General features: G+C 60.2%; 56 protein-coding genes (1 of these 56 running past the window's edge). 24 read left to right on the forward strand and 32 right to left on the reverse strand.

Annotated elements, in window-relative coordinates; genetic code table 11:
• The 9 genes from ACZRMS_RS13940 to ACZRMS_RS13980 all read right to left on the reverse strand — a co-directional run.
• Nucleotides 1–19, reverse strand: the 5' portion of a protein-coding gene (locus tag ACZRMS_RS13940; RefSeq protein WP_463995730.1) for a D-alanyl-D-alanine carboxypeptidase family protein. The gene continues 1139 nt to the left of window position 1, outside the view; 19 of the gene's 1158 nt are visible here — the first part of the coding sequence; the start codon lies at nt 17–19; its stop codon lies off the left edge, out of view.
• A gap of 175 nt (nt 20–194) precedes the next feature.
• The gene (locus ACZRMS_RS13945) at nt 195–1184 is read right to left on the reverse strand and encodes a septal ring lytic transglycosylase RlpA family protein (protein WP_463995731.1); all 990 of its coding nucleotides are present in this window, start codon (nt 1182–1184) and stop codon (nt 195–197) included.
• Complete coding sequence (gene mltB / locus ACZRMS_RS13950; protein ID WP_463995732.1) at nt 1184–2194, reverse strand: lytic murein transglycosylase B; 1011 nt, start codon at nt 2192–2194, stop codon at nt 1184–1186. The genes ACZRMS_RS13945 and mltB overlap by 1 nt, the downstream gene beginning before the upstream one ends.
• A 17-nt stretch (nt 2195–2211) precedes the next feature.
• Entirely contained in the window at nt 2212–3315 is a 1104-nt protein-coding gene (rodA, locus tag ACZRMS_RS13955) for a rod shape-determining protein RodA (RefSeq protein ID WP_463995785.1), read from the reverse strand.
• Nucleotides 3316–3346: 31 nt separating this feature from the next.
• A complete protein-coding gene (gene mrdA / locus ACZRMS_RS13960; protein ID WP_463995733.1) occupies nt 3347–5242 on the reverse strand; it encodes a penicillin-binding protein 2 in 1896 nt (631 codons plus the stop codon).
• A 13-nt stretch (nt 5243–5255) separates the two neighbouring features.
• Nucleotides 5256–5723, reverse strand: coding sequence for a 23S rRNA (pseudouridine(1915)-N(3))-methyltransferase RlmH (gene rlmH, locus ACZRMS_RS13965; RefSeq protein ID WP_003444191.1), 468 nt, complete (start codon nt 5721–5723; stop codon nt 5256–5258).
• 9 nt (nt 5724–5732) lie between these two features.
• Complete coding sequence (gene rsfS / locus ACZRMS_RS13970; protein WP_463995734.1) at nt 5733–6227, reverse strand: ribosome silencing factor; 495 nt, start codon at nt 6225–6227, stop codon at nt 5733–5735.
• 70 nt (nt 6228–6297) lie between these two features.
• On the reverse strand, nt 6298–7020 hold the full coding sequence (gene nadD / locus ACZRMS_RS13975) for a nicotinate-nucleotide adenylyltransferase (protein WP_463995735.1): 723 nt from the start codon (nt 7018–7020) through the stop codon (nt 6298–6300).
• Nucleotides 6989–8260 carry a glutamate-5-semialdehyde dehydrogenase gene (locus ACZRMS_RS13980; RefSeq protein ID WP_463995736.1) on the reverse strand — a complete coding sequence of 424 codons (1272 nt, stop codon included), beginning with the start codon at nt 8258–8260 and terminating at the stop codon, nt 6989–6991. The genes nadD and ACZRMS_RS13980 overlap by 32 nt, the downstream gene beginning before the upstream one ends.
• Before the next feature lie 176 nt (nt 8261–8436).
• On the opposite strand from ACZRMS_RS13980, the gene ACZRMS_RS13985 reads away from it, so the two are divergent.
• Both ACZRMS_RS13985 and ACZRMS_RS13990 read left to right on the forward strand, forming a co-directional pair.
• Complete coding sequence (locus tag ACZRMS_RS13985; RefSeq protein WP_463995786.1) at nt 8437–9159, forward strand: DNA-3-methyladenine glycosylase; 723 nt, start codon at nt 8437–8439, stop codon at nt 9157–9159.
• 3 nt (nt 9160–9162) lie between these two features.
• Nucleotides 9163–10479: a bifunctional DedA family/phosphatase PAP2 family protein gene (locus tag ACZRMS_RS13990; protein WP_463995737.1), complete on the forward strand. Its 1317-nt coding sequence runs from the start codon at nt 9163–9165 to the stop codon at nt 10477–10479.
• Nucleotides 10480–10500: 21 nt separating this feature from the next.
• Here the strand turns inward: ACZRMS_RS13990 and ACZRMS_RS13995 are convergent, their stop codons facing one another.
• Genes ACZRMS_RS13995 through ACZRMS_RS14005 form a run of 3 tightly spaced genes read right to left on the reverse strand, consistent with a single transcriptional unit; the run spans nt 10501 to nt 12177 of the window.
• The gene (locus ACZRMS_RS13995) at nt 10501–11091 is read right to left on the reverse strand and encodes an LON peptidase substrate-binding domain-containing protein (protein WP_463995738.1); all 591 of its coding nucleotides are present in this window, start codon (nt 11089–11091) and stop codon (nt 10501–10503) included.
• Between the two features lie 10 nt (nt 11092–11101).
• Entirely contained in the window at nt 11102–11818 is a 717-nt protein-coding gene (locus ACZRMS_RS14000) for an LrgB family protein (RefSeq protein ID WP_463995739.1), read from the reverse strand.
• Nucleotides 11815–12177: a CidA/LrgA family protein gene (locus ACZRMS_RS14005; protein WP_463995740.1), complete on the reverse strand. Its 363-nt coding sequence runs from the start codon at nt 12175–12177 to the stop codon at nt 11815–11817. The genes ACZRMS_RS14000 and ACZRMS_RS14005 overlap by 4 nt, the downstream gene beginning before the upstream one ends.
• 185 nt (nt 12178–12362) lie before the next feature.
• On the opposite strand from ACZRMS_RS14005, the gene ACZRMS_RS14010 reads away from it, so the two are divergent.
• Both ACZRMS_RS14010 and ACZRMS_RS14015 read left to right on the forward strand, forming a co-directional pair.
• Nucleotides 12363–14045: a C13 family peptidase gene (locus tag ACZRMS_RS14010; RefSeq protein ID WP_463995741.1), complete on the forward strand. Its 1683-nt coding sequence runs from the start codon at nt 12363–12365 to the stop codon at nt 14043–14045.
• 49 nt (nt 14046–14094) lie between these two features.
• Nucleotides 14095–14736, forward strand: coding sequence for an oxidoreductase (locus ACZRMS_RS14015; RefSeq protein ID WP_463995742.1), 642 nt, complete (start codon nt 14095–14097; stop codon nt 14734–14736).
• A gap of 15 nt (nt 14737–14751) precedes the next feature.
• Here ACZRMS_RS14015 and ACZRMS_RS14020 read toward each other — a convergent pair whose 3' ends face one another.
• The 4 genes from ACZRMS_RS14020 to ACZRMS_RS14035 form a co-directional block, all read right to left on the reverse strand.
• On the reverse strand, nt 14752–15039 hold the full coding sequence (locus ACZRMS_RS14020; protein ID WP_463995743.1) for a YceK/YidQ family lipoprotein: 288 nt from the start codon (nt 15037–15039) through the stop codon (nt 14752–14754).
• Entirely contained in the window at nt 15032–15661 is a 630-nt protein-coding gene (gene ubiX, locus ACZRMS_RS14025) for a flavin prenyltransferase UbiX (RefSeq protein ID WP_463995744.1), read from the reverse strand. The genes ACZRMS_RS14020 and ubiX overlap by 8 nt, the downstream gene beginning before the upstream one ends.
• Complete coding sequence (gene mpl, locus ACZRMS_RS14030; RefSeq protein ID WP_463995745.1) at nt 15658–17007, reverse strand: UDP-N-acetylmuramate:L-alanyl-gamma-D-glutamyl-meso-diaminopimelate ligase; 1350 nt, start codon at nt 17005–17007, stop codon at nt 15658–15660. The genes ubiX and mpl overlap by 4 nt, the downstream gene beginning before the upstream one ends.
• Before the next feature lie 170 nt (nt 17008–17177).
• Nucleotides 17178–19064 (reverse strand): sigma-54-dependent Fis family transcriptional regulator, encoded by a 1887-nt coding sequence (locus ACZRMS_RS14035; RefSeq protein ID WP_463995746.1) that lies wholly within the window; start codon nt 19062–19064, stop codon nt 17178–17180.
• A 343-nt stretch (nt 19065–19407) separates the two neighbouring features.
• Here ACZRMS_RS14035 and exaC point away from each other — a divergent pair, with 343 nt between their 5' ends.
• From exaC to ACZRMS_RS14100, 13 genes are all read left to right on the forward strand, one after another.
• Nucleotides 19408–20928 (forward strand): acetaldehyde dehydrogenase ExaC, encoded by a 1521-nt coding sequence (gene exaC, locus ACZRMS_RS14040; RefSeq protein ID WP_019824248.1) that lies wholly within the window; start codon nt 19408–19410, stop codon nt 20926–20928.
• 135 nt (nt 20929–21063) lie between these two features.
• Entirely contained in the window at nt 21064–22509 is a 1446-nt protein-coding gene (gene eat / locus ACZRMS_RS14045) for an ethanolamine permease (protein WP_463995747.1), read from the forward strand.
• Nucleotides 22510–22561: 52 nt separating this feature from the next.
• Complete coding sequence (locus ACZRMS_RS14050; protein ID WP_463995748.1) at nt 22562–23962, forward strand: ethanolamine ammonia-lyase subunit EutB; 1401 nt, start codon at nt 22562–22564, stop codon at nt 23960–23962.
• Between the two features lie 2 nt (nt 23963–23964).
• Nucleotides 23965–24774 carry an ethanolamine ammonia-lyase subunit EutC gene (eutC, locus tag ACZRMS_RS14055; protein WP_463995749.1) on the forward strand — a complete coding sequence of 270 codons (810 nt, stop codon included), beginning with the start codon at nt 23965–23967 and terminating at the stop codon, nt 24772–24774.
• A 288-nt stretch (nt 24775–25062) separates the two neighbouring features.
• Nucleotides 25063–25716 carry a DedA family protein gene (locus tag ACZRMS_RS14060; RefSeq protein ID WP_463995750.1) on the forward strand — a complete coding sequence of 218 codons (654 nt, stop codon included), beginning with the start codon at nt 25063–25065 and terminating at the stop codon, nt 25714–25716.
• Nucleotides 25717–25732: 16 nt separating this feature from the next.
• A complete protein-coding gene (locus ACZRMS_RS14065; protein ID WP_463995751.1) occupies nt 25733–26545 on the forward strand; it encodes a M90 family metallopeptidase in 813 nt (270 codons plus the stop codon).
• Nucleotides 26546–26646: 101 nt separating this feature from the next.
• On the forward strand, nt 26647–27174 hold the full coding sequence (gene ppa / locus ACZRMS_RS14070) for an inorganic diphosphatase (protein ID WP_003444254.1): 528 nt from the start codon (nt 26647–26649) through the stop codon (nt 27172–27174).
• Nucleotides 27175–27397: 223 nt separating this feature from the next.
• The gene (locus ACZRMS_RS14075; RefSeq protein ID WP_463995752.1) at nt 27398–28135 is read left to right on the forward strand and encodes a LexA family transcriptional regulator; all 738 of its coding nucleotides are present in this window, start codon (nt 27398–27400) and stop codon (nt 28133–28135) included.
• A gap of 425 nt (nt 28136–28560) precedes the next feature.
• Nucleotides 28561–30366: a DNA recombination protein RmuC gene (locus tag ACZRMS_RS14080; protein WP_463995753.1), complete on the forward strand. Its 1806-nt coding sequence runs from the start codon at nt 28561–28563 to the stop codon at nt 30364–30366.
• 149 nt (nt 30367–30515) lie between these two features.
• Nucleotides 30516–30758, forward strand: a complete 243-nt coding sequence (locus ACZRMS_RS14085) for an exodeoxyribonuclease VII small subunit (RefSeq protein ID WP_019824297.1) — start codon at nt 30516–30518, stop codon at nt 30756–30758.
• Nucleotides 30755–31642 carry a (2E,6E)-farnesyl diphosphate synthase gene (ispA, locus tag ACZRMS_RS14090; protein WP_463995754.1) on the forward strand — a complete coding sequence of 296 codons (888 nt, stop codon included), beginning with the start codon at nt 30755–30757 and terminating at the stop codon, nt 31640–31642. Before ACZRMS_RS14085 ends, ispA begins: the two co-directional genes overlap by 4 nt.
• A gap of 132 nt (nt 31643–31774) precedes the next feature.
• On the forward strand, nt 31775–33673 hold the full coding sequence (gene dxs / locus ACZRMS_RS14095) for a 1-deoxy-D-xylulose-5-phosphate synthase (RefSeq protein ID WP_463995755.1): 1899 nt from the start codon (nt 31775–31777) through the stop codon (nt 33671–33673).
• A gap of 114 nt (nt 33674–33787) precedes the next feature.
• Nucleotides 33788–35659: a TonB-dependent receptor domain-containing protein gene (locus tag ACZRMS_RS14100; RefSeq protein ID WP_463995756.1), complete on the forward strand. Its 1872-nt coding sequence runs from the start codon at nt 33788–33790 to the stop codon at nt 35657–35659.
• Nucleotides 35660–35697: 38 nt separating this feature from the next.
• Here the strand turns inward: ACZRMS_RS14100 and ACZRMS_RS14105 are convergent, their stop codons facing one another.
• The 10 genes from ACZRMS_RS14105 to nrdR all read right to left on the reverse strand — a co-directional run bounded on the left by ACZRMS_RS14105 (nt 35698) and on the right by nrdR (nt 43227).
• Nucleotides 35698–36495: a cobalamin-binding protein gene (locus ACZRMS_RS14105; RefSeq protein ID WP_463995757.1), complete on the reverse strand. Its 798-nt coding sequence runs from the start codon at nt 36493–36495 to the stop codon at nt 35698–35700.
• The gene (locus tag ACZRMS_RS14110; protein ID WP_463995758.1) at nt 36495–36914 is read right to left on the reverse strand and encodes an MFS transporter; all 420 of its coding nucleotides are present in this window, start codon (nt 36912–36914) and stop codon (nt 36495–36497) included. The genes ACZRMS_RS14105 and ACZRMS_RS14110 overlap by 1 nt, the downstream gene beginning before the upstream one ends.
• Entirely contained in the window at nt 36911–37528 is a 618-nt protein-coding gene (ribA, locus tag ACZRMS_RS14115) for a GTP cyclohydrolase II (RefSeq protein WP_463995759.1), read from the reverse strand. Before ribA ends, ACZRMS_RS14110 begins: the two co-directional genes overlap by 4 nt.
• 246 nt (nt 37529–37774) lie before the next feature.
• Nucleotides 37775–38734 carry a thiamine-phosphate kinase gene (thiL, locus tag ACZRMS_RS14120; RefSeq protein ID WP_463995760.1) on the reverse strand — a complete coding sequence of 320 codons (960 nt, stop codon included), beginning with the start codon at nt 38732–38734 and terminating at the stop codon, nt 37775–37777.
• Between the two features lie 15 nt (nt 38735–38749).
• On the reverse strand, nt 38750–39250 hold the full coding sequence (nusB, locus tag ACZRMS_RS14125) for a transcription antitermination factor NusB (RefSeq protein WP_048359404.1): 501 nt from the start codon (nt 39248–39250) through the stop codon (nt 38750–38752).
• On the reverse strand, nt 39247–39723 hold the full coding sequence (ribH, locus tag ACZRMS_RS14130) for a 6,7-dimethyl-8-ribityllumazine synthase (protein ID WP_048359405.1): 477 nt from the start codon (nt 39721–39723) through the stop codon (nt 39247–39249). Before ribH ends, nusB begins: the two co-directional genes overlap by 4 nt.
• A gap of 92 nt (nt 39724–39815) precedes the next feature.
• Nucleotides 39816–40907: a bifunctional 3,4-dihydroxy-2-butanone-4-phosphate synthase/GTP cyclohydrolase II gene (gene ribBA, locus ACZRMS_RS14135; RefSeq protein WP_463995761.1), complete on the reverse strand. Its 1092-nt coding sequence runs from the start codon at nt 40905–40907 to the stop codon at nt 39816–39818.
• A gap of 16 nt (nt 40908–40923) precedes the next feature.
• Nucleotides 40924–41586, reverse strand: a complete 663-nt coding sequence (locus ACZRMS_RS14140) for a riboflavin synthase (RefSeq protein WP_463995762.1) — start codon at nt 41584–41586, stop codon at nt 40924–40926.
• Nucleotides 41587–41632: 46 nt separating this feature from the next.
• Nucleotides 41633–42766, reverse strand: coding sequence for a bifunctional diaminohydroxyphosphoribosylaminopyrimidine deaminase/5-amino-6-(5-phosphoribosylamino)uracil reductase RibD (gene ribD / locus ACZRMS_RS14145; protein WP_463995763.1), 1134 nt, complete (start codon nt 42764–42766; stop codon nt 41633–41635).
• Nucleotides 42763–43227, reverse strand: coding sequence for a transcriptional regulator NrdR (gene nrdR / locus ACZRMS_RS14150; RefSeq protein WP_019824317.1), 465 nt, complete (start codon nt 43225–43227; stop codon nt 42763–42765). Before nrdR ends, ribD begins: the two co-directional genes overlap by 4 nt.
• A 139-nt stretch (nt 43228–43366) precedes the next feature.
• On the opposite strand from nrdR, the gene ACZRMS_RS14155 reads away from it, so the two are divergent.
• Nucleotides 43367–43816 (forward strand): hypothetical protein, encoded by a 450-nt coding sequence (locus tag ACZRMS_RS14155; RefSeq protein ID WP_463995764.1) that lies wholly within the window; start codon nt 43367–43369, stop codon nt 43814–43816.
• Between the two features lie 78 nt (nt 43817–43894).
• The gene (gene trxA, locus ACZRMS_RS14160) at nt 43895–44770 is read left to right on the forward strand and encodes a thioredoxin (RefSeq protein WP_463995765.1); all 876 of its coding nucleotides are present in this window, start codon (nt 43895–43897) and stop codon (nt 44768–44770) included.
• A 72-nt stretch (nt 44771–44842) separates the two neighbouring features.
• Here trxA and ACZRMS_RS14165 read toward each other — a convergent pair whose 3' ends face one another.
• Nucleotides 44843–45217, reverse strand: a complete 375-nt coding sequence (locus ACZRMS_RS14165; RefSeq protein WP_463995766.1) for a hypothetical protein — start codon at nt 45215–45217, stop codon at nt 44843–44845.
• 136 nt (nt 45218–45353) lie between these two features.
• On the opposite strand from ACZRMS_RS14165, the gene ACZRMS_RS14170 reads away from it, so the two are divergent.
• The 5 genes from ACZRMS_RS14170 (at nt 45354) to ACZRMS_RS14190 (ending at nt 49418) form a co-directional block, all read left to right on the forward strand.
• Nucleotides 45354–45911 (forward strand): DUF2796 domain-containing protein, encoded by a 558-nt coding sequence (locus tag ACZRMS_RS14170; RefSeq protein ID WP_463995767.1) that lies wholly within the window; start codon nt 45354–45356, stop codon nt 45909–45911.
• Nucleotides 45912–46051: 140 nt separating this feature from the next.
• A complete protein-coding gene (locus ACZRMS_RS14175; RefSeq protein ID WP_463995768.1) occupies nt 46052–46762 on the forward strand; it encodes an ABC transporter ATP-binding protein in 711 nt (236 codons plus the stop codon).
• Nucleotide 46763: 1 nt separating this feature from the next.
• Nucleotides 46764–48029, forward strand: coding sequence for an ABC transporter permease (locus ACZRMS_RS14180; RefSeq protein WP_463995769.1), 1266 nt, complete (start codon nt 46764–46766; stop codon nt 48027–48029).
• Between the two features lie 25 nt (nt 48030–48054).
• Nucleotides 48055–48564 (forward strand): DUF3299 domain-containing protein, encoded by a 510-nt coding sequence (locus ACZRMS_RS14185; protein ID WP_463995787.1) that lies wholly within the window; start codon nt 48055–48057, stop codon nt 48562–48564.
• Nucleotides 48565–48719: 155 nt separating this feature from the next.
• Nucleotides 48720–49418: an OmpW/AlkL family protein gene (locus ACZRMS_RS14190; RefSeq protein WP_463995770.1), complete on the forward strand. Its 699-nt coding sequence runs from the start codon at nt 48720–48722 to the stop codon at nt 49416–49418.
• 56 nt (nt 49419–49474) lie between these two features.
• Here the strand turns inward: ACZRMS_RS14190 and ACZRMS_RS14195 are convergent, their stop codons facing one another.
• The 5 genes from ACZRMS_RS14195 to ACZRMS_RS14215 form a co-directional block, all read right to left on the reverse strand.
• Entirely contained in the window at nt 49475–50404 is a 930-nt protein-coding gene (locus ACZRMS_RS14195; protein ID WP_463995771.1) for an NAD-dependent epimerase/dehydratase family protein, read from the reverse strand.
• Nucleotides 50397–51281: a sugar nucleotide-binding protein gene (locus ACZRMS_RS14200; protein ID WP_463995772.1), complete on the reverse strand. Its 885-nt coding sequence runs from the start codon at nt 51279–51281 to the stop codon at nt 50397–50399. The genes ACZRMS_RS14195 and ACZRMS_RS14200 overlap by 8 nt, the downstream gene beginning before the upstream one ends.
• Nucleotides 51282–51426: 145 nt before the next feature.
• The gene (locus tag ACZRMS_RS14205; RefSeq protein ID WP_463995773.1) at nt 51427–53541 is read right to left on the reverse strand and encodes a mechanosensitive ion channel family protein; all 2115 of its coding nucleotides are present in this window, start codon (nt 53539–53541) and stop codon (nt 51427–51429) included.
• 273 nt (nt 53542–53814) lie between these two features.
• Nucleotides 53815–54354: a single-stranded DNA-binding protein gene (locus ACZRMS_RS14210; protein WP_463995774.1), complete on the reverse strand. Its 540-nt coding sequence runs from the start codon at nt 54352–54354 to the stop codon at nt 53815–53817.
• A gap of 9 nt (nt 54355–54363) precedes the next feature.
• A complete protein-coding gene (locus tag ACZRMS_RS14215) occupies nt 54364–55755 on the reverse strand; it encodes an MFS transporter (protein ID WP_463995775.1) in 1392 nt (463 codons plus the stop codon).
• Nucleotides 55756–55942: the final 187 nt, after the last annotated feature.

Genomic DNA, 55942 nt, shown 5'->3' on the forward strand with positions numbered 1-55942 from the left:
CAAAAGTGGTGATGTTCATCCGTCTCTCGAAGTTGTTAATGGAAACTTGCCCTCACGGGCAAAACTGTACAGGCAGTTCTCTGACTGGCTGCCGCGTATTCAGTTGCAGGCCCGCCCCTCGAAGGGCTTTTATTCTTGACCGCTGCAACTGCGTTTGGGCCCCGAACGCTCAAGGCCCAACGCTTTGACAGGTGTTACTGATCCGATGTCACAACGCTCGGCTGGCCCAGATTGGCCTGACGCACGCTGCTTTGCATCTGCTGTACCTCGCCCGCCGAGGCAATAGGCCCCAGGCGTACGCGGTGCAAGGTTTGCTGATTGCGCACAATCGAGCTGATAAATACGGGAGCGCTGACCATGCCACTGAGTTTGGAGCGAAGCAACTCGGCAGCGTCCGGATTGGCAAAAGCACCTACCTGCAAATACGTACCCTGGCCCTTGGCCATAGGGCTGACCGGTACGACATCGGCAGCATGCTGCTGGGCCGGCGGCGTCCATTGTTCAATCTTGCCGGTGGCCACGTTAGGGCCGGGGGCGCTCTGAGCCACTTTCGGCTCATTGAGCATCAACGGTGCCGGACGACCGCGCTGGGCCCACCAGGCCTGCGGATCGATACCTTCAACCTTCACCCGGGCCGTGCCGGTCTCGGCATAGCCCAGCTTTTTGGCAGCTGCGTAGGACAGGTCGATAATTCGGTCCGAATAGAACGGGCCGCGGTCGTTAACCCGCAGGACAACGACCTTGCCGTTATCGAGGTTGGTGACTTTGACGTAGCTGGGCAACGGCAGGGTTTTATGCGCCGCGCTCATGCCATACAGGTCATACACTTCGCCGTTGGCGGTGTTCTGGCCGTGGAACTTGGTACCGTACCAGGACGCCGTGCCCGAGGCCACGTAGGTCTTGGACTCTTGCATCGGGAAGTAGGTCTTGCCCAGCACGGAGTACGGGCTGGCCTTGTAAGGGCCGCTGTGCAGGGTCGGCGTGGCATCCGGGATGCGCGACACGTCGACGTCCCACCACGGCGCGCCGTCCTTGTGCGCGCGGTTGATGTCCAGGCCCGGAGTCGAGCGAACAGCCGCCGTCTTTTGCTGCTGCGGGGGGGTGCTGGAACAGCTCGCAACCAGCAACGCGAGAACGGTGCAGGCAGTGAGCTTCAAAGGTGTGCGGATCGCTAGAAACGGCATTACTTGTTGCCCCGTGCTTGAACCAGCAGGTCGGACAGTTGATGCACTGCCATGGCGTACATCACGCTTCGGTTGTAGCGCGTGATCGCGTAAAAATTCTTCAGGCCCATCCAGTATTCAGGGCCATCGGCGCCTTCCAGACGGAACGCCGTAACCGGCATGTCGTCACGCAGCGCATCATGACTCGACCACCCCAGCGCTCGCAACTCCCCGACGGTCTTGACCGGTTCGATGCCCTGGGTCAGGCCTTCATCGACCCGATCGCCCCGCGCATCGGCACGGATAACCACCGGCTCGCCGGCTACCCAGCCATGACGCTTGAAGTAGCTGGCGACACTGCCAATGGCATCGTCCGGGTTGCTCCAGATATTGATGTGGCCATCACCGTCGAAGTCCACCGCATAGGCGCGAAAGCTGCTCGGCATAAACTGCGGCAACCCCATAGCCCCGGCATAGGAGCCCTTGAGCGTCAGCGGGTCGACTTGCTCTTCACGGGTCAGCAGCAGGAACTCACGCAGTTCCTTGCGGAAAAACTCGGCACGCGGCGGGTAATCGAAACCCAGGGTCGACAGCGCATCGATCACCCGGTAATTGCCAGTGTTGCGGCCGTAAAAGGTTTCGACGCCGATGATCGACACAATCACCTGGGCCGGTACCCCGTATTCCTGCTCGGCGCGGGCCAGCACGGCCTCGTGTTCACGCCAGAAGTCGACACCACGGGCTACCCGGGCATCGGTCAGGAACATCGGGCCGTACTCTTTCCACTGCTTGACGCGTTCGGCCGGGCGCGAGATCGCATCGAGAATGCTCTGCTTGCGCTCGGCCTCGCGGAACACGCCCATCAGTTGCTCGCCGGCGAAACCGTAGTCGCGGGTCATTTCACCGACGAACTCAGCCACCTGGGGCGAACCTTCGTAGTCGCCGGCCACCGCGCCCTGCGCTGCCCCGAACAGACCCAGCAGGCCTACCCATGGCGCGTATCGAGCGGCCCAGCCACGCATTGCTTGCATTGAATAATTCACCTTAATCAAACTTGTGCGATCCACTTGCGATGCGTGTGAATCGACATCAAAACCCCAAACGCTGAAAGCAGCGTCACGAGCGAAGTACCGCCGTAACTGATAAATGGCAATGGCACGCCTACTACGGGCAACAGGCCACTGACCATACCGATGTTGACGAAAACATAAACAAAAAACGTCATGGTCAGACTGCCTGCCAGCAATTTGCCGAACAGTGTCTGTGCCTGGGCGGTAATCACCAGGCCGCGACCAATCAACAGCAGGTAAATCAGCAGCAGTGCGCAAATGCCCACCAGGCCGAACTCTTCGCCCATCACCGCGATGATGAAGTCGGTGTGGCTTTCAGGCAGGAAGTCCAGGTGCGATTGGGTGCCCAGCAGCCAGCCCTTGCCAAACACCCCGCCCGAACCGATGGCGGCCTTGGACTGGATGATGTTCCAGCCGGTACCCAACGGATCGCTTTCCGGGTCGAGGAAGGTCAGTACGCGCTGCTTCTGGTAGTCGTGCATCACGAACATCCACATGGCAATCGCCACCGGCACCGCCGCGGCCAGCACGCTGAGGATCCAGCGCCAGCGCAAGCCACCCATGAACAGCACAAACGCGCCGCCCGCCAGTACCAGCAGCGCTGTACCCAGGTCAGGCTGGCGCACGATCAGGGCAAAGGGCACCCCGATCAGCATCAGGCTGACCGCCACATGCTTGAGCTGTGGCGGCAGGGTGCGCTTGGACAGGTACCAGGCAATGGTCGCCGGCATGAGGATTTTCATGAACTCCGAGGGCTGGAAGCGAATCACCCCCGGAATGTTGATCCAGCGCGTGGCGCCCATGGCGTTGTGGCCCATGACGTCCACCACCACCAGCAACATGACCCCGATCAAGTAACCGATTGGCACCCAGCGCGCCATAAAGCGCGGCTCAAGCTGGGCGATGATGAACATCGACACCAGCCCGATCCCGAAAGATGTCGCCTGTTTGCTCAGCAAGTCCCAGCTTTTGCCACTGGCCGAATACAGGACAAACAAACTGCCGGCCGCCAGGGTCAGCAGCAAAATCAGCAGCGGCCCATCGATGTGCAGACGCTGAAGCAGCGTGGCACGCCGACGCATCACGTCCTCGCTGGAGAGGATGCGGTCAAAATTACTTATCATTGGCCGGAGCCTCCGCCTTTGAAGGGCTGGCGTATTCGGGTTTGAGCTTGCCGTCTGCATCCAGCAACCAGGCATCCATGACCTTGCGCACCACCGGCGACGCCACCCGGCTACCGGCCTCGCCGTTTTCAATCATGACCGAGACCGTGATTTGCGGGTTGTTGGCCGGAGCAAAGCCGACGAACAAGGCGTGGTCACGGTGACGCTCCTGAACCTTGGAGCGGTCATACTTCTCGCCCTGCTTGATCGCCACCACCTGCGCGGTACCGCTCTTGCCGGCGATCAGGTATTGCGCGCCGACACCCGCCACACGGGCAGTACCCCGCGCGCCATGCACCACTTGCTGCATGCCGTGGTTGACCTTGGCCCAGTTGGACGGGTCGCGCAGCACGATATCGGGCATCGGGTCAGGATCAACCGGCGCCACCCCTTCAATGGTCTTGGCCAGATGCGGGCGTATCCACTTGCCTTTGCTGGCAATCAGCGCCGTGGCTTGCGCCAGCTGCAAAGGCGTGGACTGCATGTAACCCTGGCCGATCCCCAGAATCAGGGTTTCACCCGGGAACCAGGCCTGGCGCCGAGTGGCACGCTTCCACTCACGGGACGGCATCAGCCCTGCAGACTCTTCGAACATGTCGAGGGAGACTTTCTTGCCAATGCCGAACTGGTTCATGTAGGTCGACAGACGATCAATCCCCAGCTTGTGGGCCAGGTCATAAAAATAGGTGTCGTTGGAGCGCATGATTGCGGTGTCCAGATCGACGTAGCCATCACCGGTGCGGTTCCAGTTACGGTACTTGTGATCGTAATTGGGCAACTGGTAATAGCCGGGGTCATAAACCCGTGACGTGGCGCTGATCACGCCGCTGTCCAGGCCTGCAATGGCCACCGCAGGCTTGATGGTCGAGCCCGGTGGATACAGGCCGCGCAAGATGCGGTTGAACAACGGGCGGTCAATCGAATCACGCAGCTCGGCGTAAGCCTTGAAGCTGATGCCGGTCACAAACAGGTTGGGATCGAAGCTCGGCTGGCTGACCATGGCCAGCACTTCGCCCGTCATCGGGTCAAGTGCGACCACTGCGCCACGACGCCCTGCCAGGGCTTCTTCGGCCGCCTCTTGCAGCTTGATATCGAGGCTGAGCACGATGTCCTTGCCAGGGATCGGATCGGTGCGCTTGAGCACCCGCAATACCCGGCCCCGGGCATTGGTTTCGACTTCCTCGTAACCCACCTGGCCGTGCAGCTCGGCTTCATAGAAGCGTTCGATGCCCGTTTTGCCAATGTGATGGGTGCCGCTGTAGTTGACCGGATCGAGGGTTTTAAGCTCTTTTTCGTTGATCCGTCCCATATAACCCACCGAGTGCGCAAAATGCGCGCCTTGCGGGTAATGGCGTACCAACTGCGCAACTACCTCAACCCCGGGCAGACGGAACTGGTTCACGGCAATCCGGGCGATCTGTTCTTCATTAAGCTCAAACAGAATGGGCACCGGCTCAAATGGCCGCCGCCCCTGCTTTGTGCGTTTTTCGAACAGGGCACGATCTTCAGGCGTGAGCTCCAGCACCTCGACAATCACATCGAGTACTTGCTGCCAGTCCCCCGAACGTTCTCGGGTCATGGTCAGGCTGAAGCTGGGACGGTTGTCCGCGATCACCACACCATTACGGTCAAAAATCAAACCGCGGGTGGGCGGAATCGGCTGCACATGCACCCGGTTGTTTTCCGACAAGGTGGAGTGGTACTCGTACTGCACCACCTGCAGGAAATAAAGACGCGCGAGCAGCACACAAATCAGCACCACAACAACAATTGCGCCGACCACGACTCGTCCGCGCACAAGGCGTGAGTCTTTCTCGTGGTCTTTAAGGCGAATCGGCTGAGACATTCAGGGCGCTGAGCTATTTGTGATACGGGTGCCCGGACAACACTGTCCAGGCGCGATACAACTGCTCACCGATCAGAATCCTTACCAACGGGTGCGGCAACGTCAACGGCGACAGCGACCAGCGCTGGTCAGCGCGGGCGCAGACTTCCGGCGCCAGCCCTTCCGGGCCGCCGACCATAAAGTTCACCGTGCGCGAGTCCAGGCGCCAGCGATCGAGTTCAACCGCCAACTGCTCGGTACTCCACGGCTTGCCGTGCACTTCGAGGGTGACGATCCGCTCGCCCGGGCCGACTTTGGCCAGCATGGCCTCGCCTTCCTGACGGATGAATCGAGCCACGTCGGCATTCTTGCCACGGGTGTTGAGCGGTATTTCCACCAGTTCAAGCGCCAGCTCGGATGGCAGACGCTTGGCATATTCATGCCAGCCTTCTTCCACCCACTTGGGCATACGCGAACCGACAGCGATCAAACGCAGGCGCACAGCGAACCCTTACTCTTGGTCTTTGTTGAGCTTCAGGAAATGCTCATGGGTGTTTTCCGGGCTGTGGTGAGCAGCGCTGCCAGCACGGCTCTGTTCAGCACCGGCCCACAGGCGTTCCAGGTCGTAGAACTGACGGGCGCTGGCGGTCATCATGTGAACGATCACGTCGTCCATGTCCAACAGTACCCAGTCGCTGTCGCCCTTGCCTTCTTCGCCCAGAGGCTTGACGCCCAGTGCCTTGACCGCTTCACGGATCTTGTCGAGCATCGCGCCGATCTGACGGTTGGACGTACCGGTGGCGATGATCATGAAGTCAGTGATGCTGTGCTTGTCACGAACGTCGATAACCTGGATATCCTGGGCCTTGACGTCTTCCAGAGCCGTTACAGCTACCTTGACCAGATCTTCACCCTTGAGGGGCTCGGCACTGTAGGTTTTTTCTGGCAGTGGGGCGCTTTTGAACGTGCCTTTGCGTTTTACTTTGCTTACATCTTTGTCAGTCATATAAAACTCGTTTTGCTCGTATGTTCGGGTATTTCAATACACGTCAATTCGCGCCTTGAAACACGCCTTTTTAGTTCGACGCACGGTAAAGCCCGTGCGCATCGATGTAGGCCAGGACCGCGTCGGGCACCAGGTAACGTACCGACTTACCGCTGGCCAGCAGTTGACGGATCTGGGTGGCGGATACCGCGAGCGGCGTCTGCCAAACGAATGCAATCTGTCCGCTTGCCCCCTTCAGGGCCTGCGGGTCGCTTACCGAGCGCGCTGCCAGCAGGTTGCGCAAGGCATCCGGCGGTTCGCTGTCGGCATCCGGGCGCTGTAGCACCAGGATATGGCAATGCTGGAGCAACTCTTCCCAGCGATGCCAGGTGGGCAGGCCGCAAAAAGCGTCCCAGCCCAACAGTAAAAACAACTGGTCATCCGCGGCCATCTCGGCCCGCATCAGTTCCAGCGTATCGATCGTGTAGGACGGCTTGTCCCGTTGCAGCTCCCGGGCGTCCACCACTAGCGTAGCCACTCCGGCGACAGCGCACTCGACCATCGCCAAACGGTCGATAGCCGAAACCTGGGGCTGGTCGCGGTGGGGCGGTCTGGCGTTGGGGGTCAGACGCAGCTCGTCGAGCTCCATCATCTCCGCCACTTCAAGCCCGCCGCGCAAATGCCCGATATGCACCGGATCGAAGGTTCCGCCCAATACGCCTATGCGTCGGGGTAACGCTTCGATTATCGGTGCCAGCACTGACCTTTTATGGACCACCAAGTCAGACTGGCTCCTGGCCACGCAGCTGGCCATCACCAACCACGATGTACTTCTCGCAGGTCAGACCTTCGAGACCGACCGGGCCGCGGGCGTGCAGCTTATCAGTAGAAATGCCAATCTCCGCACCCAATCCGTATTCAAATCCATCGGCAAAGCAGGTTGGTGTGTTGAGCATCACGGAACTGGAGTCCACTTCGGCCATAAAACGCCGGGCATCACCCTGATGTTCGGTCACGATCGAGTCGGTGTGATGGGAGCCATAGTGATTGATGTGCTCAATCGCCTGGTCCAGCCCGTCGACAATGCGAATCGACAAAATCGCGTCCAGATATTCGGTATTCCAGTCTTCTTCGCTCGCCGCCAGCGCATCAATCAGCGCCCGGGTGCGTTCACAGCCACGCAGTTCGACGCCCTTGGCGCGAAATTGTTCGGCCATTGCCGGCAAAAACTGCGCTGCCACGGCCTGATCCACCAGCAAGGTTTCCATCGCCCCGCAAATGCCATAACGGTAGGTCTTGGCGTTGAAAGCAATGCGCTGGGCCTTGGCCAGGTCGGCCTGAGCACTGACGTACACATGGCAAATGCCGTCCAGATGCTTGATTACTGGCACCTTGGCGTCACGGCTGACACGTTCGATCAGACCTTTGCCGCCGCGAGGCACGATCACGTCGACGTACTCGGGCATGGTGATCAGCGCGCCCACGGCAGCACGATCGGTCACTTCAACCACTTGCACCACGGCTGGCGGCAGCCCGGCCTCGGCCAGACCTCGCTGAATGCAGACCGCAATGGCACGGTTGGAGTGAATGGCCTCGGAGCCACCACGCAGAATCGTCGCATTACCTGACTTCAAGCACAGGCTGGCAGCATCGATGGTCACGTTCGGACGCGACTCATAGATGATCCCTACCACGCCCAGCGGCACGCGCATCTTGCCTACCTGAATACCCGAGGGCCGGTAGCTCATGTCGCGGATCGCGCCGATGGGGTCTGGCAGGCTTGCCACCTGACGCAAACCGACAATCATGCTGTCGATGCGTGCAGGGGTCAGCGCCAGGCGCTCCAGCATGGCCGGTTCAAGGCCGTTGGCCCGGCCGGCGGCCAGATCCAGCTCGTTGGCAGCAACCAGCTCCTGACGAGCAGCATCCAGGGCAGCAGCAGCGCCGTGCAGGGCACGGTTTTTCTGCGCCGTACTGGCACGGCCAATCACGCGGGAGGCTTCGCGAGCAGCGCGACCCAGGCGGGTCATGTAGTCAAGAACGGACTCAGTCATGGTCTCAAGGGTCTTGGCAGGGAGGAAAGCGGCCGATTATAGCGGTCCAGCCGCCTTACGCACAGCGGTGGCAGGCGGATGGTCGAAATGGACTACAAATACACGGCGTTCAGCCCCGATTAAGCATGACTTGCTATGATCGGAGCCTTTTCAGCCACCCACTGACCGCTCTGAAAATGCCAATGATGCTGCCTGATGCCTTTTTTGACCGCGACGCCCAGCTGCTTGCTCGCGAATTATTGGGCAAGGTCATTCGCCATCGGGTCAACGGCCTGTGGCTCAGCGCACGAATCATAGAAACCGAAGCCTATTACATCGCCGACAAGGGCAGCCACGCTTCGCTGGGCTACACCGAAAAGCGCAGGGCGTTGTTTCTCGATGGCGGACACATCTATATGTATTACGCCCGGGGCGGCGATTCGCTGAACTTCAGTGCTCACGGCCCCGGCAATGCCGTGCTGATCAAATCGGCCGCCCCGTGGCTGGACGAGCTGTCGGGCCCCGACAGTCTGGCGCAGATGCAGCTCAACAACCCCGATGCCCAAGGCAACCCGCGCCCCGTGCAAAGGCTCTGCGCAGGGCAAACCTTGCTGTGCAAGGCGCTCGGCCTGAAAGTGCGCGATTGGGATGCCAAATGTTTCGACCCCGAACGTTTATGGGTCGATGACGTCAGAGAACAACCTTCGCAGATCATCCAGACCACTCGCCTAGGCATACCTCACGGGCGGGATGAACACTTGATGTATCGCTTTGTCGACGCTGGCTACGTGGCGTCCTGCACCCGCAATCCGCTGCGTCGCGGCCAGGTTGAGGGGCGGGACTACATCGTTCTGCAGGAGGGGGAGCTCCCGCAAGAAAACGGCTCCCACAAAAAACTTAAAAGCGAACAAGGAAACTGAAACATGGGCCCATGGCTCGATAGCGTAACCGGCTGGCTGACAGCCAACCCGCAATGGCTGGGCCTGGCGGTGTTTATTGTGGCGTGCGTGGAGTGCCTGGCGATTGCCGGGATTATCGTTCCCGGTACCGTGCTGCTGTTTGCAATTGCCGTCATGGCTGGTAGCGGAGCGCTATCACTGGGCGAAACGCTGCTGCTGGGGTTTCTCGGCGGACTGCTGGGTGACATGGTGTCCTATGCCCTGGGCAGACGCTTCCACCAGAATATTCGCCGCCTGCCCCTCTTGCGCACGCATCCTGAATGGATGAACGGTGCCGAGAGTTATTTCCATCGCTATGGCATCGCCAGCCTGCTGGTCGGCCGTTTTATCGGCCCGTTGCGCCCTATGCTGCCGATGGTGGCCGGGATGTGCGATATGCCGATCCCGCGTTTTATCGCGGTCAGCTTACTGGCCGGGGCCGGCTGGGCGGTGGCCTACCTGCTGCCGGGCTGGGCAACCGGCGCAGCCATTCGCTTGCCGCTGCCCGAAGGCTTTTGGCCCCAGGCGGCCATCGTTGCCGTTGGCCTCGCGGCCCTGCTTGGGCTGAGCATCAATGCCAGTATCCGCCGTCAGCCCAAAACCACGCTGATGATCGGCGCGTTGAGCCTGACCCTGTTGCTGGCCGTGTTTATCGGCTATCCGCATATGACGGCCTTCGACGAAGGCATCACTGCCCTGGTGCAAGAGCATCGCAGTAGTGTCATGGACAGCGCCGCCGTACTGGTCACGCAAATCGGCAACTTCCGCACGCAGTTTTTAGCGGCAGCGCTGGTGTGCGTCATTCTGCTGTTCACCAGACAATGGCGGGCAATGTGGTTCTTCGGCGGGGTCACGCTGTTTACGGCCCTGGCCAATACGGCGACCAAACACTTCTTCGCCCGGGTAAGGCCCGAAGTGCTGGTCGACCCGCTGACCAGCTACAGCATGCCCAGCGGCCACAGTTCCGGGGCGTTTGCTTTTTTTGTGGCGCTGGCGATTCTGGCCGGGCGCAATCAGCCGCAGCGCATGCGCGTTACCTGGGTACTGCTGGGGTGCTTGCTGGCCATCACCGTGGCGATGTCGCGGGTGTATCTGGGCGCTCACTGGCCAACCGACATCACGGCAGGCGCCCTGCTCGCCATCACCGTCAACGCATTCGCCCTGGGGCTGAGCCAGCGATACATGCCGCTGGAGCCGGTCCCGCAGAAAATCTGGTGGCTGATCCTGCCTTCAATTACCGCGCTGTATGGCTTTTTCATGCTGAGCCACTTGCCCAAGGAGCTGCTGCGCTACGCCTATTGAGCGGTAGCGCCACGCCTGAAATCAGTTGAACGCCTCGCCCTGGATTTCATCAAGCAGCACTTGAATCCCGTCCAGACGCTGCTGCGGGTCATCGACCTGCAGCAGTTCGATTTTGTCCTCCTCGGCAAAGGGCAACAGGTACGCCAGCTGGTTGGCCAATGATTGCTGCCCCACCACCTCGGTGCTCATGTTCAGGGCCGCAACCATCGGGTGCTCGGCCAGGGCCTTGAGCAGGGCCAGCAGGTCCTGGTCTTCTTCCTGCAGCGGCTGCTCGGGGACCTCATCCAGCCACTCGACTTGCGCGACCAGCAACTGGTCGCGCTGCACCTCGGTGCTCAGCACTTCAAAGCGGCGCCCGCCTTCAACCCGAATCCCCAGCAGCCCGTTGTCCTGGCGCTGAAAATCGCGGATCAAGGCTTCACAGCCGACCCGGGCAATGTCTTGCGGTGCATTGCCGACTTCACTGCCGTCCAGGATGCACACCACGCCAAAACCGGCCCCTTGCTTCATACAGCGGGCGATCATGTCCAGGTAACGCGCTTCAAAGACCTGCAGATCCAGCACACAACCCGGAAACAGCACAGTGCTCAAAGGAAACAACGCCAACGTCATATAGTCACCCTTACGCCACGAGGGTCACGGCCAACGGCAAGAATACTGCCGTGGCGACCCCCATCAGACTCATCGCCAACGCCGCAAAGGCGCCGCACTCTTCACTCTCTTGCAGGGCCACCGAAGTACCGACCGCATGCGCCGTCATGCCCAGCGCCATCCCGCGGGCCTCCGGGCTGTGAACCCCCAAAAGCCGCAGCAGGCCCGGCCCGCAAATGGCGCCGATCACCCCGGTAATCAACACGAATACCGCCGCCAGGGCAGCCACACCGCCAATCTGCTCGGCCACCAGCATGGCAATCGGCGAGGTAACGGACTTGGGTGCCAGGGTCATCAGCATCATGTGCTCTGCCCCGAACCACCACGCCAGGCCCACCACCAGCGCGGTGGCAAACACGCCGCCCACCACCAGCGTAGTAAAAATGGGCCAGAACAACTGGCGGATTCGCCGCAGGTTGAGGTACAGCGGCACCGCCAGCGCCACGGTCGCGGGCCCCAGCAGAATACTCAGGATGTCCGTACTTTTACGGTACTCGGCATAGCTCAGGCCGCAACCAAGCAGCACCCCGATCACCAGCAGCATCGAGGCCAGCACCGGTTGCAGGAAGATCCAGCGGGTTTTCTCGTACGCCGCCAGCACCAGTTGATAAGCGCCCAAGGTGATGCCGATGCCAAACAGCGGGTGGTGGATGACGGACTCCCAGGCGCCTTGCCATTGAAGACTCATGGCCGCTCCTCGGGGTGACTGTGACGCTTGAGCAGGCGCTGCATCAGCACGCCGACGAACGCCATCGAGATCAACAGCGACAACACCAGCGCCCCGGCAATGGCCCAAAAGTCAGCAGCAATATCGGTGGCATACACCATCACCCCCACGGCGGGCGGTACCAGCAGCAAGGGCAGATAACGCAGCAGGCTGCTGGCGGCCAGGCTCAATGGCTCGCTGACCTGGCCACGTACCATCAAAAAACCCAACAGCAGCAATAATCCGATAATGGGCCCGGGCAGCACGGGGACAAGCAAGTGATTGAGGGCGGTGCCAAGCAATTGAAACAGCACCAGCCAAGTCAGGCCGCGTAACAACATCTCACCTCTCCAGCGAATATTTTTGTGCCGCATTATAAGCACGTCCCAACCGCCACCGGCATTGCCAAACCTGGCGAGGCCTGGCACGCACCTCACATTGAATAAGTACCCATGTTTCATCCGGGCCCTATAGACAGCCTCTACTGCTACGGCATACTCGATGGCTTAATTATCCGGATCCCGTTATGCGCCCACTTGCCCCCCTAGCTTTGACCCTGCTGCTGACGGCCTGCGGTGACGGTGAATCACTGTTGCCACCCGACGCACGCCTGCCCGATGGCGGGCGCTACCGGGGCGAAGTGGTCAATGGGTTGCTGCAAGGCCAGGGCCGTATCGACTACCCCAACGGCAGCTGGTACGCCGGTGATTTCAAAAATGGCCTGTGGCACGGTCAGGGCGAATGGCACGCCAGCAATGGCGACGTCTATCGCGGAGGATTCGAGCAAGGTCTGTACAGCGGCCAGGGCAGCCTGACCACCCACGACAGCACCTATGTCGGCGGCTTCAAGCAAGGTCGACGCGAAGGCGAAGGCACGCTCAAAGAAGGCGGCATGAGCTATCGCGGCGAATTCAAGGATGACCAGTTCTCGGGCAACGGCCATCTTGAGCTGGAAGACGGCAGCCAGTACCAAGGCCAGTTTGCCCACGGCAAGCCCAATGGCGAAGGCCGGCGCAGCGATGCCAGCGGCAATGAGTTCAGCGGCCAGTTCGTCAATGGCGAACTGGAAGGCAACGGCATCTTCAACAGTGCCGACGGCGACCAGTACGAAGGTGCGTTCAAGCACAACCAGCTGAACGGCAAGGGCCGCTACGAGAATGCCGACGGCGATGTCTGGATCGGCGAGTTCAAGGACGGCGCATTAACCGGCAAGGGCGAGCTGATCGGCATCGACGGCAGCCACTACCGCGGCATGTTCAACGAATGGCGTTTCAACGGCCCCGGGCATTTGAGCCTCGCCGATGGCAGCACCTATGCCGGCGATTTCGCTGCCGACACCTATCACGGCCACGGCACCCTGACCTTGGCCGACGGCTCCGTCCAAAGCGGTTTCTGGCAGAACGGGCAACGAGTACGCGATGCCAGCGGTGCTTTATTGCCCGACCCGCTGGAGCTGGGGCTGCTCAACCAGGGCACGCTGCTCAACGAGGCACTGGCGGGCATCGCTGCGTCCACCCCGGCCATCGAACTGTACAGCCTGGTGCTGGCAGGCGACGGCAAGCAGAGCGTTTTCAAGCGCGAAGCCGATTACGTCAACAACATGCTCGCCAGCCGCTTTGGCAGCCACGGCCGGATCACGCTGGTGAACCACCGCGACCACCTGCTGGATCGCCCCATGGCCACTCGCGAGAACCTGCACCGTGCGGCCATTGCCCTGGCCGAACGTACCGGCCCCGAAGACCTGGTGTTCATCTACCTCACCAGCCACGGCACCCAGGAGCACGAACTGGTGCTGGACCAGCCCCGGCTGGAGCTGGCAGACCTGCCTGCCGACGAACTGGCCGCAGCCCTGGCACCGCTGAAGAACCGCAACAAGATCATCGTGATTTCGTCCTGCTACTCGGGCGGCTTCATCCCGGCACTCAAGGATGAAAAGACCCTGATCATGACCGCATCCAGCGCAGACAAGGTGTCTTTTGGCTGCTCCGAAGAAGCCGACTTCACCTACTTCGGCAATGCCTTGTTCGCACAGGCGCTTAACCAGACCGACGACCTGCAAAAAGCTTTCAAACTGGCCAGGCAGTACGTCGCCGAGCGCGAGCAGGCTGACGGCTATGACCCTTCAGAACCGCAAATCTGGGCACCCAAAGGCGTTCTGGCCCACTGGCAACGTTTACGTCAGCAACAAGCAAAACAGGCTTTGCAGTAAGCAAATAAGTCTGGAATGACTAAGCTGAATGTATCTGGGGAGAAACACTATGCACTTGACGCCTTCACACATCCTGCTTGCCGGAGCCACCGGCCTTACCGGTGAGCTGCTGCTCGACCGCTTGCTCAATGAGCCGACCATCAGCCGGGTCCTTGCCCCTTCGCGAAAGCCTTTGGCTGAGCATCCTCATCTGGAAAACCCGGTGGGCGACCCTGCCGTATTCCTGCCCCAGCTCAGTGGCCGGGTCGATGTAGCCTTCTGCTGCCTGGGTACGACGATCAAGCAGGCGGGCTCGGAAGCGGCATTCCGTGCAGTCGACCATGACATGGTGGTGGCCTTCGCCAGACGCGCACGGGAAATGGGCGCCCGACACCTGATCGTGGTCAGCGCCATTGGCGCCGACCCCAAATCCTCGGTGTTCTATAACCGGGTCAAAGGCGATATGGAGCAATCGGTGCGCGCCCAGAACTGGCCGCAACTGACCATCGCACGCCCTTCGCTGCTGCTCGGCGACCGCGTTGAACCGCGGCTGGCCGAACAAATCGCGGGGCCACTGTCCAAATTGATTCCGGGCAAATACCACGGCATCGAAGCCTGCCAACTGGCTCGGGCCCTCTGGCGCCTGGCGCTGGAAGAACAGGACGGCGTGCGGGTGATTGAATCGGATGAGTTGCGCAAGCTGGGCAAGTAAGCACCCAGCTGTCAGCTACAAGCCGCCACTGGCCTGAAACCCGACGCCGAGTACCGTCAGCACTGACAACGGCAACAACACCGTATCGAGCAACGCGCTGGCGGGCAGGTCAAGGCCGGGGTAGCGCGGCGCATCGGCGCCAAACCGGTCTTTGGCGCAACACCCGCCCTGCATGGCATACACATCCAGCCGAGTACCCGAGTAGACAACCGGCGCACCCGGCTTGGCGGCGTCCAGCGTGCGAACGCTGGCGCAACCACACACCAGCGCCGCCACCAGCAATGCCAGCAGCGCCTTACTCATCGCCGCCCACATGGTGTTCGCCCCAACGCGGGAGCATGTCCTGGGGGATGTTGAGCAGATTGAGAATGCGCGCCACCACAAAGTCCACCAGGTCATCGATGGTCTGCGGCTGATGATAGAACCCCGGGGACGCGGGCATGATGATCGCCCCCATATTCGACAACTTGAGCATGTTCTCCAGGTGGATGCTGGAATACGGCGCCTCACGCGGCACCAGGATCAGTTGGCGGCGCTCCTTGAGGGTCACGTCCGCAGCACGCTCCACCAGATTGTTGCAGGCGCCGGTGGCAATTGCCGACAACGTGCCGGTTGAGCAAGGCACCACCACCATCGCGGCAGGAGCTCCGGACCCCGAAGCCACTGGCGACATCCAGTCTTCCTTGCCATACACCCGAATCTGCCCGGCGGCAGCCCCGGTATATTCCGTCAGGAAAGTCTGCATCGCCTGAGGCTTGGCCGGCAGACTGACGTCAGTTTCGGTCGCCATCACCAGCTGTGCCGCCTTGGAAATCAGGAAGTGCACTTCGCGATCTTCACGTACCAGGCAGTCGAGCAGGCGCAACGCGTATTGCATGCCCGATGCGCCGGTCACCGCCAGCGTAATGCGTTCCGGGCCGCTCATTGCAGCGCTTCCGCCAGCTTGCCATGCAGCCCGCCGAAGCCGCCGTTGCTCATGATCACCACGTGTGTGCCAGGGGTCACGTGCGCTTTAACCTCGGCAATGATGGCCTCCAGCGAGTCGCAAACCTTGGTCGGCACAGGGCTTGGCGCCACAGTTGCCGCCAGGTCCCAACCCAGATTGGCCGGTGCGTACCAGACCACGTGATCGGCCTGGATCACGCTTTGCGGCAAGCCGTCACGGTGCGCGCCGAGCTTCATGGAATTGGAGCGCGGCTCAATAACGGCAATCAGCGGTGCGCCGCCGATGCGCTTGCGCAGACCATCAAGGGTGGTCGCAATCGCGGTCGGGTGGTGGGCAAAGTCGTCGTAGATCGTAATACCGTGGACTTCGGCGACCTTCTCCATGCGGCGCTTAACGCTTTTGAAGACGTTCAGGCCATCAATCGCCAGGCTCGGCACCACACCTACATGGCGGGCGGCGGCCAGGGTTGCCAGGGCGTTGGCCACGTTGTGCTGGCCGGTCATGTCCCACTCGACGGTACCTTGCACGGCGCCTTCAAACAGCACTTCAAAACGCGAGCCGTCTTCACTGAGCAAACGGGCTTGCCATTGGCCATCAGCACCGGTGGTTTGTACCGGGGTCCAGCAGCCCATTTCGATCACGCGCTGCAAGGCGGGCTCTGTGGTCGGATGAATGATCAGGCCTTCACTCGGAATAGTACGCACCAAGTGATGAAACTGCCGCTCGATCGCGGGCAGGTCCGGGAAGATGTCAGCGTGATCGAACTCAAGATTATTGAGGATCGCGGTGCGGGGGCGGTAATGCACGAATTTCGAACGTTTGTCGAAGAAGGCGCTGTCGTATTCATCGGCTTCAACCACAAAGAACGGCGTATCGCCCAGGCGGGCCGACACTGCAAAGTTTTGCGGCACACCGCCAATCAGGAAACCCGGGGCCATGCCCGCATGTTCCAGCACCCAGGCCAGCATGCTGCTGGTGGTGGTTTTGCCGTGGGTACCGGCCACGGCCAGTACCCAGCGGCCTTGCAGCACATGGTCGGCCAGCCATTGCGGGCCGGACACATAAGGCAGGCCTTTGTTGAGCACATACTCCACGGCAGGGTTACCGCGTGACAGGGCGTTGCCGATCACAACCACATCCGGCGCCGGGTCGAGCTGAGACGGGTCGTAACCCTGGGTCAGTTCAATACCCTGAGCTTGCAGCTGAGTGCTCATTGGCGGATAGACGTTAGCGTCGGAACCCGTGACATGATGGCCCAGCTCTTTGGCCAACACCGCCAGCGAACCCATGAAAGTGCCGCAAATACCAAGAATATGAATGTGCATAGTCGACCTCGTAAATCATCGGCGAAGGGTAGCCTAGAGGGCTGTATTTCGCACCTGATGTTTAGCCTGTACGTTTTGTGATTACTGGCTTGCCAGCGATGCTGAGGGCGAGGTGTTTCAGGCAAGCTGCGGGGATGCCATCGCCAGCAAGCTGGCCCCCGCAGCAGATGTCAGCGCTCGATCCCGTGCTTGCGCAGCTTTCTATAGAGGGTGTTGCGGCTAACACCCAACTGCTCGGCGGCATGGGTCATGTGCCAGCGGTGCAGTTCCAGCACACCCAGCAAGGCCGACTTTTCGGCATCTTCCAGCGGGCGCTCGGAAGGCTCCGGGGATCTGGACGGCGCCAGACGTATGTTGGCGGGCACGTCGTCGAACTCGATCGACCCGTCTTCACACAGTGCCGCCAGGGTGCGCAGCACATTGCGCAACTGGCGCACGTTACCCGGCCATGTGAAGTCCAGCAGTGCCTGACGCGCCGCAGCGCTGAGCACCACCTGTTGACCGGCGGCTTCTTCGGCCAGTAGAAAATCCAGCAACTGCGACTTGTCCGTACGCTCACGCAAGGCCGGCAGGCCGACTTCCAGACCGTTGAGCCGGTAATACAGATCCTCGCGAAAACTGCCGTCGGCCACCCGTTCCAGCAGGTTGCGGTGCGTGGCGCTGATGATCCGCACGTCAACCGCCAGCGGTTCGCCGCCAATTGGCACTACCAGACGGTCTTCCAGCACTCTTAACAGACGGGTTTGCAGCGCCAGCGGCATGTCGCCGATCTCGTCCAGGAACAAGGTGCCGCCATCGGCCTGTTGCAGCTTGCCCTGCATGCCCTCCTTGCGGGCCCCGGTAAAACTGCCGCCGCGATAACCGAACAGCTCGCTCTCGATCAGGCTCTCCGGGATGGACGCACAGTTGAGTGCCACAAAAGGTTTGCTGCTGCGCAAGCTGGCCTGATGCACGGCTTTGGCAAAGGCTTCCTTGCCGGAACCGGTTTCACCGTTGACCAACAGCGGCACATCGCGCTCAAACACCCGCAGCGCACGGCGAAAGTCCACTTGCAGGGCCTCGTCCCCCATGCAAATCCCGCTCAGGCGCGGGCGCGGCGGTGCAGGTTGTTCGGCGACCGGCGCCGGCGAGCGCCGTGGCTGGCCGCGCAACGCCGCAAACAGACGACGCCCATCGCGGGTACGCAGCGGCCAGGTGGTACTGGCCTGGGTGCTGGCCCGGGCGAAAAGGTCATCACGCGGGCAATCGAAAACGCTGTCGACCAACTGCCCGAGCAAACCACCGCGCACGTGGCCCAGCAGGTTCAGGGCACTCTGGTTGACCGCGCAAATGATCCCGTCCCCATCGAACGCCAGCATGCCCTCGCTGAACAGGCCGACCGATTGCGCCTGCAGATGAAAGCGCAGCAACCACTGGTTTTCAAAGTGCCCCAGGAAGTAGCTGTTCTCGATGATTTTGGCTGAAAGGTTGACCAGCGCCATGGTGTGAAACTGGCTCTGGCGCGACGTGTCATGGCGCGCCGAAGACACGTCGAGCACCGCCAGCAGCTCGCCCTGGGGGTCAAACACCGGGCTGGCCGAGCAGGTCAGCCCGGTGTGGCGACCGCGAAAGTGTTCGTCCTGATGGATGGTCAGCGCCTGACGCTCGACCAGGCAAGTACCGATCCCGTTGGTGCCCTCGCGAGCCTCGCTCCAGTCCGCCCCCAGCCACAACCCGGCCTGCTCGAACACCTTGCGCTCGGCCGGGGCGGTGACACAGTTGAGGATGACGCCCCGGGCATCGGTCAGCAGCACCGCGTGCCCGGCACCGGAGAGCTGCTGGTGCAGGCAGTTCATTTCGTGCCCGGCGATTTTCAGCACCTGCTGCAAACGCTCGCGCCCTTCGAGAATACGACCCTGTTCAAGCACGGTCGGAGCGATGGTTTGCGCAGGATCGAGGTGGTAGTCCTCAAGGCAGCGTTGCCAGGAACGAACGATGGACGGGTCACACCCTTGAGGGTGGCCCTGGGTGACATCAATGACTTGCCGTGCGTGACGACTCAAATCGGTGCTGTGCATTTCTTATTGTTCTCCGCTCTGTCGGTGGTCTGGCGCTCGACAGAGGCAAACAACCTCAGCGGCAACACAGATCCGGTCCAAACCGAACGCCCAGCATCCTCTTGCATACAGGCCATTGCAATCGCGAACTGACTCACCGGTCATCGGCCGTATCGCTTTTGGCACAAACTGTCACGTCCACTGTGTCAGTACTGCCACAGCCGCCCTGCACCGCCCCCTGCAAAAGACCCTGAAAGCCTCTGTTTACAAGGGCTCTGACAATTTGGCCCGACCCTTGCTCCAGCTTGTGTCAGCGCCACAGCGCGTCCTCCCATAAGCACAATAAAGCCAGGAGACACCCACCATGCGTTACGCACAACCCGGTACTGAAGGCTCGATCGTCTCGTTCAAGAGCCGCTACGGTAACTACATCGGCGGCGAATTCGTGGCGCCCGTCAAAGGCCAGTACTTCACCAATACCTCGCCTGTGAACGGCAAAGCCATCGCCGAATTCCCGCGTTCAACCGCAGAAGACATCGACAAAGCCCTCGACGCAGCCCACGCCGCTGCCGACGCCTGGGGCGCGACTTCAGTACAGGCACGTTCGCTGGTGCTGCTGAAAATCGCTGATCGCATCGAACAGAACCTCGAGTTGCTGGCCGTGACCGAAACCTGGGACAACGGCAAAGCCGTACGCGAAACCCTGAACGCCGACGTGCCGCTGGCCGCCGATCACTTCCGTTACTACGCCGGCTGCATCCGCGCCCAGGAAGGCAGCGCTGCCGAAATCGACGGCAACACCGTGGCGTACCACATTCACGAACCGCTGGGCGTGGTCGGACAGATCATCCCGTGGAACTTCCCGCTGCTGATGGCCGCCTGGAAACTCGCCCCTGCACTGGCTGCCGGCAACTGCGTGGTGCTCAAGCCCGCCGAACAAACCCCGCTGAGCATCACCGTGCTGATGGAGCTGATCGGCGACCTGCTGCCACCTGGCGTCCTCAACGTGGTGCAAGGTTTCGGCAAGGAAGCGGGCGAAGCGCTGGCCACCAGCAAGCGCATTGCCAAGATCGCTTTCACCGGCTCCACCCCCGTGGGCTCGCACATCATGAAATGTGCCGCCGAGAACATCATCCCGTCCACCGTTGAGCTGGGCGGCAAGTCGCCGAACATCTTCTTCGAAGACATCATGCAGGCCGAGCCGACCTTTATTGAGAAGGCCGCTGAAGGCCTGGTGCTGGCGTTCTTCAACCAGGGCGAAGTCTGCACCTGCCCGTCCCGCGCCCTGATTCAGGAATCGATCTACGACGACTTCATGAAAGTGGTGATGAAGAAAGTTGAATCGATCAAACGCGGCGACCCGCTGGACACCGACACCATGGTAGGGGCCCAGGCATCCGAGCAGCAGTTCGACAAGATCCTGTCCTACCTTGAAATCGCCAAGGCTGAAGGCGCCGAGCTGCTGACCGGCGGCCAGGTGGCGAAACTCGAAGGCGACCTGGCAACCGGCTATTACATCCAGCCGACACTGCTCAAGGGCACCAACAAAATGCGCGTATTCCAGGAAGAAATCTTTGGCCCGGTGGTCAGCATCACCACCTTCAAGGACGAAGCCGAAGCGCTGGCGATTGCCAACGACACCGAGTTCGGCCTGGGTGCCGGCCTGTGGACCCGCGATATCAACCGCGCCTACCGCATGGGCCGCGCCATCAAGGCCGGTCGCGTCTGGACCAACTGCTACCACCTGTACCCGGCGCACGCCGCGTTCGGTGGCTACAAAAAATCCGGTGTCGGCCGTGAAACCCACAAGATGATGCTCGATCACTACCAACAGACCAAAAACCTGCTGGTGAGCTACGACATCAACCCGCTGGGCTTCTTCTAAACCCGTAACCCTGTGGGAGCGAGCAGGCTCGCTCCCACAACGGGGTATCAACTGCTCTATACCGGGCCCTCTGGCCCAGCTCTTGCTTTACTCCCTGTCAAATCTTCCAAACTATAAAAGAACAGGTGAATTCTCATGCCTAGCGAACCTGCTGCCGCTCCGGCGGCATCCTCTGTCGACTTCGAAAAAGTCGGCTCCGAATATTTCCAGCAACGCGAACTGAAAAAAGGCGCCGCCGGCTGGGTCCTGCTGGTGGGCCTGGGCGTTGCCTATGTGATCTCCGGCGACTACGCCGGCTGGAACTTCGGCCTGGCCCAGGGCGGCTGGGGCGGAATGTTTATTGCCACATTGCTGATGGCCACCATGTACTTGTGCATGTGCTTTTCCCTGGCCGAGCTGTCGTCGATGATCCCCACCGCCGGTGGCGGCTATGGCTTTGCCCGCAGCGCTTTCGGGCCCTGGGGCGGGTTTCTGACCGGCACCGCGATCCTGATCGAATATGCCATCGCACCCGCTGCCATTGCCGTATTCATCGGAGCTTATTGCGAGTCGTTATTCGGCATTGGCGGCTGGATGATCTATCTGGCGTTCTACATCATCTTTATCGGCATCCACATTTTCGGGGTCGGTGAAGCGCTCAAACTGATGTTCATCATCACCGCCGTGGCCGCCATTGCACTGGGGGTATTTCTGGTCTCGATGGTGCCGCACTTCAGTGTCGCCAACCTGCTGGACATCCCGGTGACCGAGGCCAAGGGCGCCAGCGCATTCCTGCCGTTCGGCTATGTCGGCGTGTGGGCCGCCATCCCCTATGCAATCTGGTTTTTCCTCGCCGTCGAAGGCGTGCCGCTGGCCGCAGAAGAAACCAAAAACCCCAAGCGCGACCTGCCTCGCGGCCTGATCGGTGCCATGTTGGTGCTGGTGACCTTCGCCCTGCTGATTCTGGTGATTGGTCCCGGCGCTGCGGGCGCACATCACCTGATGGCCTCGGGCAATCCGCTGGTTGAAGCACTGAGCAAAGCCTATGGCGGCTCGACCTGGATGGGCAGCTTCGTGAATCTGGTGGGCCTGGCCGGGCTGATCGCCAGCTTCTTCTCGATCATTTACGCCTACTCGCGTCAGATCTTCGCCCTGTCCCGCGCAGGCTACTTGCCGCGCAAATTGTCCGAAACCAACAAGAGCAAGGCGCCAGTCCTGGCCTTGATCATTCCCGGCATCATCGGTTTTGGCCTGTCGCTGACCGGCCAGGGTGACTTGCTGATTCTGGTAGCGGTGTTTGGCGCGACCATTTCCTACGTATTGATGATGGCCGCGCACATCACCCTGCGCATTCGTCGCCCCAAAATGGAGCGCCCGTATCGCACTCCGGGCGGTATTTTCACTTCAGGCATCGCGTTGGTGCTCGCTTGCGTCGCGGTTGTGGCCGGCTTTCTGGTGGACCCTCGCGTGGTCATTGGCGCGGCCGTGATCTATGCCATATTAATTGCCTACTTTGCGTTCTACAGTCGGCATCACCTGGTGGCCGGTACGCCCGAAGAGGAATTCGCGGCAATCCAGCAGGCCGAAAAGGCTTTGCACTAACCGCTGAGAATCCCGCCAGACGCGCTGCGTCTGGCGTCATGGAGCACCCTGTATGGCAACTTTCTCTCATGCGGTTGGCACCCAGACCTACCGTTTCGACAGCCTCAAAGACGTAATGGCCAAAGCCAGCCCGGCGCGTTCCGGGGACTTCCTGGCCGGCGTGGCCGCACTGAATGACGGCGAACGTGTCGCTGCACAAATGGCTCTGGCTGACATCCCGCTCTCGTATTTCCTGCAAGAAGTGCTGATCCCTTACGAGTCCGACGAAGTCACCCGGCTGATTATCGACAGCCATGACCCGCAGGCCTTTGCTCCGGTCAGCCACCTGACAGTGGGCGGGTTTCGCGACTGGCTGCTCAGTGACGCGGCCGACGAGCACAGCCTGCGCGCCCTGGCACCCGGGCTGACCCCGGAAATGGCTGCCGCCGTGTCCAAGATCATGCGGGTACAAGACCTGATTCTGGTGGCGCAGAAGATTCGGGTGATTACCCGGTTTCGCGGCACCATGGGCCTGCGCGGCCGCCTCTCGACCCGCCTGCAACCCAACCACCCCACCGATGACCCGGCCGGGATTGCCGCCAGCATTCTCGACGGCCTGCTGTACGGCAATGGCGACGCCATGATCGGCATCAACCCGGCCACCGACAGCATCGCCTCGATCTGCGACTTGCTGAACATGCTCGATGCAATCATTCAGCGCTACGAAATCCCGACCCAGTCCTGTGTACTGACCCACGTCACCACCTCCATCGAAGCAATCAACCGCGGCGTTCCGCTGGACCTCGTGTTTCAGTCGATTGCCGGCACCGAAGCGGCCAATGCCAGTTTCGGGATCAATCTGAATGTCTTGCAGGAAGGCTACGAAGCAGGCTTGAGCCTCAACCGCGGCACGCTGGGCAACAACCTGATGTATTTCGAAACCGGCCAGGGCAGCGCGCTGTCGGCCAACGCCCACTTCGGGGTGGACCAGCAAACCTGCGAAACCCGCGCCTACGCCGTAGCACGGCATTTCAAACCGTTTCTGGTCAATACGGTGGTCGGCTTTATCGGCCCCGAGTACCTGTACAACGGCAAGCAGATCATCCGCGCGGGGCTCGAAGACCACTTCTGCGGCAAGCTGCTCGGCGTGCCGATGGGTTGCGACATCTGCTACACCAACCACGCCGAAGCCGACCAGGACGACATGGACAACCTGCTGACGCTGCTCGGCGTGGCCGGGATCAATTTCATCATGGGCATACCGGGGTCGGACGACATCATGCTCAACTACCAGACCACCTCATTCCATGACGCCCTGTATGCGCGCAAAACCCTGGGCCTCAAGCCGGCGCCCGAGTTTGAACAATGGCTGAGCAAGGTTGGCATCTTCACCCAGTCCGATGGCCGGATCGAGTTTGGCCATCAACTGCCGCCCGCGTTTCGCCAGGCACTGGCCCATTTGGGAGGACGTTAAGCATGGCCGACACCCCGACCGACAGCCTCAATCCGTGGCTGGAACTGCGCCGCCTGACCCCCGCACGCATTGCCCTGGGACGTACTGGCACCAGCATGCCGACCCAGGCCCAGCTGGATTTTCAGTTTGCCCACGCCCAGGCCCGCGATGCCGTCCACCTGCCCTTCGATCACCCGGGTTTAAGCGCACAGCTGACCGAGCGCGGCCGCGAAAGCCTGTTGCTCCACAGCGCCGCAGTTGACCGTCACAGCTACCTGCAACGCCCCGACCTGGGCCGCAAGCTCAATGAGGCCTCGGCGCAACAACTGCGTGACTACGCGCTGGCCTTCCCGGGCGGCATCGATGTGGCGGTGGTGGTTGCCGATGGCTTGTCGGCGCTGGCCGTTCATCGCCACACCCTGCCCTTTTTGGCACGCATGGAAGAGCACACGGCGGCCGAGGGCTGGTCACTGTCACCGGTGATACTGGTCGAGCAAGGCCGCGTTGCCGTGGCCGACGAGATCGGCGAACTGCTGGGCGCCCGGATGGTGGTGATGCTGATCGGGGAGCGCCCGGGCCTCAGTTCACCGGACAGCCTGGGGCTGTATTTCACCTGGGCGCCCAAGGTCGGCCTGACCGACGCCTATCGCAACTGCATCTCCAATGTGCGGCTTGAAGGCCTGAGCTATGGCATGGCCGCCCATCGCCTCGCGTACCTGATGCGCGAAGCCTGCCGTCGGCAATTGTCGGGGGTCAACTTGAAGGATGAAGCCCAGGTGCAAACGCTGGACGTGGGTGCCCCCAGCGAAAACTTCTTGCTCAAGGGCGAATAAACCCGGCGCCTCTGTGGGAGCGAGCCGGCTCGCGAAGGTCGTTAACGATATCGCGTCATTACGGGATAATCGCGGCGCCCTTGAAAACTTCGCGAGCAGGCTCGCTCCCACAATCAGGGCACCTCGGCTCAATACACGCTTCGCTACAAACTCCATCAGCAGAATTTGTCTCAATCCGTATAATCCGATTCTTTTAAAAAGTACGAAAAAACTACATTCGTTGTAGTTAACTACGCCTCCCTACCCGCACAGACCTGCAGAGCCGGGTCATCAACACAGGTGCTTTACATGGATTTCAACCCGATCGACATTATCCTGCACCTCGATGTGTACCTCGACATGCTGGTGAACAATTACGGGCCATGGATCTACGCCATCCTGTTTCTGGTGATCTTTTGCGAAACCGGCCTGGTGGTCATGCCGTTCCTGCCCGGTGATTCGCTGCTCTTTATTGCTGGCGCCGTAGCTGCAGGCGGCGGCATGGACCCCGTGCTGCTCGGTGCGCTGCTGATGCTTGCCGCGATCATGGGTGACAGTACCAACTACGTCATCGGACGAACGGTGGGCGAAAAACTCTTCAGCAACCCGAACTCGAAGATTTTCCGCCGCGACTACCTGGAAAAAACCCACGACTTCTACGAACGTCATGGCGGCAAAACCGTGACCATGGCGCGCTTCCTGCCAATTTTCCGCACCTTCGCCCCGTTTGTTGCCGGTGTGGCCCGCATGTTCTACCCGCGCTTCTTTATGTTCAGCGTGTTCGGCACGATCCTTTGGGTCGGCGGCCTGGTGACCCTGGGTTACTTCTTTGGCAACGTGCCGTTCATCAAGAAGAACCTGTCGTTGCTGGTGGTAGGCATCATCCTGCTGTCGCTGGTGCCGATGATCATTGGCGTGATTCGCAGCCGCATGGGCCGCACCCCGTCCAAAGCCAAAGCCTGATCGGGACCTGCCCACCATGTGGTCATTAAGTGAATGGCGGCGCCAGCGGATTCTGGCGCAACACCCCGTGGCGCCCGACGTGTGGCATGACGTGCGCCAACGGCTGAGTATCCTCGACGGGCTGGATGACGAGCAGGACAAATGGCTGCGCGACAGCAGCGTATTGTTCCTGCAAGACAAGCACCTGACCCCCATGCCCGAGGTTGAACTGACCGATGAAGGCCGGCTCCTGCTGGCCGCGCAGGCGCAATTGCCACTGCTCAATCTGGGCGACCTGGACTGGTATCAGGGTTTTCACGAAATCGTGCTCTACCCCGATGACTTCATCAGCCCCCAGCGCCACCGTGATTCCAGCGGTGTCGAACACGAATGGCAAGGCACCCACAGCGGTGAAGCCTGGCAGCAAGGCCCGGTGATCCTGGCCTGGCCCGGCGTGCTCTCCAGCGGGGGCTGGGAAGGTTACAACCTGGTGATTCACGAACTGGCGCACAAGCTGGACATGCTCAATGGCGCCGCCAATGGCATGCCGCCCCTGCACAGCAGCATGCACCTCCATGACTGGACCCAGGCCATGCAACAGGCCTACGACCATCTCAATCACTACCTGGATCACCACAACCCGGACCACGCGCCGATCGACCCGTATGCGGCCGAAAACCCGGCCGAATTCTTTGCGGTCACCAGCGAGTATTTTTTCAGCGCGCCAGACTTGCTGAGCCATGCCTACCCGCAGGTCTATCAACAGCTCAGCCTGTTCTACCGTCAGGACCCGCTGGCCCGCCTGCAAAAGCTGCAAAGCGAACACCCGCAATACCGCGCACAGCACTGATCGGCCAAGGGTGACGTCGTTATAGGAATACGCCTATAATCGCCGCCACTTTTTGGTCAACTCGGCCAAACAAACTGGCCTACTAACGGGGGCACCGCCCAATGAGCTACAGCAAGATTCCGGCTGGCAAAGACCTGCCGAATGACATCTACGTCGCCATCGAGATTCCGGCTAACCACGCGCCGATCAAATATGAAATCGACAAAGACAGCGACTGCCTGTTCGTTGACCGCTTCATGGCTACCCCGATGTTCTACCCGGCCAACTACGGTTTTATCCCGAACACCCTGGCTGACGACGGTGATCCGCTGGACGTGCTGGTTGTGACCCCTTACCCGGTTGCTCCAGGTTCGGTTATCCGTGCTCGCCCGGTTGGCATCCTGCACATGACTGACGACGGCGGCGGCGATGCCAAAGTAGTAGCAGTGCCTCACGACAAGCTGTCCCAGCTGTACGTTGACGTGAAAGAGTACACCGACCTGCCACCCCTGCTGATCCAGCAGATCCAGCACTTCTTCGAGAACTACAAAGATCTCGAAAAAGGCAAATGGGTGAAGATCGAAGGCTGGGGCGATGCTGAAGCTGCCCGCACCGAGATCATGAAGTCGGTTGCTGCCTACAAAGGCTAAGTGATTGTCGGCCTGCGTTTGCCGCCGGCCTCACTCGCTCGAAAACCCCGGTTCGCCGGGGTTTTTTTATGCCCGCTTAAACACCTGGTCAACGCATTTGAGGGTCCGTCCAGCAGGCGTAGGAAATGTCTCCGCAAGACATAGGAGAAGCCCCGTTTCGCAGTGTCTTTTTGAACGCTTAGTTTATTTAAACAGGCCTGGCTTGCCCGTAGACTCTGTATTCATGAATACATCCGGTGATCGTCTGAAAGCACTCCTGCGAGAGTGTCATTTAACTGCTTCGGACTTCGCGGCCAACCGCCGCGTGACGCCGCAGCACGTCAACAACTGGTTCAAACGAGGCATCCCCATGGCTCGTATGGATGAAATCGCCGAACTGTTATGCGTCAACAGCCGTTGGCTGCGCACGGGCGAAGGCGTCAAGCACCCGGACGTTGCGCACCGCCAAAACGATACGGCAGCGCAAGCGCCGGAACACCACAGACCTGCAACCCAGCCCCTCGACATCGACGTCCCCTTCTACAACGAAGTGCAGTGCCCTGAGGGCTCGGGCAAAACCCGTGTGGCGCCCATTCCTGACGGCCGGGTGCGACTGAGCAATTCGGTCCTGCAGGCCATGGACGTCAGCCCCGAGCAGGCCATTTGTGCGCCCATGATTGGCAATAGCATGGCCCAGAGAATTCAGGGCGGCTCCACTGTCGCCATCGACTGCAGCCTGACCCAAATCGTCGACGGTGAAATCTACGCCCTCGAACAAGACGGCATGCTGCGCATCAGATACATCTACCGCCTGCCCGACAACGGCCTGCGCTTGCGCAGCCAGAACCGGCTGGAATACCCGGACGAATTTCTCAACGCAGCTGAAGTGCAAACACAGCAGATACGGATTCTGGGCTGGGTATTCTGGTGGTCCACACTTAACCACCGACGGCCGCCAGTGCCTGACACGCTGGACGAGTAACGCCTGGCGAGCAAAGTGAGGCTACGTAAAGGCCTGTTTTGACTGGGAAACGGCATTAAATCGCAGTATGATCTGCGCCACTCAAGCATCACGCCCTGCTTCACGCGGGTCCAGATGCACGACACAGCGGCAATAAGCCGCCACGTCCCACACCCAGACGCCTGGCGCTGGATGTCCAATTTGAAGGCGAGTACGGCTTACCAAAAATAAGCCAGACCCGCCCCCGAGAAGCCGGCCACAAGCCGGCTTTTTAATGCCAGAAATAAACCTGTTCCGTCCTGAAACCTTACCGTCCGCTTTCATCTGGCAGCGCGCCGAAGGGAGATGGCCTTTAGCTCACGCCTCAGACTGCATTTGCCAGTTCTCTCCACTCCCACAACATGCCATCCTTTTGTCATTAACCCCGGCGATAAAAGGACGTACCCATGGCACCGCAGTACCTCACCCCCGCCCTGATCGGGTTATTCAGTTTGCTGTTTTTGGGTATCGGTTTCTGGATCAGTGGCCGTATCGCCGCCGGCAAGCTGGCCCAGCAGTTCAGCGAGTTGCAGGCCGATCATCAGGCTGAGCATCAGCAGCTGTTGAGTGAAGTCGCCCTTGCCCGTCAGCGCGAGCAGCAGATGCGGCTTGAGCAGTCTGAATATCAACATGAGTTGAAAGCGGCCAGTGAGACATTGGCCGATCATAGAGAGGCCGAAAAGCAACTGAGTATTCAGCTCGGCGAACTCAAGTCTTCGCTGGACGCCGAGAAGCAGCGCACGCTCGATAAGGCGCAGCAACTGGCCGACGCCATTGACCTCCTGGAGAGGCGCGGCGTGGAAACAAATCACCTGCGCTTGCAGCTCGGCGAGTTAAAGCAAGAGCTTGGGCAAGGCCAGGAGCAAACACGCCAGCTGGATGAGTTGAAACAAGTACTGAGCCAGCAACAGGCGCGCTTTGAGGCGGCTCAAGTGCAGTTGCAAAAGCAGGGCGAACAATTGGGCCAGGCAGCCGAGCAAAAGGAGCAACTGGACTCGCTGCGCAACACGTTGGCGCAACGGGACAAGGAGCTGAGCCAAACGCGAGATGAGCTCAGCATTGCGAAGCAGAGCCTTGCCGAAATCAATATGCGTCACCAGCGCGATCAGCACTCCGCCACCGAGAAACTACAGTTGCTGGAAGACAACAAGGCGCAACTCAAGCAAGAGTTCCAGAACCTTGCCAATCAGATTTTCGACAGCAAACAGCAGAGTTTCTCTGAGCAAAGCCGCCAGGGCCTGGACACACTGCTCAAGCCGTTCAAAGACCAGCTCGAATCATTCCGTCAGCGCGTGGATCAGGTTCATACCGATACCGTGCAGGGCCAGAGCGCGATGAAAAACGAACTGGGCAAGCTGATGGAGCTGAACGTGCAGATCACCACCGAAGCATCGAACCTGACCAAAGCACTCAAGGGCGACAAAAAGCTTCAAGGCACCTGGGGCGAACAAAAGGTCGAGATGCTGCTTGAGCAGGCCGGGCTGCGCAAAGGCTTCGAGTACCACCGCGAAGCGAATTTCAAGGACGACAATGCTGGCAACAACCGGCCCGACTTCGTCATTAACTTGCCTGAAGGCAAGCACATCATCATTGATAGCAAAATGTCGCTGGTGGCTTACACCGAGTACGTCGCTGCTGAAACCGATGAAGAGCGCACCAAGGCGCTGACCGCCCACGTTCTGGCGTTGAAGAACCACATCAACGGGCTGTCCGACAAGAAGTACACCGACCTGAACGGCATCAACTCACCCGACTTTGTGTTTTTGTTCATGCCGGTCGAGCCTGCGTATCTGGTCGCTGCCGAGCACAGCCCCGGGGTGTTCCAGGCGGCCTATGAGAAACGCATTGCGATCATCACCTCGACCACTCTGCTGCCTGTGCTGAGGGTGGTATCGAACCTGTGGAGCATCCAGCGCCAGAACAGCAGCACCCTGCAACTTGCCACAATGGCGAGCAAGGTCTACGACAAGCTGCGGGTTTTCGTCGACAAAATGGACAAGCTCGGCAACCAGATCGCAACCGTGCAAAAAAGCTACACCGACAGCGTCAACACGCTAAAAGGCGATCACGGCAGTCTGACCAAGACTGTGGACAAGTTTGTGGCATTGGGGGTGACGGTCTCCAAGCGTCTACCCGCGTCTGCGGTGGGTGACGACGAAGAGATCGACAACGAGTTGCCCGCACTGCAGGAAGAAGTTGTGGCCACTACTTGATGGCACTGGTGAGCGACAGCCCTTGTCGCTCACCGTTGTTCGATGGCATTACAGCGCAGATTCATCGCCTGCAACCCACCCCCCGATTTGCCCCAAAACCCGCGGTCTGCTAGTGTCAGCCGGTTTTAACGCCTACCGAGAACGCCGCCATGGCCCGCAAAAAAGCTTCCCCGGATTTCGAACAGTCACTCGCTGACCTGCAAACACTGGTCGAGCGTCTGGAAAATGGCGAGCTGTCGCTGGAAGACTCCCTGACCGCCTTTGAACAAGGCATCCGCCTGACCCGTGATTGCCAGGGCGCACTGGCCCAGGCTGAACAGAAAGTGCAGATCCTGCTTGAACGTGACGGTGAACTGGCACAAGAGCCCTTTGATGCGGAACAGTCCGAATGATTGATGCTTACCAGATCAGCAGCCAGGCCCGCGTCAACGCGGCGCTTGAGCGCTTGTTTGTAGCCCCGGCACCCGAGTTGGCCCGCCTCTACGAAGCCATGCGCTACAGCGTAATGAATGGCGGCAAACGCGTGCGCCCGCTGCTGGCCTATGCCGCCTGCGAAGCCCTGGGCAGCACGCCCGCGCAGGCCAATGGCGCAGCCTGTGCCGTGGAGCTGATCCACGCTTATTCGCTGGTGCATGATGATTTGCCCGCGATGGACGATGACGATCTGCGTCGCGGCCTGCCGACCACCCACAAAGCATTCGACGAAGCCTGCGCCATTCTGGCCGGCGACGGGCTGCAAAGCCTGGCGTTCAGCGCCCTGCTCGACCCGCAACTCACCCCCCTGGACGCTGAAACCCGCTTGCGCATGGTCACCGCCCTCGCACAGGCTGCAGGCCCCGCGGGCATGGTTGGCGGGCAAGCCATCGACCTGGGCTCCGTCGGCCTGAAACTCGACCAGTGCGCCCTGGAAAACATGCACCGGCACAAGACCGGGGCCCTGATAGAAGCCAGCGTGCAACTGGGCGCCCTGGCCAGCGGCAACGCCACCGCCGACAACCTGCAGGCACTGCACGTCTACGCGCGGGCCATTGGCCTGGCGTTTCAGGTTCAGGACGACATCCTCGATGTTGAGAGCGATACCGCCACCCTGGGCAAGCGCCAAGGGGCCGATATCGCTCGGGACAAGCCGACCTACCCGGCACTGATGGGGCTGGAGCACGCCAAAAGCTATGCACTGGAACTGCGCGATCAGGCACTCAATGCCCTGCGACATTTTGATGCAGCTGCCGACCCCTTGCGTGAACTGGCGCGGTATATCGTGGACCGCCGACACTAATAGTCACAGTAAGTGACTATTTTCTTACGGTTCTAATGCCAAGGTCTGACTAACGAATACCAGACTGCGTGGGCAGCTTACGTTCCATAAGGTAAACTGCCGCCTCTTCTTATACCTATAACGATTCGCCTGATGCCAACGACGTTTCAAGAGATCCCCCGCAACCGTCCGACTACGCCCCTGCTCGATCGGGCTGGCACGCCTGCGGGCCTGCGCCGCCTGGCCGAAGCCGAGCTGGAAACCCTGGCCGATGAGTTGCGCCTGGAATTGCTGTATACCGTCGGCCAGACGGGTGGGCATTTCGGGGCCGGCCTGGGTGTCATTGAGCTGACCATCGCGCTGCACTACGTGTTCGACACCCCGGACGACCGGCTGGTGTGGGATGTGGGTCATCAGGCCTATCCGCACAAGATCCTCACCGGCCGCCGCGAGCAAATGGCGACCTTGCGCCAGAAGGACGGCATTGCCGCCTTCCCGCGTCGTGCCGAGAGCGAGTACGACACCTTTGGCGTCGGCCACTCCAGCACCTCGATCAGCGCTGCGCTGGGCATGGCCATTGCCGCCCGCCTGCAAAACAGCGAGCGCAAAGCCATCGCCGTGATCGGTGACGGCGCGCTGACCGCCGGCATGGCTTTTGAAGCCCTGAACCACGCGCCTGAAGTGGATGCCAATATGTTGGTGATCCTCAACGACAACGACATGTCGATCTCGCGCAATGTCGGTGGCCTGTCAAATTACCTGGCCAAGATCCTCTCCAGCCGTACCTACGCCAGCATGCGCGAAGGCAGTAAAAAAGTGCTGTCACGCTTGCCCGGCGCCTGGGAAATAGCCCGCCGTACCGAAGAGTATGCCAAGGGCATGCTGGTGCCCGGCACGCTGTTTGAGGAACTGGGCTGGAACTACATCGGCCCGATCGATGGCCACGACCTGCCGACCCTGATCGCGACGCTGCGCAATATGCGCGACCTCAAGGGCCCGCAGTTCCTGCACATCGTCACCAAAAAAGGCAAAGGCTTCGCCCCGGCCGAAGCAGACCCGATCGGTTATCACGCCATCACCAAACTTGAGCCGCTGGGCGTGCCCAAAGCGGCGCCTAAAGTGGCGAGCGGGCCGAAGTACTCCGCCGTGTTTGGCGAGTGGCTGTGCGACATGGCGGCTACCGACGAGCGTCTGGTGGGCATCACCCCGGCCATGAAAGAAGGCTCGGACCTGATCGCCTTCAGCGAACGCTTCCCCAAGCGCTATTTCGACGTGGCGATTGCTGAACAGCACGCTGTGACCTTTGCTGCCGGTATGGCCTGCGAAGGCGCCAAGCCCGTCGTCGCGATTTATTCGACATTCCTGCAGCGCGGGTACGACCAGTTGGTGCATGACGTAGCCGTGCAAAACCTGGACGTGCTGTTCGCCATCGACCGTGCAGGCCTGGTGGGCGAAGACGGCCCGACCCACGCCGGCAGTTTCGACCTGTCGTTCCTGCGTTGCATCCCGGGCATGGTCATCATGACCCCGAGCGACGAGAACGAACTGCGCAAGATGCTCACCACCGGTCACCTGTACAACGGCCCGGCGGCGGTGCGCTACCCGCGCGGTACAGGCCCGAACGCACCGATCGAGAAAACCCTTGAACCGCTGGAAATCGGCAAGGGCGTGATTCGTCGCCAGGGTTCGAAAGTCGCCATGCTGGTATTTGGCGTGCAGCTGGCCGAAGCCCTGCAAGTCGCAGAAAAGATCGACGCCACCGTGGTCGACATGCGCTTCGTCAAACCAATGGATGAAGCACTGGTTCGCGAAATGGCCAACAGCCATGAGTTACTGGTGACCATTGAAGAGAACGCCATCATGGGCGGCGCCGGTGCGGGTGTCAGCGAGTTCCTGGCCCGTGAAAACGTGCTCAGGTCGGTTCTGCATCTGGGCTTGCCGGATGTCTACGTCGAACACGCCAAACCGAGCCAGATGCTTGCCGAGTGCGGGCTGGATGCCGCCGGCATCGAAGCCTCGGTGCGCCAGCGCATGGATTTGCTGGGGCTGTAACGCTTGGGCTTTACTGTGGGAGCGGGCTTGCCCGCGATGCAGGCGGCGCGGTATGCGTGCCAGACGGCGCTGATACAATCGCGAGCAAGCACGCTCCCACAGAATTGAGAAACAATGAAACATTTTCGCCTGGCTTTAATCCTCGCCAGCCCGCTGCTGGCCAATGCCGCTGAGCGTGAAGAGGCGCTCAAACTCCCGCAAACACTGATCACCGGCAACCGCCAGGTTCAAGCGCGCTCTGACAGCAGCAGCGCCAACAGCGTGTTCACCCGTGATGATATCGATCGCCTGCAACCCACGAGCCTTACCGACCTGCTGGGCCGCGTACCGGGCGTACAAGTGGCGCGCAGCGGTGGGCGCGGCGGCTTGCCGGGGATTTATATTCGCGGCACCAAGTCGGCGCAAAGCCTGGTGCTGGTCGACGGCCAGCGCATGGCCAATGCCACCTCCGCCGACAGCAACCTGCAATACCTGAACATCGATCAGATCGAGCGGGTTGAAGTGCTGCGCGGCTCACGCTCCGTGATCTACGGCAGCGATGCCATTGGCGGGGTGATTCAGATCTTCACCCGCCGTGGCGCCGATCAGCCCCCACAGCTGCGCGTTCACAGCACCGTGGGCAGTTATGGCAGCTCGGACAACAGCGTCGGTGTATCCGGTGGCAACGGGCAAACGCGCTACAACCTGAGCGCCAGCCTGGAAGAGACCTCGGGAATCAATCGCACGCACGCGTCCTTCCCCAGTGACAGCGACCACGATGCCTATCGCAACAAGTCGCTGAACCTGAACCTGAGCCACTATCTGGGCGAGGACGTGGAAGTCGGGCTGACGGCGATGAAAAACATCGGCAAGACCGAACTCGACAACTCGTTCGGGCGCTGGGACCCCGGCACCATGACTGTCAGCGGGCAGCAGCTTTACAGCGATTTTGATATCAGCAGCGTCGGCAGTTTTATCGACGCGCAGCTGACCGGGCGCTGGAACTCGCGCCTGGAACTGGGCCACAGCGAGAACCGCGAAAAAACCCGCGACAAGCTCAGTGCCGAGCTCTACAGCTTCAATACCTATCGCGACTCGCTGAACTGGCAAAACAACCTGACCCTGGACGATAAAAACAGCCTGATCCTCGGTGCCGATACCTATGAAGACCGCGTGCACAGCAGCACTGTGTTCGACCAGGACAGCCGCTGGAACCGGGCCGCATTTATCCAGCACCGTTTCCGGGGGGATTATTTCTCCACCGAACTGGGCCTGCGGCACGACCAGAACCAGCAGTTCGGTAGCCACAACACCTGGAGCGCCAGCCTGACTGTGCCGCTGAATGCGGACAACGACGTGCTTGTTTCTTACAGCGAAGGGTTTCGGGCACCGACGTTCAACGACTTGTATTACCCGCAGTTCGGCAACCCGAACCTCAAGCCCGAGTACTCGAAGAGCTACGAGCTGCAATGGCGCAGCCAGTTAAGCGACAGCAGCCGCCTGGAAACTTCCCTGTACCGCACGGACATCAGCGACGCCATTGTGGCCGATGCCGATTTTATCCAGCAAAACATCGGAGCAGCCCAAATCACCGGCTTCGAAAGCGCTTTGCAGCAGGAATGGTTTGGCTGGCAGAGCAGCTTGGGGGTTGCGGTCATCGACCCGCGTGATCGCGACACCGGCCACACCTTGAGCCGCCGCGCCCGCAGGACGCTCAGCCTGGACCTGGATCGGCAATTCGATCGCGTGGGTGTCGGCGCCAGCTGGCAAGCGATGAGTCGCAGCTTCAATGATGAGGACAACACGCAACCGATTGCAGGCTATGGGCTGCTGGGGGTGCGCGGTAACTGGCAGGCCAGCCCGCAAGTCCGGTTCGACGTGAAGGTCGACAACCTTCTGGACAAGAGCTTCACCCGCGCCCTCTACAGCTATGACGGCAACTACTACGGCTATCGCGAAGAACGCCGCAGCTTGCAACTGGCTGTCACCTGGACCCCAACCCTCTAGAAAACGCCCCGTGGGAGCGAGCCTGCTCGCGAAGGGCGTTAGTCCCCTGACGCCAACTGTTCACACAATTTGGCCGTCGCTTCCAGCATCTGCCCGCTCGGGCGCTCCAGGCCTTTGTCGGCCAGCAACAGCAAGCGCCCGTGCTTGACCGCGTCTATCTGCGGCCAGGCTTTCCAGGCATCGACCTGCGCCTGGGTGCCGGCAATAATCACCTCGGGATTGCGCTGCAACACCGACTCGATACTGACCTGCGGTGCAGGCAGTTTCAGGTCGTCAAACACATTACTTGCGCCGCACACGGCGAGCGCATCACTGATGATTTGCCCGCCGCCTACGGTGTACAGCGGCTGGTCCCACACCTGGTAAAACACTCGCAGCGGTTTGTCGCGCTGATACTGGCCGCGCAGTTGTGCCAGGCGCTGACGCAATTGAGCCGCCAGCGCCTGGCCGCGCTGCGGGCGATCAAGGGCAACAGCCAGCGCTTGCACCTGATCGGCCAGCTGATCAAGGCTGCGCGGTTCTCCAATGTAGGTCGGGATGTTCAGGCGGCGTAATTGCTCGCGTTGCGCAACGCCCACACTGCCCGGCCAGAGCAGAAGCAAGTCGGGTTGCAGGCTGAGCAGGCGCTCCATGTCCAACTGGCCATAGCGCCCCACTGACGGCACGCGTGCCAGCTCCGGCAGCGGTTCGCCCGCGTCCAGGCGCCCCACCAGCAAATCGGTGGCACCCAGTTCGACGACCATTTCAGACAGGGACGGGGACAGGCTGACCACGCGAGTGGCGGCCAGTGAACAAAGGCTGACGCTCAGCAGCAGAGGCGCCAGCCAGAGACGCATCAACCGAGTTGACGCGGTATGCGATAGAGGTAAAACAGCACCAGCGAAGACAGTGCCAGCAGCAATAACGGCACACCTTCGAGCCCGACAAACACCGCCAGGGCGGCGATCCAGGCGGGTAAACCCGAGGCCAGCAACGCGCTGCGGCGAGCGCGCGCCAGTTCAGCCCAGGCGTCGTTCTCTTGCGGGGTATCGAGGGCTTTTTGGGTCGCGATCAGACCACGCTTGTAGGCCCCGAAAAAACGCAGGCTGACAAACATCGACGCCACGCCGGCGATGAAAAACGGCATCTTCAGCGCAGGCAACAAGGGCTCGGACTTGCCAAACAACACACAGGCCAGCAACAGCGGCAGCAACGTCAGTAACAGTTGCCACCACCAGGCGAAGCTGAACCGGCGACGAATCTGACCACGGGTCACGCCGGGTCAGCCTCGTTTTGATGCTGATTGCCCATCATGTGGCCAAGCTTGTTGGCTTTGGTCGCCAGGTACAGTTTGTTGTGCGGGTTGTGCCCCGTGTGCAGCGGCACGCGCTCGGCCACGGTGATGCCCATGTCGGTCAAGGCCTTGACCTTGCGCGGGTTGTTGGTCATCAGGCGCAGCGACTGCACGCCTACGTGCTCAAGCATCGGCAGGCAGATTGCGTAATCACGCTGATCGGCAGCAAAGCCCAGACGTTCGTTGGCTTCAACGGTATCGGCGCCGCCATCTTGCAGCTCGTAAGCACGGATTTTGTTCAGCAACCCGATACCACGCCCTTCCTGGCGCAAATACAGCAGCACGCCACGGCCTTCGCGAGCGATGGCCTTCAAGGCAGCTTCGAGCTGCGAGCCGCAGTCACAGCGCTGGCTGAACAGGGCATCGCCGGTCAGGCATTCAGAATGCACGCGCCCCAGCACAGGAGCGCCATCTGTCACGTCGCCCAGGCTGAGCACAACGTGTTCACGACCCGTGGCCTTCTCAAGAAAGCCATGCATGGTGAATTCGGCAAAGGGGGTCGGCAACTTGCAAGCGGCAACAAAAACGACGGGCACCTTGTGCTCCTGATCAGTTTGAGGACTGGTAATTCGCAAAGGCGACATTGTAACAGGAGGTTCCTACAGACGCTTAGGCTGAATTACCGGGGATAGATATCTAAAAGTTTGATCAGTTGTCGCAGAGCCCATAAGACTTGTGCGAGCGGGGCTTGCTCGCGATGCAGACGACTCCACGGCTCTGGCAAATTGCGGTGATACCATCGCGGGCAAGCCCGGCTCCCACAAAAAGCCCATTTGCGCATATCACGCACGAAAATGCTGATAGCCGCGCACTGCCGGGGTGATGTCCTGACCAGCCATGTCCAGCAAGCCTACACCCTGCCCTTCGACTACACGGCCGATCACGTGGATCGGCCAGCCATCTGCGAGCAGGGTCGGCAACTCAACGGCCGGCAAGGTGAACGCCAGCACATAATCGTCGCCGCCGCTCAACGCGGCTTGCTGCGCCCCCGCGTCCCCCAGGAACTCCTGCAGCGCCAGCGAGATCGGCAAGCGGTCGTTTTCGATCAGCAAACCGACCCTGGAAGCGGCTGCGATATGGCCACAGTCGGCGAGCAAACCGTCAGAGATATCCAGCGCCGAGGTGGCTTTGCCGCGCAGTGCCTGGCCCAGTGCCAGTTGCGGTTGCGGCGACCAGTAATGCGCCAGCAACGGCTCGCTGATGACCGGTTGCGCGCTGAGCTGCCCCAGCACCAGCGGCAAAGCCCCGGCGGCATTGCCCAGCTCGCCGCCCACACACAGCAAGTCGCCGGGCTGCGCGCCGCTACGTGTCAGGGCCTGCCCGTTCGGGACGCGGCCAAACACCGTGAGTGTCAGGCACAGCGGCCCCCGCGTGGTGTCGCCACCGATCAGGCGCAGGCCACAGCCTTGGGCCATCAGGTTCAAACCGCGGGCATAGGCCTGCAACCAACCGGCGTCAACCGTCGGCAAGGTCAGGGCAAGGGTAAAAGCGAGGGGTGTTGCGCCCATGGCCGCCAAATCACTGGCCGCCACCGCCAGCGAACGCTGACCGAGCAAGAAAGGGTCGCAAGGATCTGCGAAGTGCACCCCGGCTACCAGGGTGTCGGTGGAAATTGCCAGCTGTTCCCCGAAGGGAACATCCAGCAGGGCGCAGTCGTCGCCAATGCCCAGGGCAACACCCTCGCCGCCTTGCGCACAGGGCGCGGCAGCGAAGAAGTTGCGGATCAGCTCAAACTCGCCCATGGCCGACAGCGCCGTTTAGCGCTTGTAAGCCTTTACTTCAGCTTCACGCAGGCGTGGCGCCAGCTTGTCGAGCACACCGTTGACGAACTTGTGGCCGTCGGTGGAACCGAACACTTTGGCCAGCTCGATGCCTTCGTTGATCACAACGCGGTAAGGCACGTCGACACGCTTGATCAGCTCCCAGGTGGACAGGCGCAGAACGCACAGTTCAACCGGGTCGAGTTCTTCGATGGTGATGTCCAGGCACGGAACCAGGGCAGCATCGATCTCGCCTTTGTGCGCAGGCACGCCGTGCAGGATTTCACGGAAGTAGGCAGCATCAACGTCGCTGAAGTCGTTATCGACGCGGAACTGCGCTTCGATTTCGTTCAACGATTGCTTGGCCATGTGCCACTGGTACAGGGCCTGAGTCGCGAGTTGACGCGCTTCACGGCGCTTGGCGCTCTTGGAGGGTTTGCCAGCGTCCGCAGGTTTTGGATCGCGCGGGTTGAAACGATCGCTTTCGTCGGAAATCACTTGGCCTCCAACTGTGCCAACAGGCTGACCATTTCAAGGGCGGACAAGGCAGCTTCTGCGCCCTTGTTACCGGCTTTGGTGCCGGAACGCTCAATGGCTTGCTCGATCGAATCGACTGTCAGCACGCCGAATGCAACCGGCACGCCGAACTCCATGGACACCTGGGCCAGGCCCTTGGTGCATTCACCGGCAACGTATTCGAAGTGCGGAGTACCGCCACGAATCACGGCGCCCAGGGCGATGATGGCCGCATATTCGTTGCGTTGAGCAACCTTTTGCGCAACCAGCGGGATTTCAAACGCACCCGGAGCACGGATGATGGTGATGTCGCTTTCGTTCACACCGTGGCGAACCAGGGCATCAACGGCACCACTCACCAGGCTTTCGACAACAAAGCTGTTGAAACGGCCAACTACTAACGCGTAGCGACCTTTGGGGGCGATGAAGGTACCTTCGATGGTCTTCAGGGTCATTCGGTATGTCTCGTATTAAAGAGCCAGAACGCACTCGCGTGCGTTCTTTAAGGATATTGGGCCACGAATTTCGGACAGGACACGACCGGTCTTTATTCGGAGGGCACGTATTCTACAACTTCCAGATCGAAACCGGATATGGCATTGAACTTCATTGGTGAACTCATCAAGCGCATTTTGCGCACGCCGAGGTCACGAAGGATCTGCGAACCGGCACCCACGATGCTGTAAGTGGTCGGTTTTTTCACCGGCAACTGGTCAGCAGTTTCGCGGATATGCGCCAGCAATACATCGCCATCGAGCGGGTGACCCAACAGCAACACCACACCGCTGCCGGCCTCGGCCACCGCAGTCATGGCGGCGCGCAGGCTCCAGCGGCCCGGCTGCCTGACCATGAGCAGGTCGCGCAACGGGTCCATGTTATGCACACGTACCAGCGTCGGCTCTTCGGCGCAGATCTTGCCCAGGGTCAGCGCCATGTGCACGTCACCTTCAACCGAATCACGATAGGTCACCAAATTGAATTGGCCCAGTTCGCTGTCCAGCGGCTGCTCGGCAATCCGCTGAACGGTACGTTCGTGGATCATCCGGTAGTGGATCAGGTCGGCAATGGTGCCGATTTTGATCCCGTGTTCGGCGGCGAAGACTTCCAGCTCGGGGCGACGGGCCATGGTGCCGTCGTCATTCATCACTTCGCAGATCACCCCGCTTGGCTCGAAACCGGCCATGCGGGCCAGGTCGCAAGCGGCCTCGGTGTGGCCGGCGCGAGCCAGGGTACCGCCGGCCTGTGCCATCAACGGGAAGATGTGGCCCGGGCTGACGATGTCTTCGGCCTTGGCGTCTTTGGCCGCTGCGGCTTGCACGGTACGTGCGCGATCGGCCGCCGAAATGCCGGTGGTGACACCGGTGGCGGCTTCAATCGATACGGTGAACTTGGTGCCAAAGCCGGAACCGTTGCGCGGCGCCATCAGCGGCAACTTCAGCAGTTCGCAACGCTCACGGGTCATCGGCATGCAGATCAGGCCACGGGCAAAACGCGCCATGAAGTTGATGTGCTCGGCTTTGCAGCACTCGGCGGCCATGATCAGGTCGCCTTCGTTCTCGCGGTCTTCGTCATCCATCAGGATGACCATCTTGCCTTGGCGGATGTCTTCAACCAGTTCTTCGATGCTGTTGAGCGCCACGCGGCACCCCCTTAAGTCAGGATTTGAGGTAGCCGTTGGCGGCCAGAAAACTTTCGCTGATGCCACCCGAGGTCGGCTCTGCGGCTTTATCGCCCAGCAGCAGACGCTCCAGGTAGCGCGCCAGCAAATCGACTTCAAGGTTGACCCGGCGACCCGGGCGGTAGTCGCCCATGATGGTTTCGCTCAAGGTGTGCGGAATGATGGTCAGCGAGAACTCGGCGCCATTGACCGAGTTCACGGTCAGGCTGGTGCCGTCGACAGTGATCGAGCCCTTGTGGGCGATGTACTTGGCCAGCTCTTTGGGCGCGCGGATGCGGAACTCGATGGCACGGGCGTTCTCTTCACGCGAAACCACTTCGCCCACGCCATCGACGTGACCGCTCACCAGGTGACCGCCCAGACGCGTGGTCGGGGTCAGGGCTTTTTCCAGGTTGACCCGGCTGCCGCTTTTCAAGTCATTGAACGCGGTGCAATCGAGGGTCTCGCGGCTGACGTCAGCCGCAAAGCCGTTGCCCGGCAGCTCAACCGCGGTCAGGCACACGCCGTTGATCGCGATGCTGTCGCCGAGTTTGACGTCGCTCAGGTCGAGCTTGCCGGTGTCGATGGAAACCCGCACATCGCCGCCCTTTGGGGTCAGTGCGCGGATACTGCCGATGGATTCGATGATGCCGGTAAACATGGCGTTCCCCTTGAGAACAAAGCCTGCGTAAAACGAAGGCTGAGAATTATACGCTGGCTGATGGCACAGGGATGGCTGTGACTCGCCAGTCATCGCCAACCGCCCGCATTTCAGTAATTTTGAGCAAAGGCGCTTCGCTCATATGGGTCAACGGCAACTCAAGCAATGGTCGAGCAGTAGAGCCCAGAAACTTGGCGGCGATGAATATCTGATACTCATCCACCAGGCCTTGTTCGGCAAATGCTCCGGCCAGACGTGGCCCGGCCTCGACCAGTACCTCGTTGACGCCCCGTGCCGCCAGCGCGACCAGCAGCTTGCGCAAGTCCACCTGGCCGTTGGCGCCGTGGATCACCAGGCATTCAGGCCCGGTGCGGTATTGCTCGGCAGGCGGCACACAAGTGGCGACCAGCGCCGGCCCTGCCTTGAAGAACGGTGCATCCAGCGGCACTCGCAGACGCCCGTCGATCAGCACCCGCAACGGCGGACGGCTGAGCGCCAGCGCTGTCAGCTCGGGACTCAGGCCCAGCTCAGGCCCGCGCACCGTCAGCCGGGCGCCATCAGCCAGCACCGTGTCGGCGCCGGTCAATACCACGCTGGCTTGTGCCCGCAGGCGTTGCACGGCCGAACGGGCCGCCGGGCCAGTGATCCATTGGCTTTCGCCATTGGCCATCGCGGTACGGCCATCAAGGCTCATCGCCAGCTTGACCCGCACAAACGGCAGACCGTGTTCCATACGCTTGAGGAAACCCGGGTTCAGCGCCCGCGCTTCGCTTTCAAGCACGCCGCTGCGGACCTCAATCCCGGCATCGGCCAGACGCTTGAGGCCACGCCCGGCGACTTCAGGGTTGGGGTCCTGCATGGCCGCCACTACACGCGCCACGCCCGCATTGATCAGGCCCTCGGCACACGGCGGGGTATGGCCATGGTGGCTGCACGGTTCAAGCGTGACATAGGCCGTGGCACCCCGGGCCAGCTCGCCCGCCGCCCGCAAGGCGTGGACTTCGGCATGGGGCTCGCCGGTGCGCACATGCCAGCCTTCGCCGACAATCTGCCCGTCACGCACGATCACGCAACCGACACGCGGATTGGGGTGGGTGGTGTACAGCCCATTGCGCGCAAGCTCGATGGCGCGCGCCATGTAATGGGTGTCCAAAACAGATTGTTCAGTGCACTGGGTCATTCTTTTGAGGGCTCACGGGCTAGTCGGTCGATCTCTTCACGGAACTCGTTCAAATCCTGGAAGCGTCGATAGACAGAGGCAAAGCGGATATAGGCCACTTCGTCGAGCTTTTGCAGCTCGCCCATGACCAGTTCACCAACAACCAGCGATTTGACTTCACGTTCGCCGGTGGCGCGCAGTTTGTGCTTGATTCGGGCCAGCGCGGCTTCAAGACGCTCGACACTGACCGGGCGTTTTTCCAGCGCACGCTGCATGCCTGCACGCAGTTTATCTTCGTCAAAGGGCTGACGACTGCCGTCTTGCTTGATAAGGCGGGGTAACACCAACTCGGCTGTTTCAAAGGTGGTGAAACGCTCACCACAGGCCAGGCATTCGCGCCGGCGACGCACCTGATCGCCCTCGGCGACCAGACGCGAGTCGATGACTTTAGTGTCGTTGGCACCGCAGAAGGGACAGTGCATGGTGGCAGCCAACAAAAATGGGGAGCGCCATGTTAGCGCATCCCACTGGCAAGACAAGCCATAGGCTTTACGGTATACAGTCGGCCAACTATGTTTTACCCCATCCGATGGATCGACTGACCTGCTGCTGGAGCCGTGTATGCCGCTACGAACGCTTGTTTTGCTGTGTCTGGCCAGTTTGCTGGTCGCCTGTAGCAGTGAACCGCCAAAATCGGCACAACCTCAAGTGCTGACACAGCCCAAAACCGACGCCCCGGCCGACCAGGGCCCGCTACCGTCCTGGCAGCGCGAGCTCAGCGGCGTGCTGACCGGTGTTCCGGCGGGTGCCGAGGTTGAGCTGGCGATGCTGATCGTCGACGAACGCGGACGCCCACAGGGCCTGATGGCCAGCAGCAAGATCGTCGGCAATAACCAGGCGCTGCCGTTCAAGCTGCGTTTCAACCCGCAAGCCTTCCCGGCCGGTGCCCGGGTTGAATTGCGTGGCCGTGCCAGCCAGTCCGGCCAATTGATCCTGCACCTGCCTTCGCGAATTATCGGCCAGCCCGACACACAGGCTCTGGGCACTCTGGCGTTTGTCAAAGCGCCATAAGCTCACTCGGCAAGCATTGCTTGCGCCAGCGCGTCCAGACTTTATAGTTGCCACCATTTACCTGCTTTGAGACACAGAATGAACCAGCCCAAGCCTTCTTACAGCTTCGACGTAACTTCAGCAGACTTTGACAAACTGGTGGTCCAGGCTTCTTTCGATCAGCCCGTTCTGGTGGACTTCTGGGCCGAGTGGTGCGCGCCGTGCAAGGTGATGCTGCCGATCCTGGAGCAAATTGCCGAGGACTATCAGGGCGAGCTGTTGCTGGCCAAGGTCAACTGCGAAGTTGAACAGGACATCGTTGGCCGTATCGGGATTCAAAGCTTGCCAACGGTTGTGCTGTTCAAGGACGGCAAGGTGGTGGACGGGTTCCAGGAAGCACAGCCTGAATCAGCCATCCGCGCCATGCTCCTGCCCCACGTCGTCATGCCCGAAGCAGCGGTTGAAGACCCGCTGGTACAGGCTCAGGCCCTGTTTGCCGAAAGCCGTTTCGCCGACGCCGAAGCCCTTCTCAAAAGTATCCTGACCGAAGACAACACCAACGCCAAAGCCTTGATCCTGTACGGCCGCTGTCTGGCAGAGCGCGGCGAGCTGACTGAAGCGCAAGCGGTACTGGATGCGGTCAAAAGCGACGAATACAAAGCCGAGCTGGCAGGCGCCAAGGCTCAACTGACGTTCCTGCGTCAGGCGGCAGACTTGCCGGATGTAGCCGATTTGAAAACCCGCGTGGCGCAAAACCCGCAGGACGACGAAGCCGCCTACCAGCTGGCGATTCAACAATTGGCGCGCCAGCAATATGAAGGGGCGCTGGACGGGCTGCTGAAGCTGTTCACCCGCAACCGCAGCTACAACGAAGGCATCGCCCACAAGACCTTGCTGCAAGTGTTCGACCTGCTGGGCAACGACCACCCGCTGGTCACCACCTACCGTCGCAAGCTGTTTGCCGCGTTGTACTAACCCCTACCCACTGTGGGAGCGAGCCCGCTCGCGAAGGTCTCAAGAGCACTGCGGCTATCCAGTCAACACGCGTTATTTCGCGAGCAGGCTCGCTCCCGCAGAGTTAGTTTCAACCCAGCTGTAAATCGGTGAATCAGTGCCGCTGACCACCTTGACCTCGGCACAATGGCGCAGGCGAACCAGCAGGCGCTTGCCGGCGCCCGTGCTGCCGGTCAGCGCTTCAAGCTGCCCCAACAATTCAGGCCCGCTGATCTGCCCCGCATTGCGCAATAAATCTTTGGTCGTTTCCCACAGGGCATCATCCTGATTCATCGGTTTGGCAGGTGGCTGGCTGATTGTCGCCTCACTGACGTGCAACTGCGCACCCAGCTTCGCCCAATCGCTTTCATCCAGCTCTACCGTCAAATCCACCGGCCAGTCGCCGATCGTTCCGCGAATGCGCACCATCGCTCTACCCCCTACAGTTTTCTTGCCCGCATGCTCCCACGCGCCTTGCGTAACGCCAAGCACACGCGCAAACTCTCGCCCAGGTTGTTATAAGATCACATAACAAAATATTCATATAACTTGCTGGAGTCATGCTATGCGCCGTTTGCTTCTTGCTTTGCCGTTTGCCTTGTTGCCGCTGGCGATGGCTCACGCCGCCGATGATCACGACCATGAGCACGGCAGCCTGCCGCCCCATGAACATGGCGTAGGCAGTTTGAATGTGGCGCTGGACGGCCAGACGCTGGAACTGGACCTCGACGGTCCGTCCATGAATCTGGTGGGCTTTGAACACGTGGCCACGACCGACGCGGACAAAGCCAAGGTCAGTTCGGCCCGCAAACAACTGGAAAACCCGCTGGTGCTGTTCAGCATTCCAAAGGCCGCCGGCTGCATGGCTGACGAGCAAGAGCTCAAGAGCCCGCTGTTCGAATCGGCTCCCGAAGAAGGGGCAACCAAGGGCGAACACCACCATAGCGATATCGAAGCCCACTACGCTTTTACCTGCAGCCAACCGGATGCGTTGAAAGCCCTGGACCTGACCCAGTTTTTCAAGACATTCCCCGGCACGCATAAATTCAAGGTACAACTGATCGGCCCAAGTGGTCAGCAAGCGGTGGAAGTGACGGCCAAGGCACCTACGCTGAAATTCTAAACACCCGCCCCTCCTGTGGGAGCGGACTTGCTCGCGATGACGTCACTGTGATTTCACTGAAAGACCGCAGCATCTGAATCGCGAGCAAGCCCGCTCCCACAATAAATACCCCCCGATGACACAGGCGATTTCCTCCCTCCATGACCCAAGCACTTATCGAACTGAGCGACCTGAGCTTCAGCTGGCCGGGGCATCCCGTGCTGCTGGATATCCCGGACTTTCGCCTGGAACCCGGCGAAACCCTGTTTCTCAAAGGCCCAAGCGGCAGCGGTAAAACCACACTTCTGGGTTTGCTCGGCGGAGTGCAGAAAGCCAACAGCGGGACAATCCGCCTATTGGGTCAAGAGTTGGGCGAACTCGGTTCTGGTGCACGCGACCGTTTTCGTGTTGATCACACCGGCTACATCTTCCAGCAGTTCAATTTGCTGCCGTTTTTGTCGGTACGCGAGAACGTTGAGCTGCCTTGCCATTTTTCCAAACTTCGCGCCAGCCGTGCCGTGCAACGTCATGGCAGTGTCGATAAGGCAGCCCAAACCCTGCTTGCGCATCTGGGTCTCAAAGACCCGGCGCTGCTGGAACGGCGCGCTGACTCACTGTCGATTGGCCAACAGCAACGCGTTGCCGCCGCCCGCGCACTGATCGGCCAGCCCGAACTGGTCATTGCCGACGAGCCAACTTCGGCGCTGGATGCCGACGCCCGCGAAGCCTTTATCCAATTGCTGTTTACTGAATGCCGCGAGGCTGGCGCCAGCCTGTTGTTTGTCAGCCACGATCAAAGCCTGGCCCCCCTGTTCGACCGCAACCTGTCGTTGTCCGAACTCAATCGCGCCGCAACCACGGCAGAGGTCTGAGATGTATCTGTTTCGTCTAGCCCTGGCCAGCCTGGCTAACCGCCGCTTTACCGCACTGCTGACCGCCTTCGCCATCGCCCTGTCCGTGTGCCTGCTGCTGGCAGTTGAACGGGTACGCACCGAAGCTCGGGCCAGTTTTGCCAGCACCATCAGCGGCACCGACTTGATCGTTGGCGCCCGTTCAGGCTCGGTCAACCTGCTGCTGTATTCGGTGTTCCGTATCGGCAATGCCACCAACAACATTCGCTGGGACAGCTTTGAGCACTTCGCCAATAACCCGAAAGTGAAATGGGCCATTCCCATGTCCCTGGGCGACTCACATCGTGGCTACCGGGTAATGGGCACGAGCGAGGCTTACTTCGAGCACTACCAGTATGGCCATCGGCAAAACCTGCAACTGGCCAGCGGCCGTGCCTTTGCAACCGATCCTTTTGAGGTGGTACTGGGTGCCGAGGTCGCCGATGCCCTGCACTACAAACTCGGCGACAAGCTGGTACTGGCCCACGGCGTAGCGGCAATCAGCCTGGTCAAACATGACGACAAGCCGTTCACCGTGGTCGGCATTCTCAAGCGCACCGGCACCCCGGTGGACCGCACGCTGCATATCAGCCTGGGCGGCATGGAAGCGATTCATATTGACTGGCACAACGGCGTACCTGCCCGCGGGACGGGGCGTATCAGCGCCGATCAGGCACGCAACATGGACCTCACGCCACAGGCCATCACCGCATTCATGCTGGGCCTGAACAGCAAGATTTCGACCTTTGCCCTGCAGCGGGAAATCAATGAATTTCGCGGCGAACCCATGATGGCGATTTTGCCGGGCGTGGCCCTGCAGGAACTCTGGAGCTTGATGAGCACCGCGGAAAAAGCCCTGTTTGTGGTGTCGCTGTTCGTGGTGCTCACCGGGTTGATCGGCATGCTCACTGCGATTCTGACCAGCCTCAATGAACGCCGGCGCGAGATGGCGATTCTGCGCTCGGTCGGCGCCCGGCCCTGGCATATCGCAACCCTGCTGGTTTTCGAGGCACTGGCGCTGGCATTGGCCGGAGTGATCGCCGGTGTTGGTTTGCTCTATGTGTGCATCGCCGTGGCCCAGGGCTATGTGCAATCGAACTACGGGTTGTATTTACCGCTGGCATGGCCAAGTGAATATGAATGGACGCTACTCGGCGGTATTCTGGCGGCCGCCCTGTTGATGGGCTGCGTGCCTGCATGGCGCGCCTACCGACAATCGCTGGCCGATGGTCTGTCCATTCGTTTATGAGCCTACGTTTATGAAAAGGTCTGCAATGTCACGCGTGCTGCTGGCGCTGTTACTGCTGGTTGCGACGCCGCTGTGGGCAGCCGAGCCAAAAGAGCTGACCTGGTCAGAAATGATCCCGCCGGACGCACCACCTGAAGCCCCGGACATGACGCCGTTGCACGACTTGTCTCAAATGGGTGACATGGAGACCGCTCCGGCGGCGAAACAGGACTTGCCCAACGCGCCGGTAGTCCCGGCGCTGGATGGCCAGCTGATTCGTTTACCGGGGTATATCGTGCCCCTTGAAGTCAGCGAAGACGGTCGTACCACGGACTTCTTGCTGGTGCCGTACTTCGGCGCCTGCATCCACGTACCACCGCCGCCGTCAAACCAGATCGTGCATGTCACCAGCAAGGAAGGGGTCAAACTCGACGAGCTGTATCAGCCGTACTGGATCGTAGGGGCGATGCAGGTCAAGGCCAGTACCAGCGAACTGGCTGATGCGGGCTATCAGATGGATGCACAGAAGATCGTGGTGTATGAATTGCCGGAGTAAACCAGAAGCTCCTTCCCTTCTCGAGGCAAGGGAGCTTCTGGTCAACTAACGAATTTTTCACAACTTCACGATTTCATTGAGCTGGGTCAACTGAGCGGGCCGGTGTGCTCATTACCATTGGTTATATAAATTTTAAATATCCCAATGGAGCTCCCATGCACAAGTCTTTGCTCAGCGCAGCCGCCCTTGCGCTCGCTGTCGTCGCCCCTCTTGCCCAGGCACACACAGAAGGCGACATCATCCTGCGCGCCGGTGCCATCACCGTAAACCCGAAAGCCGACAGCTCCAGCGTCAAGGTTGATCAGGGCCCATTGGCGGGCACCGATCTGGGTGGCAAGGCGACCATGAGCAGCGACACGCAATTGGGCCTCAACTTTGCCTACATGATCACTGACCATGTGGGTATTGAACTGCTGGCGGCCACGCCGTTTGAGCATGACGTGAAACTCAAGGGCACGGCCCTGCCTGCGGCCAATGGCAAACTGGGCAGCCTCAAGCACCTGCCGCCAACCCTGAGCGTTGTGTACTACCCGCTGGATTCCAAGTCGGTGTTCCAGCCTTACGTCGGTGCCGGTATCAACTACACCTGGATCTATGACGAACACGTCGGCAGCAGTGCCAGCGCTGCAGGCTTCGACAATTTCAAGGCTAAAAACTCGTGGGGCATGGCCTGGCAGCTGGGTGCTGACTACATGCTGACCGACAACATCATGATCAACGCCCAGGCGCGTTATATCGATATCGATACCCGCGCCACAGTGGAAAACAACGCAGTCGCTCCCGGTACTCGCGCCAAGGTCAACGTGGATGTAGACCCATGGGTTTACATGGTGGGCCTGGGTTACAAGTTCTAAGTAGCCGGCCATAAAAAAAGGCGCCTTTGAAGGCGCCTTTTTTGTGGACGGGGTTCCTAGCGGCCAAGCAGGCGCGCCAGCCCGACACTCATTGGCGTCGTTTCGCCAAGGGTGAAGCGTTGCAACAGGCGGCTGTTGTCGGCACGCGAGTGGCGGATATCGCCGGAACGGGCCGGACCGTAGGTGACCGGTGGCAGCTCACCAACAACTTCGCCCAGGGCTTCAAGCATCTGCTTGAGGGTGGTGGCCTTGTTCAGCCCCACGTTTACCGCGCCCTCTTCAGCCTGACGGGTCTCGATCGCCTGAACCAGAATCTTCACCAGATCGCCCACGTACACAAAGTCACGGGTTTGCTCGCCATCACCAAAAATGGTGATTGGCAGGCCCTTTTCAGCACGCTCACTGAAAATGCTGATCACGCCCGAGTAAGGCGAGGATGGGTCCTGACGCGGGCCAAAGATGTTGAAAAAGCGGAAAATCACCGGTTCCAGACCGTGCTGACGACGGTAGAAATCCAGGTAGTACTCACTGGACAGCTTATCGGCCGCGTAAGGCGTCAACGGCGCTTTGGGAGTGTCTTCGACAATCGACTCACCTTCGCCGTTATTGCCATAGACCGCAGCACTGGAGGCGAAGACAACGCGCTTGATGCCCGTTTCGCGCATGGCTTCGCACACGTTCAGAGTGCCGATAAAGTTGCTCTGATGAGTACGTACCGGATCGTCCACTGATGCCTGCACCGAAGCGACCGCCGCCAGGTGAACCACTGCGCTGCAACCGGCCATGGCCTTGGCCACCAGCGCGGCATCAGCCACATCACCCTCGATCAGCTCGAGTTGCGGGTTGTCCATCGGCAGGTTGCTGCGCTTGCCAGTGGACATGTCGTCGAGAATTCGTACCGCGTAGCCCTTGGCCAACAAGGCATCCACAAGATTGGAGCCAATAAATCCGGCACCGCCGGTAATTAAAACGGGAGCATCAACCATGACGATAAAACCTGTCCAGTAAAGACGGGAGCGCCGCGCGCCATGCGCGAGGCTTGATCCCGAAGGTGTGTAGAATTTTTTTGCACGCCAGCACTGCATGCTGGGGCTCTTGCGCCGCATCCGGCCGTGCGGCATGCGCTTGGGGCGTAGGGGCTTCGATTGCCAGCGGGTGCAGGTTTCGCGCCTCGGCCAGAATCGCCTGGCCCAGCGCCAGCGACGTCGTCGCTTCATGCCCGGCGTAGTGGTAAGTACCCCAGAGCGGTGCCGCACAATCCAGCTGCTTGAGCACCGAGATAATCACACGAGCGGCGTCGTCCACCGGTGTCGGGTTGCCCCGTCGGTCATCGGCCATCAACAGCTCGCCCGGCTTTTCAGCCTGGGCCAGAAAGCGCCCCAGGATGCCATCGGGGCTGTCATCCAGTAACCAGCCAAAACGCAGCAGCACGTGTTGCGGGCAAATGGCACGCACACTCTGCTCAATTCGCCACAAGGCCTGGCCGCGGGACCCAAGCGGGACAGGTTCGTCCTTTTCGCTGTAGGCAGTCGCTCGCGAACCATCGAAAACTCGATAGCTGGAAGGTTGCAGCAAAGTGATGTTGTGGTGCTGGCACAGCTCGGCCAAACGCTCGACAGAACGCTCCTGGCCGGCAAAGCGGGCCTCGCTTACTGACTGCGCCTGGAACCAGTCGAAGTAGTACGCAAGGTTGATGACAGCATCCGGACGGGTGTCATCGAGCAGTTGCGTGAGGCTCGCAGCGTCCCAACCGTCTTGCGGTGGACGTGGGGCTAGGAAATTAATGTCTTCCTCGGCACCCAGACGAATCAGCGCCTGCCCGAGGGCATTTCCGCCGCCCAATAACATAAGGCGCATTCGCATAAGGTATGCAGGCTCAGTCTATTCAGAACGGTGATATATACCAGAAAACCAACCGTGAAAGCTGTTGATCATGTTCAAGATTGCCGCATTTTGCGGGTTTCTGCCCCTCGCGTCACTGACAAACTTTGCCCCTGCACAAAAGCCATCATTGTGCCTCTGGTGGCAGGTCCGTCAACAGCACAGTAGAGCGTTTGGCCAGCGCGGGCGCTTGCGAAGCCTCCTCCGGCTCACGCACGGGCATAAGAAAGCCCTGTGGATAATGTTGCGCGAAATGGACATCCGGTGACTTATCCACAAGCTTTTTGAGCCGATCATTGAACGCACGGCTAACCGTATTCTGCGCCCCGGACAGGGTTCGGAACTGCGCGGTAATCGTCACCCCGTCGAGGTTCATGCTGTCGACACCAAAGATTGTCAGCGAGCCCTGCAAACTCAGGCTCAGCAAAGGGTCGTCACTGATCTGGTTCCCCGCCTCGCGGATCAGAACAGTGGCTTTATCCATGTCCGTATCGTAGGTGAACTGCACTGAAAAAAATGCGTAGGCAAATTGTCGGGAATGGTTGATCACCGCCTTGATCTGGCCGAATGGCACTGAGTGCACAAAGCCACGCGAGTCCCGCAGACGCAGGGTACGAATGGTCAGCCCCTCTACAGTCCCCGCGTGGGCGGAGTCGATCACCACCCAGTCGCCGACCGAGATGGTGTCTTCAACGATGATAAATAAGCCGGTAATCACATCTTGCACCAACTGCTGAGAACCAAAGCCGATTGCCAGGCCGATAACCCCGGCACCCGCCAGGAAGGGAGCAACGTTCACCCCCAGATTGGCCATGGTGGTGATAGTGCAGATCACCACCAGAACCACCTTAATGGCATTGCGCGTCAACGGCAGGATGGTTTTGATCCGCGTGCTGGGTTCGTGGGTACCACGCCGATTGGTGGTTGGCTCCAGCGCTTGCTGAATGGCCGTGTCGAGCACGACCCACGTAAACCATGTCACCAGAAAAATCAGCAGGATGTGGCCCAGTGAATCGCTGATCACCTTGCCGGTGCTGCTGTCTGAAGCAAAAGCCAGCAACGAAAAACCCCAGATTTTCGCCAGTAGCTCAATAAAGGTCACCGCCAGGGCAATCCGCAGCAATGCGTAAACCACATTGATAAGACGTTCTTTATAGGCGCCGGAGCTTTGCACTTTCGTGCGGAATGTATGGTGCAGGATCGTACTCAAAAATACCGTGCCAATCAGCAATCCGGACGTCAGCAACGCATTGCGCAATGCGCGCTCACTGCCCTCGCCCACGCCCAGCAGGTTGAGTGCCGTTGCCAGCAACATCAGCAAAAGTGGCCAGTACCAGAGCACCGAAAAAATGCGCAGTGACTCTTGCAAAGCCGGCTGCCCAAGACGCTGGGCCAAGGCCCGGTTGCGAATCAGCTGCGCGACAGGGCGACGTAGCCGGACGGCCAGGCAGGCAAAAATGATGCAAGCCACCAATCCTGAAAAAACCGAGAGACAGCTCGCAATGTTGCCGCCAATTTCCTGCGTGATTTGCGGGCTGTTCATGGCGTCACTCAAGGCCGCCAGAAAACCGACCATAAACAGCGGGCGCATGGCGTACTCGCGAATAATCCGGACTGCGCGCCGCTTGTGTCCCACCTCAAATATCGCATTCAGTGACAGCACCAGCGCCGAGCAAAACACCCCGCCGCTACTGGCATACGACAGGCTGAGCGCCAGCGAACGCCCAAGGGTGTCGTTAAGGAAACGACTGACATACAGCGTGAACAACAGGCTCACCAGTGCTGGCAACAGATAGGGCAACCCGTAGCCGATGAGTGCTTGCGCCCGCGCTCGACTGCTTATATGACGATTCTTGCCCAGGTAACTCGCCAGCCAACGCCCCGCCAGCATTAGCCCGGCGAAAGCGCCCGACCAAATAATGGACAACAGGAGAAAATCCCCCAACCCGCTCCACGAGGGATGAGTCGATGCCTGTACCACCAGCTCCCCGACTTCTTCTGCAGCCCGCTTGCTGCGCAAGTTCCAGGCACCTAACTGATGCACGCTCGAATCCAGCTGATTCTGTACCTCATCCATGCCCGCACCCAAGGCACCGAGCAAGCCACCATCGACCAGCACCGGTGGCTTACCGTTGGACTCTTCGGCTTTCATGATGGAGGCCAGCGTAGGCGCGGCCTGAAGAATACCGTTGCCTGATAACAACAGGATGAAGAGCAAAATCGCAGCTTTGAATTTGAGCAAACCCGGGGATCCTTCTGGACAAGTCTTGCGAGCAAATCGCAACGAACCGAAAAACTCGATTGGCAACTCAATGCGCATTTCCCGGTACAGCGTAGTCAATCCTCCGATGAACCCCGCACCTTCGTGCGAAAACTCTCTCATACGTGACGCAAACGAACCCTGCCACGGATCAACCTTGCCCTTGTGCCCCAAAAGTCACGGCACAAAAAAGGCCCGGCGCTGAATCAGCGGCGGGCCCTCCTGGGTGTTGCGATGCAGCTCGAAAGCTACCTGTCAGAACGGGATATCGTCATCGAAGCTGTCGAAATCCGGAGCAGGTTGCGGTGCCTGCTGTTGCGGCGCGGGACGCGACTCGCGTTGTGGTTGCTGTTGCTGCTGCTGCGGCGCAGGGCGTTGAGCCTGCTGACGCGGAGCGGACTGCTGTTGCTGGTAGTTGTTGCCACCGCCCTGGTTTTGCTGATCGCCCTGTGGACGACCGCCCAGAAGCTGCATGGTGCCTTGCATGTCGACCACGATTTCGGTGGTGTAACGCTTGATACCGTCTTTTTCCCACTCACGGGTCTGCAGCTTGCCTTCGATGTACACCTGCGAACCCTTGCGCAGGTATTCGCCGGCGATTTCGGCAACCTTGCCGAACATCGATACACGGTGCCATTCAGTCTTTTCGACTTTTTGACCGGTTTGCTTGTCAGTCCACTGTTCGCTGGTTGCCAGACTCAGGTTGGTCACGGCATTACCGTTAGGCAAGTAGCGAACTTCGGGATCCTGGCCGCACGTGCCGACCAATATAACTTTGTTAACCCCACGGGCCATAACGTTCTCCTAGGCTTCGCACGTCGGCGCTGGGTTAACCAACTGCTCGAGTGTCGCGCGATCCAATAGTTCGGTGTCCAATTTGATATAAATTGCAGCTTCCTCAGCCACAATCACTGCATCTGTAACGCCAGCAACTGCCTTCAAACGCTCGGTCAGACCTGCTTCGCGAAGCGCCTCAGGCGATAACGGCAAGCGCAGGCTGGTTACATATGGTGGTTCGCGCATGGTAACAGCAAAGGCCAGCCAGAGTGCAGCCAGACCTGCGCCTCCAAGGAACACAACCGACAAACCGCCATGCTGGAATAACCAGCCGCCGAGTATGCCGCCCAGTGCCGAACCGAGGAATTGGCTGGTGGAATAAACCCCCATTGCCGTGCCCTTGCCACCTGCCGGTGACACTTTGCTGATCAGCGAAGGCAATGACGCCTCCAGCAGGTTGAACGCGGTGAAAAACACCACAGTGCCGATCACCAATGCGCGCAAGCTGTCGCCGAACTGCCAGAAGAATAGCTCAGTGAGCATCAACGTCGCGACGGAACCGAGTAAAACTCGTTTCATTTTGCGTTTCTTTTCGCCATAGATAATGAACGGGATCATGGCGAAGAAAGAAATCAGCAGCGCGGTCAGGTACACCCACCAGTGCTGCTCTTTAGGCAGTCCGGCTTTTTCCACCAGCGCCAGCGGTAAAGCGATGAAGCTCGACATCAACATGGCATGTAGCACAAAAATGCCAAGGTCCAGACGCAGCAGGTCGGGATGGCGCAAGGTCGGCAACAGGGCCTGCCTGGCCACGCCAGACTCTCGATGCTGCAAGGTACCGGTCGAGCGCGGCACCATGAACATCACGATCACGATCCCCACCAGCGCCATTGCGCCCGTCGCCAGGAACAGCCCCGACAACCCGAAAGCACGGGTCAGCAACGGCCCCACAACCATCGCTACGGCAAACGACAATCCAATGGTCATGCCGATCATTGCCATGGCTTTGGTGCGATGCTGTTCGCGGGTGAGGTCTGAAAGCAGTGCCATGACAGCAGCAGAAATCGCACCTGCACCTTGCAGGATACGTCCGGCAATAACGCCCCAAATCGAATCGGAGTTGGCCGCCAGAACACTGCCCAAGGCGAAGACAATCAACCCCAGGTAGATCACGGGACGCCGACCGATGCGGTCGGAAATCATGCCGAACGGAATCTGGAAAAACGCCTGGGTCAGGCCATAAGCGCCAATTGCCAGACCAATCAGGGCCGGGGTCGCACCGGCGAGGTCCATCCCATAGGTTGCCAGCACCGGCAACACCATAAACATGCCTAGCATACGGAAGGCGAACACCAGGGCCAGACCGCTTGCTGCTCGGGTCTCGCTGCCACTCATGCGTTCGCTGTGGGGATCGTGCATGGAAAAACCTCATGTGAACCGGCGGCGATTCTACCAGTCCCATCGAGTAACAGCACACACACGAGAGAAGCGCGACGCTTTGTCACGCAAAAGTTATAAAGGCTGCTTGAATGACATCGTGCCATCAAGGGCCTGCACAGCTTTCGCACAGATCCGTATACTCATTCGTTTATGTTATGCCCGCCAA

The organism is Pseudomonas sp. B424 (assembly GCF_055408345.1).

What these genes read in the sequence shown, in the direction of transcription:
- ACZRMS_RS13945 (WP_463995731.1), bottom strand. Translation starts at nt 1,184, where the DNA reads ATGCCGTTTCTAGCGATCCGCACACCTTTGAAGCTCACTGCCTGCACC.
- mltB (WP_463995732.1), bottom strand. Translation starts at nt 2,194, where the DNA reads ATGCAAGCAATGCGTGGCTGGGCCGCTCGATACGCGCCATGGGTAGGC.
- rodA (WP_463995785.1), bottom strand. Translation starts at nt 3,315, where the DNA reads ATGCGTCGGCGTGCCACGCTGCTTCAGCGTCTGCACATCGATGGGCCG.
- mrdA (WP_463995733.1), bottom strand. Translation starts at nt 5,242, where the DNA reads ATGTCTCAGCCGATTCGCCTTAAAGACCACGAGAAAGACTCACGCCTT.
- rsfS (WP_463995734.1), bottom strand. Translation starts at nt 6,227, where the DNA reads ATGACTGACAAAGATGTAAGCAAAGTAAAACGCAAAGGCACGTTCAAA.
- nadD (WP_463995735.1), bottom strand. Translation starts at nt 7,020, where the DNA reads ATGGCCAGCTGCGTGGCCAGGAGCCAGTCTGACTTGGTGGTCCATAAA.
- ACZRMS_RS13980 (WP_463995736.1), bottom strand. Translation starts at nt 8,260, where the DNA reads ATGACTGAGTCCGTTCTTGACTACATGACCCGCCTGGGTCGCGCTGCT.
- ACZRMS_RS13985 (WP_463995786.1), top strand. Translation starts at nt 8,437, where the DNA reads ATGCCAATGATGCTGCCTGATGCCTTTTTTGACCGCGACGCCCAGCTG.
- ACZRMS_RS13990 (WP_463995737.1), top strand. Translation starts at nt 9,163, where the DNA reads ATGGGCCCATGGCTCGATAGCGTAACCGGCTGGCTGACAGCCAACCCG.
- ACZRMS_RS13995 (WP_463995738.1), bottom strand. Translation starts at nt 11,091, where the DNA reads ATGACGTTGGCGTTGTTTCCTTTGAGCACTGTGCTGTTTCCGGGTTGT.
- ACZRMS_RS14000 (WP_463995739.1), bottom strand. Translation starts at nt 11,818, where the DNA reads ATGAGTCTTCAATGGCAAGGCGCCTGGGAGTCCGTCATCCACCACCCG.
- ACZRMS_RS14005 (WP_463995740.1), bottom strand. Translation starts at nt 12,177, where the DNA reads ATGTTGTTACGCGGCCTGACTTGGCTGGTGCTGTTTCAATTGCTTGGC.
- ACZRMS_RS14010 (WP_463995741.1), top strand. Translation starts at nt 12,363, where the DNA reads ATGCGCCCACTTGCCCCCCTAGCTTTGACCCTGCTGCTGACGGCCTGC.
- ACZRMS_RS14015 (WP_463995742.1), top strand. Translation starts at nt 14,095, where the DNA reads ATGCACTTGACGCCTTCACACATCCTGCTTGCCGGAGCCACCGGCCTT.
- ACZRMS_RS14020 (WP_463995743.1), bottom strand. Translation starts at nt 15,039, where the DNA reads ATGAGTAAGGCGCTGCTGGCATTGCTGGTGGCGGCGCTGGTGTGTGGT.
- ubiX (WP_463995744.1), bottom strand. Translation starts at nt 15,661, where the DNA reads ATGAGCGGCCCGGAACGCATTACGCTGGCGGTGACCGGCGCATCGGGC.
- mpl (WP_463995745.1), bottom strand. Translation starts at nt 17,007, where the DNA reads ATGCACATTCATATTCTTGGTATTTGCGGCACTTTCATGGGTTCGCTG.
- ACZRMS_RS14035 (WP_463995746.1), bottom strand. Translation starts at nt 19,064, where the DNA reads ATGCACAGCACCGATTTGAGTCGTCACGCACGGCAAGTCATTGATGTC.
- exaC (WP_019824248.1), top strand. Translation starts at nt 19,408, where the DNA reads ATGCGTTACGCACAACCCGGTACTGAAGGCTCGATCGTCTCGTTCAAG.
- eat (WP_463995747.1), top strand. Translation starts at nt 21,064, where the DNA reads ATGCCTAGCGAACCTGCTGCCGCTCCGGCGGCATCCTCTGTCGACTTC.
- ACZRMS_RS14050 (WP_463995748.1), top strand. Translation starts at nt 22,562, where the DNA reads ATGGCAACTTTCTCTCATGCGGTTGGCACCCAGACCTACCGTTTCGAC.
- eutC (WP_463995749.1), top strand. Translation starts at nt 23,965, where the DNA reads ATGGCCGACACCCCGACCGACAGCCTCAATCCGTGGCTGGAACTGCGC.
- ACZRMS_RS14060 (WP_463995750.1), top strand. Translation starts at nt 25,063, where the DNA reads ATGGATTTCAACCCGATCGACATTATCCTGCACCTCGATGTGTACCTC.
- ACZRMS_RS14065 (WP_463995751.1), top strand. Translation starts at nt 25,733, where the DNA reads ATGTGGTCATTAAGTGAATGGCGGCGCCAGCGGATTCTGGCGCAACAC.
- ppa (WP_003444254.1), top strand. Translation starts at nt 26,647, where the DNA reads ATGAGCTACAGCAAGATTCCGGCTGGCAAAGACCTGCCGAATGACATC.
- ACZRMS_RS14075 (WP_463995752.1), top strand. Translation starts at nt 27,398, where the DNA reads ATGAATACATCCGGTGATCGTCTGAAAGCACTCCTGCGAGAGTGTCAT.
- ACZRMS_RS14080 (WP_463995753.1), top strand. Translation starts at nt 28,561, where the DNA reads ATGGCACCGCAGTACCTCACCCCCGCCCTGATCGGGTTATTCAGTTTG.
- ACZRMS_RS14085 (WP_019824297.1), top strand. Translation starts at nt 30,516, where the DNA reads ATGGCCCGCAAAAAAGCTTCCCCGGATTTCGAACAGTCACTCGCTGAC.
- ispA (WP_463995754.1), top strand. Translation starts at nt 30,755, where the DNA reads ATGATTGATGCTTACCAGATCAGCAGCCAGGCCCGCGTCAACGCGGCG.
- dxs (WP_463995755.1), top strand. Translation starts at nt 31,775, where the DNA reads ATGCCAACGACGTTTCAAGAGATCCCCCGCAACCGTCCGACTACGCCC.
- ACZRMS_RS14100 (WP_463995756.1), top strand. Translation starts at nt 33,788, where the DNA reads ATGAAACATTTTCGCCTGGCTTTAATCCTCGCCAGCCCGCTGCTGGCC.
- ACZRMS_RS14105 (WP_463995757.1), bottom strand. Translation starts at nt 36,495, where the DNA reads ATGCGTCTCTGGCTGGCGCCTCTGCTGCTGAGCGTCAGCCTTTGTTCA.
- thiL (WP_463995760.1), bottom strand. Translation starts at nt 38,734, where the DNA reads ATGGGCGAGTTTGAGCTGATCCGCAACTTCTTCGCTGCCGCGCCCTGT.
- ribH (WP_048359405.1), bottom strand. Translation starts at nt 39,723, where the DNA reads ATGACCCTGAAGACCATCGAAGGTACCTTCATCGCCCCCAAAGGTCGC.
- ACZRMS_RS14140 (WP_463995762.1), bottom strand. Translation starts at nt 41,586, where the DNA reads ATGTTTACCGGCATCATCGAATCCATCGGCAGTATCCGCGCACTGACC.
- ribD (WP_463995763.1), bottom strand. Translation starts at nt 42,766, where the DNA reads ATGACCCAGTGCACTGAACAATCTGTTTTGGACACCCATTACATGGCG.
- nrdR (WP_019824317.1), bottom strand. Translation starts at nt 43,227, where the DNA reads ATGCACTGTCCCTTCTGCGGTGCCAACGACACTAAAGTCATCGACTCG.
- ACZRMS_RS14155 (WP_463995764.1), top strand. Translation starts at nt 43,367, where the DNA reads ATGCCGCTACGAACGCTTGTTTTGCTGTGTCTGGCCAGTTTGCTGGTC.
- trxA (WP_463995765.1), top strand. Translation starts at nt 43,895, where the DNA reads ATGAACCAGCCCAAGCCTTCTTACAGCTTCGACGTAACTTCAGCAGAC.
- ACZRMS_RS14165 (WP_463995766.1), bottom strand. Translation starts at nt 45,217, where the DNA reads ATGGTGCGCATTCGCGGAACGATCGGCGACTGGCCGGTGGATTTGACG.
- ACZRMS_RS14170 (WP_463995767.1), top strand. Translation starts at nt 45,354, where the DNA reads ATGCGCCGTTTGCTTCTTGCTTTGCCGTTTGCCTTGTTGCCGCTGGCG.
- ACZRMS_RS14175 (WP_463995768.1), top strand. Translation starts at nt 46,052, where the DNA reads ATGACCCAAGCACTTATCGAACTGAGCGACCTGAGCTTCAGCTGGCCG.
- ACZRMS_RS14180 (WP_463995769.1), top strand. Translation starts at nt 46,764, where the DNA reads ATGTATCTGTTTCGTCTAGCCCTGGCCAGCCTGGCTAACCGCCGCTTT.
- ACZRMS_RS14185 (WP_463995787.1), top strand. Translation starts at nt 48,055, where the DNA reads ATGTCACGCGTGCTGCTGGCGCTGTTACTGCTGGTTGCGACGCCGCTG.
- ACZRMS_RS14190 (WP_463995770.1), top strand. Translation starts at nt 48,720, where the DNA reads ATGCACAAGTCTTTGCTCAGCGCAGCCGCCCTTGCGCTCGCTGTCGTC.
- ACZRMS_RS14195 (WP_463995771.1), bottom strand. Translation starts at nt 50,404, where the DNA reads ATGGTTGATGCTCCCGTTTTAATTACCGGCGGTGCCGGATTTATTGGC.
- ACZRMS_RS14200 (WP_463995772.1), bottom strand. Translation starts at nt 51,281, where the DNA reads ATGCGAATGCGCCTTATGTTATTGGGCGGCGGAAATGCCCTCGGGCAG.
- ACZRMS_RS14210 (WP_463995774.1), bottom strand. Translation starts at nt 54,354, where the DNA reads ATGGCCCGTGGGGTTAACAAAGTTATATTGGTCGGCACGTGCGGCCAG.
- ACZRMS_RS14215 (WP_463995775.1), bottom strand. Translation starts at nt 55,755, where the DNA reads ATGCACGATCCCCACAGCGAACGCATGAGTGGCAGCGAGACCCGAGCA.